Annotated in this window: 49 protein-coding genes, 1 tRNA gene and 1 riboswitch (1 of these 51 cut by a window edge); of the genes, 22 read left to right on the forward strand and 28 right to left on the reverse strand. The window is 71.3% G+C overall.

Features of this window, described 5'->3' with window-relative positions:
* Positions 1-35: 35 nt before the first annotated feature.
* On the reverse strand, positions 36-1055 hold the full coding sequence (locus tag ACFQUZ_RS25605) for a GNAT family N-acetyltransferase (RefSeq protein ID WP_377446554.1): 1020 nt from the start codon (positions 1053-1055) through the stop codon (positions 36-38).
* Between the two features lie 329 nt (positions 1056-1384).
* Complete coding sequence (thrC, locus tag ACFQUZ_RS25610; protein ID WP_377446556.1) at positions 1385-2689, reverse strand: threonine synthase; 1305 nt, start codon at positions 2687-2689, stop codon at positions 1385-1387.
* Between the two features lie 10 nt (positions 2690-2699).
* Positions 2700-2830, reverse strand: a riboswitch (SAM riboswitch).
* Positions 2831-3044: 214 nt separating this feature from the next.
* Here thrC and ACFQUZ_RS25615 point away from each other — a divergent pair.
* On the forward strand, positions 3045-4115 hold the full coding sequence (locus ACFQUZ_RS25615) for a YncE family protein (RefSeq protein ID WP_377446557.1): 1071 nt from the start codon (positions 3045-3047) through the stop codon (positions 4113-4115).
* Positions 4116-4299: 184 nt separating this feature from the next.
* Here ACFQUZ_RS25615 and ACFQUZ_RS25620 read toward each other — a convergent pair whose 3' ends face one another.
* The 3 genes from ACFQUZ_RS25620 to ACFQUZ_RS25630 all read right to left on the reverse strand — a co-directional run bounded on the left by ACFQUZ_RS25620 (position 4300) and on the right by ACFQUZ_RS25630 (position 9766).
* Complete coding sequence (locus ACFQUZ_RS25620) at positions 4300-5622, reverse strand: MFS transporter (protein WP_377446558.1); 1323 nt, start codon at positions 5620-5622, stop codon at positions 4300-4302.
* Positions 5623-5816: 194 nt separating this feature from the next.
* Complete coding sequence (locus ACFQUZ_RS25625; protein WP_377446559.1) at positions 5817-6719, reverse strand: ABC transporter permease; 903 nt, start codon at positions 6717-6719, stop codon at positions 5817-5819.
* The gene (locus ACFQUZ_RS25630) at positions 6719-9766 is read right to left on the reverse strand and encodes an alpha/beta fold hydrolase (RefSeq protein ID WP_377446560.1); all 3048 of its coding nucleotides are present in this window, start codon (positions 9764-9766) and stop codon (positions 6719-6721) included. Before ACFQUZ_RS25630 ends, ACFQUZ_RS25625 begins: the two co-directional genes overlap by 1 nt.
* Before the next feature lie 385 nt (positions 9767-10151).
* On the opposite strand from ACFQUZ_RS25630, the gene ACFQUZ_RS25635 reads away from it, so the two are divergent.
* The 7 genes from ACFQUZ_RS25635 to ACFQUZ_RS25665 all read left to right on the forward strand — a co-directional run bounded on the left by ACFQUZ_RS25635 (position 10152) and on the right by ACFQUZ_RS25665 (position 18998).
* A complete protein-coding gene (locus ACFQUZ_RS25635; RefSeq protein WP_377446561.1) occupies positions 10152-11453 on the forward strand; it encodes a hypothetical protein in 1302 nt (433 codons plus the stop codon).
* The gene (locus tag ACFQUZ_RS25640; RefSeq protein WP_377446563.1) at positions 11443-14370 is read left to right on the forward strand and encodes a nitrate- and nitrite sensing domain-containing protein; all 2928 of its coding nucleotides are present in this window, start codon (positions 11443-11445) and stop codon (positions 14368-14370) included. The genes ACFQUZ_RS25635 and ACFQUZ_RS25640 overlap by 11 nt, the downstream gene beginning before the upstream one ends.
* Complete coding sequence (locus tag ACFQUZ_RS25645; protein ID WP_377446564.1) at positions 14367-14840, forward strand: roadblock/LC7 domain-containing protein; 474 nt, start codon at positions 14367-14369, stop codon at positions 14838-14840. The genes ACFQUZ_RS25640 and ACFQUZ_RS25645 overlap by 4 nt, the downstream gene beginning before the upstream one ends.
* A complete protein-coding gene (locus tag ACFQUZ_RS25650; RefSeq protein WP_377446565.1) occupies positions 14837-15307 on the forward strand; it encodes a DUF742 domain-containing protein in 471 nt (156 codons plus the stop codon). Before ACFQUZ_RS25645 ends, ACFQUZ_RS25650 begins: the two co-directional genes overlap by 4 nt.
* Positions 15285-15917 carry an ATP/GTP-binding protein gene (locus ACFQUZ_RS25655; RefSeq protein ID WP_377446567.1) on the forward strand — a complete coding sequence of 211 codons (633 nt, stop codon included), beginning with the start codon at positions 15285-15287 and terminating at the stop codon, positions 15915-15917. The genes ACFQUZ_RS25650 and ACFQUZ_RS25655 overlap by 23 nt, the downstream gene beginning before the upstream one ends.
* Before the next feature lie 139 nt (positions 15918-16056).
* On the forward strand, positions 16057-16590 hold the full coding sequence (locus tag ACFQUZ_RS25660) for a hypothetical protein (RefSeq protein WP_377446568.1): 534 nt from the start codon (positions 16057-16059) through the stop codon (positions 16588-16590).
* An 89-nt stretch (positions 16591-16679) separates the two neighbouring features.
* Positions 16680-18998 carry an AAA family ATPase gene (locus tag ACFQUZ_RS25665; protein ID WP_377446570.1) on the forward strand — a complete coding sequence of 773 codons (2319 nt, stop codon included), beginning with the start codon at positions 16680-16682 and terminating at the stop codon, positions 18996-18998.
* A gap of 145 nt (positions 18999-19143) precedes the next feature.
* Here the strand turns inward: ACFQUZ_RS25665 and ACFQUZ_RS25670 are convergent, their stop codons facing one another.
* Positions 19144-19635: a GNAT family N-acetyltransferase gene (locus tag ACFQUZ_RS25670; protein WP_377446572.1), complete on the reverse strand. Its 492-nt coding sequence runs from the start codon at positions 19633-19635 to the stop codon at positions 19144-19146.
* A gap of 11 nt (positions 19636-19646) precedes the next feature.
* On the reverse strand, positions 19647-20906 hold the full coding sequence (gene ligD, locus ACFQUZ_RS25675; protein ID WP_377446573.1) for a non-homologous end-joining DNA ligase: 1260 nt from the start codon (positions 20904-20906) through the stop codon (positions 19647-19649).
* A 132-nt stretch (positions 20907-21038) separates the two neighbouring features.
* On the opposite strand from ligD, the gene ACFQUZ_RS25680 reads away from it, so the two are divergent.
* Positions 21039-21251: a hypothetical protein gene (locus tag ACFQUZ_RS25680; protein ID WP_377446574.1), complete on the forward strand. Its 213-nt coding sequence runs from the start codon at positions 21039-21041 to the stop codon at positions 21249-21251.
* A gap of 97 nt (positions 21252-21348) precedes the next feature.
* Here ACFQUZ_RS25680 and ACFQUZ_RS25685 read toward each other — a convergent pair whose 3' ends face one another.
* The 3 genes from ACFQUZ_RS25685 to ACFQUZ_RS25695 all read right to left on the reverse strand — a co-directional run bounded on the left by ACFQUZ_RS25685 (position 21349) and on the right by ACFQUZ_RS25695 (position 24057).
* The gene (locus tag ACFQUZ_RS25685; protein WP_377446576.1) at positions 21349-21903 is read right to left on the reverse strand and encodes a DUF3263 domain-containing protein; all 555 of its coding nucleotides are present in this window, start codon (positions 21901-21903) and stop codon (positions 21349-21351) included.
* Between the two features lie 127 nt (positions 21904-22030).
* Entirely contained in the window at positions 22031-23044 is a 1014-nt protein-coding gene (locus ACFQUZ_RS25690) for an ABC transporter permease subunit (protein ID WP_377446577.1), read from the reverse strand.
* A complete protein-coding gene (locus tag ACFQUZ_RS25695; RefSeq protein WP_377446579.1) occupies positions 23041-24057 on the reverse strand; it encodes an ABC transporter ATP-binding protein in 1017 nt (338 codons plus the stop codon). The genes ACFQUZ_RS25690 and ACFQUZ_RS25695 overlap by 4 nt, the downstream gene beginning before the upstream one ends.
* A 91-nt stretch (positions 24058-24148) precedes the next feature.
* On the opposite strand from ACFQUZ_RS25695, the gene ACFQUZ_RS25700 reads away from it, so the two are divergent.
* The gene (locus ACFQUZ_RS25700) at positions 24149-25072 is read left to right on the forward strand and encodes an ornithine cyclodeaminase family protein (protein ID WP_377446580.1); all 924 of its coding nucleotides are present in this window, start codon (positions 24149-24151) and stop codon (positions 25070-25072) included.
* Between the two features lie 53 nt (positions 25073-25125).
* Here the strand turns inward: ACFQUZ_RS25700 and ACFQUZ_RS25705 are convergent, their stop codons facing one another.
* Entirely contained in the window at positions 25126-25911 is a 786-nt protein-coding gene (locus tag ACFQUZ_RS25705) for a DeoR/GlpR family DNA-binding transcription regulator (protein ID WP_377446581.1), read from the reverse strand.
* A gap of 178 nt (positions 25912-26089) precedes the next feature.
* Here ACFQUZ_RS25705 and ACFQUZ_RS25710 point away from each other — a divergent pair, with 178 nt between their 5' ends.
* Genes ACFQUZ_RS25710 through nagA form a run of 3 tightly spaced genes read left to right on the forward strand, consistent with a single transcriptional unit; the run spans position 26090 to position 29135 of the window.
* Positions 26090-27019, forward strand: a complete 930-nt coding sequence (locus ACFQUZ_RS25710; RefSeq protein ID WP_377446582.1) for an SIS domain-containing protein — start codon at positions 26090-26092, stop codon at positions 27017-27019.
* Entirely contained in the window at positions 27016-28008 is a 993-nt protein-coding gene (locus ACFQUZ_RS25715; protein WP_377446583.1) for an ROK family protein, read from the forward strand. Before ACFQUZ_RS25710 ends, ACFQUZ_RS25715 begins: the two co-directional genes overlap by 4 nt.
* Entirely contained in the window at positions 28008-29135 is a 1128-nt protein-coding gene (nagA, locus tag ACFQUZ_RS25720; RefSeq protein WP_377446584.1) for an N-acetylglucosamine-6-phosphate deacetylase, read from the forward strand. Before ACFQUZ_RS25715 ends, nagA begins: the two co-directional genes overlap by 1 nt.
* Before the next feature lie 101 nt (positions 29136-29236).
* Here the strand turns inward: nagA and ACFQUZ_RS25725 are convergent, their stop codons facing one another.
* The 4 genes from ACFQUZ_RS25725 to ACFQUZ_RS25740 form a co-directional block, all read right to left on the reverse strand.
* Entirely contained in the window at positions 29237-32746 is a 3510-nt protein-coding gene (locus tag ACFQUZ_RS25725) for a S8 family serine peptidase (protein WP_377446585.1), read from the reverse strand.
* Positions 32746-34032 carry a hypothetical protein gene (locus ACFQUZ_RS25730; RefSeq protein ID WP_377446586.1) on the reverse strand — a complete coding sequence of 429 codons (1287 nt, stop codon included), beginning with the start codon at positions 34030-34032 and terminating at the stop codon, positions 32746-32748. The genes ACFQUZ_RS25725 and ACFQUZ_RS25730 overlap by 1 nt, the downstream gene beginning before the upstream one ends.
* Positions 34025-34573 carry a SigE family RNA polymerase sigma factor gene (locus ACFQUZ_RS25735; protein WP_377446587.1) on the reverse strand — a complete coding sequence of 183 codons (549 nt, stop codon included), beginning with the start codon at positions 34571-34573 and terminating at the stop codon, positions 34025-34027. The genes ACFQUZ_RS25730 and ACFQUZ_RS25735 overlap by 8 nt, the downstream gene beginning before the upstream one ends.
* 99 nt (positions 34574-34672) lie before the next feature.
* Positions 34673-35476: a phosphatase PAP2 family protein gene (locus ACFQUZ_RS25740; RefSeq protein WP_377446588.1), complete on the reverse strand. Its 804-nt coding sequence runs from the start codon at positions 35474-35476 to the stop codon at positions 34673-34675.
* A 168-nt stretch (positions 35477-35644) separates the two neighbouring features.
* On the opposite strand from ACFQUZ_RS25740, the gene ACFQUZ_RS25745 reads away from it, so the two are divergent.
* Entirely contained in the window at positions 35645-36853 is a 1209-nt protein-coding gene (locus ACFQUZ_RS25745) for a DUF4032 domain-containing protein (protein ID WP_377446590.1), read from the forward strand.
* Positions 36854-36914: 61 nt separating this feature from the next.
* On the opposite strand, the gene ACFQUZ_RS25750 is transcribed toward ACFQUZ_RS25745, so the two are convergent.
* Positions 36915-38693: an NAD-binding protein gene (locus ACFQUZ_RS25750; RefSeq protein WP_377446592.1), complete on the reverse strand. Its 1779-nt coding sequence runs from the start codon at positions 38691-38693 to the stop codon at positions 36915-36917.
* Positions 38694-38788: 95 nt separating this feature from the next.
* Here ACFQUZ_RS25750 and ACFQUZ_RS25755 point away from each other — a divergent pair, with 95 nt between their 5' ends.
* Both ACFQUZ_RS25755 and ACFQUZ_RS25760 read left to right on the forward strand, forming a co-directional pair.
* Positions 38789-39325 (forward strand): MSMEG_6728 family protein, encoded by a 537-nt coding sequence (locus ACFQUZ_RS25755; protein ID WP_377446593.1) that lies wholly within the window; start codon positions 38789-38791, stop codon positions 39323-39325.
* The gene (locus ACFQUZ_RS25760; protein ID WP_377446595.1) at positions 39318-40877 is read left to right on the forward strand and encodes an FAD-dependent oxidoreductase; all 1560 of its coding nucleotides are present in this window, start codon (positions 39318-39320) and stop codon (positions 40875-40877) included. The genes ACFQUZ_RS25755 and ACFQUZ_RS25760 overlap by 8 nt, the downstream gene beginning before the upstream one ends.
* 49 nt (positions 40878-40926) lie before the next feature.
* Here ACFQUZ_RS25760 and ACFQUZ_RS25765 read toward each other — a convergent pair whose 3' ends face one another.
* Positions 40927-41163, reverse strand: coding sequence for a hypothetical protein (locus ACFQUZ_RS25765; protein WP_377446597.1), 237 nt, complete (start codon positions 41161-41163; stop codon positions 40927-40929).
* Between the two features lie 235 nt (positions 41164-41398).
* Here ACFQUZ_RS25765 and ACFQUZ_RS25770 point away from each other — a divergent pair, with 235 nt between their 5' ends.
* Complete coding sequence (locus ACFQUZ_RS25770; protein WP_377446599.1) at positions 41399-41986, forward strand: hypothetical protein; 588 nt, start codon at positions 41399-41401, stop codon at positions 41984-41986.
* A 115-nt stretch (positions 41987-42101) separates the two neighbouring features.
* Positions 42102-43211 carry a glycerophosphodiester phosphodiesterase family protein gene (locus ACFQUZ_RS25775; protein WP_377446600.1) on the forward strand — a complete coding sequence of 370 codons (1110 nt, stop codon included), beginning with the start codon at positions 42102-42104 and terminating at the stop codon, positions 43209-43211.
* Here ACFQUZ_RS25775 and ACFQUZ_RS25780 read toward each other — a convergent pair.
* The 3 genes from ACFQUZ_RS25780 to ACFQUZ_RS25790 all read right to left on the reverse strand — a co-directional run bounded on the left by ACFQUZ_RS25780 (position 43162) and on the right by ACFQUZ_RS25790 (position 46129).
* Positions 43162-44565, reverse strand: a complete 1404-nt coding sequence (locus tag ACFQUZ_RS25780) for a hypothetical protein (protein ID WP_377446602.1) — start codon at positions 44563-44565, stop codon at positions 43162-43164. The two genes, ACFQUZ_RS25775 and ACFQUZ_RS25780, sit on opposite strands and share 50 nt — an antisense overlap.
* 167 nt (positions 44566-44732) lie before the next feature.
* Positions 44733-45581 carry a hypothetical protein gene (locus ACFQUZ_RS25785; RefSeq protein ID WP_377446604.1) on the reverse strand — a complete coding sequence of 283 codons (849 nt, stop codon included), beginning with the start codon at positions 45579-45581 and terminating at the stop codon, positions 44733-44735.
* Entirely contained in the window at positions 45578-46129 is a 552-nt protein-coding gene (locus tag ACFQUZ_RS25790) for a SigE family RNA polymerase sigma factor (RefSeq protein WP_377446606.1), read from the reverse strand. Before ACFQUZ_RS25790 ends, ACFQUZ_RS25785 begins: the two co-directional genes overlap by 4 nt.
* 291 nt (positions 46130-46420) lie before the next feature.
* On the opposite strand from ACFQUZ_RS25790, the gene ACFQUZ_RS25795 reads away from it, so the two are divergent.
* Positions 46421-46927 (forward strand): hypothetical protein, encoded by a 507-nt coding sequence (locus tag ACFQUZ_RS25795; RefSeq protein WP_377446607.1) that lies wholly within the window; start codon positions 46421-46423, stop codon positions 46925-46927.
* A gap of 61 nt (positions 46928-46988) precedes the next feature.
* Positions 46989-47516, forward strand: a complete 528-nt coding sequence (locus ACFQUZ_RS25800; RefSeq protein WP_377446609.1) for a GNAT family N-acetyltransferase — start codon at positions 46989-46991, stop codon at positions 47514-47516.
* Positions 47517-47579: 63 nt separating this feature from the next.
* Here ACFQUZ_RS25800 and ACFQUZ_RS25805 read toward each other — a convergent pair whose 3' ends face one another.
* The 3 genes from ACFQUZ_RS25805 to ACFQUZ_RS25815 form a co-directional block, all read right to left on the reverse strand.
* A complete protein-coding gene (locus ACFQUZ_RS25805; RefSeq protein WP_377446611.1) occupies positions 47580-48476 on the reverse strand; it encodes an NAD(P)-dependent oxidoreductase in 897 nt (298 codons plus the stop codon).
* A gap of 90 nt (positions 48477-48566) precedes the next feature.
* Entirely contained in the window at positions 48567-49484 is a 918-nt protein-coding gene (locus tag ACFQUZ_RS25810; protein ID WP_377446613.1) for an NAD(P)-dependent oxidoreductase, read from the reverse strand.
* A 194-nt stretch (positions 49485-49678) separates the two neighbouring features.
* A tRNA-Thr gene (locus ACFQUZ_RS25815) sits at positions 49679-49755 on the reverse strand.
* Positions 49756-50127: 372 nt separating this feature from the next.
* Here ACFQUZ_RS25815 and ACFQUZ_RS25820 point away from each other — a divergent pair.
* Complete coding sequence (locus ACFQUZ_RS25820) at positions 50128-51219, forward strand: ABC transporter ATP-binding protein (RefSeq protein ID WP_377446614.1); 1092 nt, start codon at positions 50128-50130, stop codon at positions 51217-51219.
* A 62-nt stretch (positions 51220-51281) separates the two neighbouring features.
* On the opposite strand, the gene ACFQUZ_RS25825 is transcribed toward ACFQUZ_RS25820, so the two are convergent.
* The 4 genes from ACFQUZ_RS25825 to cysS form a co-directional block, all read right to left on the reverse strand.
* Entirely contained in the window at positions 51282-51638 is a 357-nt protein-coding gene (locus ACFQUZ_RS25825) for a hypothetical protein (RefSeq protein ID WP_377446616.1), read from the reverse strand.
* Between the two features lie 435 nt (positions 51639-52073).
* Entirely contained in the window at positions 52074-53126 is a 1053-nt protein-coding gene (locus ACFQUZ_RS25830; protein WP_377446618.1) for a hypothetical protein, read from the reverse strand.
* Between the two features lie 235 nt (positions 53127-53361).
* Positions 53362-54477 (reverse strand): 23S rRNA (guanosine(2251)-2'-O)-methyltransferase RlmB, encoded by a 1116-nt coding sequence (gene rlmB, locus ACFQUZ_RS25835; protein ID WP_377446620.1) that lies wholly within the window; start codon positions 54475-54477, stop codon positions 53362-53364.
* Positions 54477-55892 carry a cysteine--tRNA ligase gene (gene cysS / locus ACFQUZ_RS25840; protein WP_377446622.1) on the reverse strand — a complete coding sequence of 472 codons (1416 nt, stop codon included), beginning with the start codon at positions 55890-55892 and terminating at the stop codon, positions 54477-54479. Before cysS ends, rlmB begins: the two co-directional genes overlap by 1 nt.
* A gap of 94 nt (positions 55893-55986) precedes the next feature.
* Between cysS and ACFQUZ_RS25845 the strand changes: the two genes are divergently transcribed.
* Positions 55987-56646 carry an IclR family transcriptional regulator gene (locus tag ACFQUZ_RS25845; protein ID WP_377446623.1) on the forward strand — a complete coding sequence of 220 codons (660 nt, stop codon included), beginning with the start codon at positions 55987-55989 and terminating at the stop codon, positions 56644-56646.
* Between the two features lie 27 nt (positions 56647-56673).
* On the opposite strand, the gene ACFQUZ_RS25850 is transcribed toward ACFQUZ_RS25845, so the two are convergent.
* On the reverse strand, positions 56674-57169 hold the 3' end of the coding sequence (locus ACFQUZ_RS25850) for a class II fumarate hydratase (RefSeq protein ID WP_377446625.1). Its footprint extends 905 nt past the window's final position; 496 of the gene's 1401 nt are visible here — the last part of the coding sequence; its start codon lies beyond the right edge, outside the window; its stop codon occupies positions 56674-56676.

A 57169-nucleotide genomic window follows, 5' to 3' on the forward strand; every position in this document is an offset into this window, starting at 1 on the left:
GGGTGGGTGGGGGTTGGGGTGGGGGGGTGGGGTGGCTACAGGGTGAGTTGCCAGTTGAGCCAGGAGTCCACCGGGCGGAAGCCGACCGCTTCGTTGATCGCGATCATGTGCCCGTTGTCGGCCGCGTTCCAGGTGTCGATCGCCCGCAGTTCGGGCTCGCACGCCAGGGCGTTCCGAAGGTTCTCGATCTTGAGGATCAGGCCGAGCCGGTGCCCGCGGTGTTCCGGGTCGACGAGCGTGGTCTGCTGGAACGCGTGCCACCGGGCGTCGTCCTGCAGGTGCAGCATCGTCCAGCCGACGATCCGGCCGGTGGCGTCGTGGCGTACACCCGCTTGAGCGAGTCGTCGGCGCCGGCGCCGGCACTGGATCTCGGTCTGCCGGATCCGCTCGGCGTCGACGTTCTCCGGCTCCCATTCGAGAGCACCCAAGGGGGCGTCGGCCAACAGCCGGCTCTCCAGGTACGCCACATCGGCGAGATACTCGTCCGGCGTGGGATCCTGCCACCGCAGCAGCGAGTAGCCGGCGGCGTGCCGGTACGCCTCGATGAGGCTCCGGTCCAGCACGGCCTGGTCGACGGTGGGCACCTCCAGCCGGCGGCGCACCTCGGCCAGCGCCGACACGGCGCCGGACCCGGACGCGAAGTGCTGGCCGGCGGCGTCGCGGAAGGCGCCGCCCGGCAGTGCCACCACGGTCATCCCGGTGATCCGCTTACGACCCAGGCCGTTGACGACCCGGCGAGCGTGGTCGAGGAGCGCCCGGCCCACTCCCCGACGCCGATGCTCCGGATGCGTGTAAAGCTCGACGGCGGCATTGTCCACGTTGTCCAGTTCCGGAAGTTGTACCTCGAGGTATCCGGAGGCCACACCCCCGAGCCGGGCGACAAACCGGAGGATTCGATACCCCGGCGCCGGATTCCGGAGGGCGGCGGCGTAGGTCTGCCGGGTCAGCGGCGGGAAGTCGGGCGTCTCGGCGCGGATGCCGGCGGCGAAAACCTGGTATGCCTGCTCGACGGTTGCCTCGTCAGGCGGGTCGAGGGCAACGATGTCGATGCTCATACCTTGACGGTGAACGACGCGAGCTGGTGGCGCGAGCGAATTTCGCCGCCCCCCCGGCCACCCGCGAAAGTGTTTTGGTCGGGAGGGACGCACCCACAACGCCTCCGGCGTCGGATCGTAGAGCTTGGAAAGTCTCCGGCGGTGCGCCCTCCCGCACGGAGCATCTTGCGCGTCGCAATTCGCGCCGTCAAGTCCCCGGTGGGGGTTTTCTCTCTACGCAGGGCAAAATCCCAGCTACTGAGCGAAGTCGCAACTTCCACCGAACGGCTCGACCGGGCCGCCGACAAGGCTTCATTCGTCGGCGGTCGGCCGATATCCGCGAGCCGGCGTCAGCCGAGCAACCCGACCTCCCGCAGGGCCCGCAGCGATGGGCGCACCTGGTGCGTCGGGCCCACCTCGGTGGCCACCGCGTCGAGGGTCTTCAGCCCTTCGCCGGTGTTGTAGACGACGGTTTCCCGGGCCGGGTCCAGTCGGCCGGACTCGACGAGCTTGCGCAGCACCGCGACGGTGACACCACCGGCCGTCTCGGCGAACACGCCGGTGGTCCGGGCGAGCAGCCGGATGCCGGCCCGGATCTCGTCGTCGGTGGCCTCGTCCATCCAGCCTCCGGTACGCCGTACCGCCTCCAGGGCGTACTGCCCGGCGGCCGGGTCGCCGATGTTCAGCGACTTGGCGATACCGGTGGGCCGGACTGGCGCGATCACGTCGGTGCCAGCGCGCAGCGCGGTGACGATCGGGTTGCACCCGGCGGACTGGGCCCCGAAGACCGTCCAGCCACCCGCCGGGGCCTCGACAAGACCGATCTCCACCAGCTCGGCGAACGCCTTGTCAATCTTGGTGAGCAGCTCACCGCTGGCCATCGGGATGACCACCTGCTCGGGAATGCGCCAGCCGAGTTGCTCGGCCACCTCGTACCCGAGGGTCTTCGAGCCCTCGGCGTAGTAGGGCCGGACATTGACGTTGACGAACGCGGTGTCGGCGAACTCGTCGGTCTCCACCAGTTCGCTGCAGAGCCGGTTCACGTCGTCGTACGAGCCCTCGATGGCCACCAACTCGCCCCCGTACACGGCGGTGGTCACCACCTTGCCGCGCTCCAGATCTGCGGGGATGAAGACGATCGACGGCACCCCGGCCCGGGCCGCGTGCGCGGCCACCGAGTTGGCCAGGTTGCCGGTGGATGCGCAGGCGAAGCGGGCGAAGCCGAGCCCGTGCGCGGCGGTCAGCGCCACCGACACCACCCGGTCCTTGAAGGAGTGGGTGGGGTTGGCGCTGTCGTCCTTGATCCACAGCGGTGCCGCGATACCCAACTCGGCGGCGAGCGCCGCTGCCGGCACCAACGGCGTCAGCCCCGGGTTCACGGTGATCCGGGTGGCCGGGTCCTGGCCAGCCGGGAGCAGAGCGGCGTACCGCCAGAGGTTGTCCGGCCCGCGCTCGATGTCGGCGCGGGTCACCCGGGCCAGCGCGGCCTGGTCGTATCCGACCTCCAGCGGGCCGAAACACTCGTAACAGGCGTGCTGTGCGGCGAGCGGATACTCGGTGCCACAGCCGCGACAGACAAGCGCGCGAGCCGGACTGGGCGCGGCCGGGCCGGATTCGGTGACGGGCTGAGTGGTGGATTCGACGATCGATGTCATGTCGCGGGTCCTCTCATCTTTCCCCGCATCGCACCCTGCGACGGGGACGGAATTGGCACCTGCCTGTGTGGTCGTCGTCGAGCACGAAGGTGGTTGCCGGGGCGTCATCGGGCCGTATCCCTCAGCCCCTCTGGATGAGGTATGAAGTTGTCCCGTCAGCCTAACGCGCGTTCCGGACGCCGGCCCGCCGCCGTCCCATCCACTGGACGAACCGGCTCTCGGGCCGCAATTGCTCTGCGATGTAACGAACATGCCCGGATGAGCGCTTGATCCGGTGGCGCGACGATCTTGTCGCCCGCCCGGAGCGCCCCAGCCGGCCTCCGGGTCACGGGGACGACCGAAGGGAGACCGCGACGTGCGGTTTCGCATAGTGACCGGCTCAGTACTGGCATCGATGATCACGATGGCGGGGACGCTCGCCGTGGCGGTCCCCGCCTCGGCTGCGGGGATCACCGGGGACACCGCTACCCCGCTCCCGCTGTCCACGTACGCCGACATGCAGGTGAACGAGGCGCGCAAGGAGGTGTACCTCGCCGGCGGTGACCGAATCGTCGTGGCCGACCAGAACGGCACCGTCCTGCGGACCATCGACGGACAGACCCGCGTGTCGGGGCTCGCCCTCAGCGCGGACGGCACCCGCCTGTACGCCGCGCTAAACGGCGCGAATGCCGTCGCCGTCCACGACCTCAAGAAGCGGCGGGAAGTCAAGCGGTACGACACCGGCGCCGCCTGCCCGGGCGACGTGGCGCTTGCCGTCGGCAAGCTCTGGTTCAGCGCTGGCTGCTCGCAGAACTTCGGCGGCAGCGTCAACGCACTGGACCTGGCCACTGGAGCGATCACCACTCACGACACGTGGCTGCCAACCGTCCAGGGCGTTCCGCTGCTCGCGGTCTCCGAGCGGGACGGCTGGGGTACCCGGCTCATCGTCGCGGCCCGCGACCTCAGCATGACCGAACTGAAGACGTACGACATCACCAGCGGCGCACCCGATCCGATCTGCTGGGGGCCGGGGCCCTGTGCCATCGACGTGCCGAGCATCGTGCAGGACCTGGCTGTCACCGCGGACGGTGCGGACCTGGTGACCGCTGAAGGCGCGCAGTACCACACCCTCAGGTCGGTGGTCGGCCTGTCGACCATGCGCACCTACCCGAGCGGCGCTTACCCCACCGCCGTAGGCATCGCCAGCGCCGGCCAGCTCGCGCTCGGCTCGGGCAACCCCAGTGCCGACGGCACCGACCTGTTCGGTTACGAAGTGACCGCTGACCAGCCGAACTGGACCTACGATTTCGGAGTACGGGAGACGGCCACCAACGACCTCGCGCCGCGCGGCCTGGCCTGGGGCGCCGCTGACACGCGGCTGTACGCGGTCGTGACTCACCAGGACGGCACGTCGCCGGTGCTGCGCACCCTCGTCCCCACGTCGTGAGGACGCGCAACAAACCGGCAATCTGAGGCGGCTCGGCCGGGTGTCCGCGCACCCGGCCGAGCCTGCGCTTGCGGCGCCCGTTCCGTACAGCCGATCTCGGTGGCGCGACGGCGTGCCGACCGCTCGCCGGTGGTGTTGCCGTTCAACTCGCTTCACCTGCTGGGGTCCGGCCGTTCGGTCGGGGTCATCGGGGGACGCATGTCGTCGTCCTGGAGCGGCCGAAGCTCGACGAGAGGGACAGGACGGCCAGGATGACGCCGGTCAGCGCGGCGGCGGCGAGGAACGCCGCGCGGGTCGAGCCCGCCGCCGCAACCGGCCCGAGCAGCAGCGGGGACACGAACTGACCGGCGAAGATGGCGCTGGCCAGCAACGCGGTGGCCTGGCCCCGCCGGTCGACCGGCGAATGATCGGCGACCAGCACGGTCAACGCCGGTACGGCCAGGCCCATACCGATGCCGAAGACGGCCGACGCCGCCAGCATCAGTGCGGTGGCGCCGGTCAGGCCGAGGACGGTCAGGGCCACCAACCAGGTGGCGAACGCGACCACCAGCAGATGGCGCTGCCCCCACCGGCCGCGTATCCGCGCGTAGCCCAACCCGACAAGCGTCATCACCAGCGACTGGACGCCGGCGAAGATCGCCACGACCGTCGTGTCGGTGACGCCCACCTCGGCCAACCGCAGCGGCAGGAACACCAGCACCGCGTACAACAGCAGGGTGCAGGTGGCCTGGAGGCCGTAGATCCCGACGAGCGCCGGGCGGTCGCGGAGCAGCGCGACCATCGACCCCGGGCGCCCGGCGCCGCCGGGCGGGCCCGGCCGGTGGTCCGGCAGCGCGCGGAGGGTGAGCAGACCGAGTGGTACGCCGATCAGGTACGCGGCGAACGGCGCGTGCCAGGAGAGCGTGCCGAGCAGCCCGCCGGCCAGTGGGAACAGCACACCGCCGATGCTGATGGCGGCGGACCGCCAGCCCATCGCCCGGTCCCGTGCCGCGCCCTCGTACAGGTTGAGCAGCCCGAGCGTGGTTCCGGCGAAGACCACCGCGGCGCCGACGCCGAACAACAGCCGGGTCGCGATCAACGCCGGGTACGAGTCGGTGACGAGTCCCGCGCCGCCGGCCAGGCCGTACAGGATCAGACCGGCGGCCAGCGGTACGCGGACACCCCAACGGTCGATCGCCCGGCCGACAAGCGGTCCGGCGACGGCCAGCGACAACCCGTGGGCGGTGAGGATGAGCCCGGCAGCGGCGCCGCCGAGCCGCAACTCGGTCCGGAACAGCTCGACCACCGGCGCCAGCACCGCGCCGGCCAGTACGGTCAACGTGGAGCCGGCCAACAGGATGATCAGCGCCGCTCGCCGTCGCGTCGGTGGGGCCGCGACGGCGGTGGTCCCGACCGGCGCCTGACTCCCGCCGCCCGGCGGGGCCGCGGCGGCAGTTCCGATCGGTGCACCTCGTCGGTGACCGGCGCGGCTCGACTCCGGCATGTCACGCCCCCGTGCCTGTGTCATGCGGCAAGCCTCAAACCTGCACCGCGGTTGAGGTCAAGTCGCCGTTGGCCGACCCGATATGCGGCGGTGGCGTGGATCTTGGACAAGTTCCGTCCAGATACGACGGAAACTGTCCAAGATTGGCGATCGCAACGACAACCCCGCCGCGAGCGGCACCGCCGGCGCGGCAGCGACCCAGGAAGCGCGGCGCCGTGTCAGCTCGTGACGTCCTTGCGGGTGAAGCGCCAGTAGGCGAGCGACCAGAACAGCGTCGCGTACGCCACCGCCGAGATACACCCGCGCACCACGTCGTCGGTCTGCATCGGCGTGGAGAGCAGCCCCAGCCACGCCCGGCTGTAGTGGGTCGGCAGGAAGTCGCGGATCACACCCAACGCCGTGATCTGGTCGAGGATGCTGGACAGGATCCACAGCAGCACCGCCCCGCCGACCGCGCCGAGCGCCGCGTCGGTGCTGACCGAGAGCAGGAACGCCAGCCCGGCCACCACCAGCAGCACCACCGACAGGTAACCGAGGATGGCGAGCAGCCGCAGCATCCCTTCACCGGCCGGGATCTGCGCGGCGACGGTGCTGCGCAACGGCTCCCAGCCGTACCGCAGGGTGCCGGCGAGCAGCGCGGTCCCGGTGAGCAGCAACAGCGCCAGCAACGAATACGCGAGCGCAACCACCAGTTTCACGGTGAGCAGCCGGGCCCGGGGCACCGGCACGGCCAGCAGGTAGCGCAGGCTTCCCCAGCTCGCCTCGCTGGCCACCGTGTCACCGCAGAACAGCGCCACCACGACCACGATCAGGAAGGTCGACGACACCAGCAGGCAGAACAGCGCGAAGTTCAACCCGCCCGAGGTGGCCAGGTCGAGCAGGCTGCCGAACTCGCCGCCACCGTTGTCGTCGTCGCCGCCCGACTCGAACTGGAACGCGGCCAGCACGATCAGCGGCAGCAGCACCATGAAACCCAGCGCCAGCTGGGTGCGTCGACGGGCGGCCTGCCGCCGTACCTCCGCCATGATCGGCAGGGTGGCGCGCGGCCGGTAGCCGGCGGCGGCGCCCGCGGGCCCGACCGGCGCCGCGTCCCCGACAGCGCCTTCCGTGGTACGCGACATCAGCGGTCCCCGCTTCCCCGAGAGTTCTCCCCGACCAGCGCGAGGAACGCGTCCTCCAGGCGGCGCCTCGGCACCACCCGGTCCACGCCAACCCCGGCACGGACCAGTTCGGCCACCACCTCGCTGCGGGCCGTGCCGTTGGTGTCCACCACAAGCGTGCCGTTGCTGTCCGGCAGCACCCGTACCCCGCCCATCCGGTCGAGCACCTCGCGGGCCGCCTCCGGGTCGGAGACGTCGAACTGGGTGCTCGGCGACTCCCCGACGATCTCCTCGACCGGCCCGGCCGCGACGATCTCGCCCTTGTTCACCACGACGGCGTGGGTGCAGGTCTGCTCCACCTCGGCCAGCAGGTGACTCGACACCAGCACAGCGCGACCGTCGGTGGCGTAGCGCTGGAGCACCCGGCGCATCTCGGCGATCTGCGGCGGGTCGAGCCCGTCCGTCGGTTCGTCGAGCACCAGCAGTTCCGGCAGCCCGAGCATGGCCTGCGCGATGGCCAGCCGTTGCTTCATGCCGTGGCTGTACGTCTTGACCTTGCGGTGGATCGACGATCCCAACCCCGCGATCTCCAGCGCCGCGTCGAAGTGCGCGTCCGCCGCCGGCCGTCCGGTGGCCCGCCAGTACGCCCGCAGGTTCTCCAGCCCGGACAGGTGCGGCAGGAAACCGGGGCCCTCCACCAGCGCGCCGATCCGGGACAGCACCGGCGAGCCGGGCACCAGCCGGTGCCCGTACACGTAGATCTCGCCCCGGGTCGGCTGGGTCAACCCCATCAGCACCCGCAACGTGGTCGTCTTGCCGGCGCCGTTCGGCCCGAGCAGCCCGACCACCTGGCCGGGATGCACCTCGAAGTCCACCCGGGACACCGCCACGAACCCGTCGGCGTACTCCTTGCGCAGGTCGCGCACCGCCAGCGGAACCTCCGCGTACGCCGGATGCACGGCGCTGCCCCGCCGGCGGCCGCGCAGCCGGGTGACCACGATGACCACGGCGAGCCCGAGGACGATCGTGGCGAGCAGCCCGACCAGGACCCAGCGCCAGGCGGCGGCCGGGGTGGCGATCGGCTCACCGGTCACCGTGGGGAGGGTGACGGCGTTCCCGGCGAGCGCGGCGGTGTAGACCACGGGCTCCGCTGGGGTGGCGTAGCCCTGGTCGGAGGTGGCCACGGTGACCCGCAGCCGGTGACCGGCCTCGAACCGGTGGACGATTGCCGGCAGGGTGACCCGCACCGGCTGGGCGTCGGACAGGTTCGCCGGCAGGCCGGTCAACCGGACCGGGGCGACCAGGCCGGCCGGCAGGGTGGCCGCGCCCTGCTGGTCGACGTCGTACAGCTTGACGAACAGCACCGCCTCGCCGGTGGGTGACGCGGCGCGGATGTCGATGGTGGGCGCGCCGGTCACGTCCATCGACTCCGCCAGCGGCTCGGACTGGAACCGGGCGTGCTGACCCGGCAGGTCGCCGGCCACTCCGCCGAGAATGCTTGACAGTCCGCCAGCGGCACCGGCGAGTCCGCCGGTGAGCGGCAACGAGGAGATCGCCGCCGGGTTGCCGGCCGGCGGGTTGGCGATCCGCTGCGGCGGACCGGTCACGTCGACGGTACGGGTCGCGGTGCCGGCCAGCCCCGGATAGTCGCCGGTCGAGTAGCCGGTGGCCACCAGTCCCCGGTCGAGGGCGTCGAAGCCGGCGATACGGGACCAGGTGAAGCTGTCATTCGGCGCCGGGCCGGTGCCCTCGACGTAGTGGTCGAGCCACTGGGCCGTGAGGTACTGCACCCGGTCCTGGTCGGTCTGCGGACCGGCGCCCCCGTCGTGGCCGCCGGTGAACCACGCCATCCGCACCGGCGTGCCGGTCGCGGCGATGCCGCGCGCGTTGGCGTCCGCCTCGGTGAGCGGGAACAGGGTGTCCGCCTGGCCCTGCACCAGCAGGGTCGGCGCTTTGATCCTGCCAAGGACGCTGTCCGGGCTGGACCGGCGCAGCAACGCCACCGCTTCGGCGCTACCCCGACCGGTGCTGGCTATTTCCAGGTACGCCCGGCAGACGTCCGCGGCGAACCGCCCGCAGGCCGGATCGACCGCCAGCGCGCCAGCGGGCCGGGCGCCCGAGCCCGCGCCGGGGGTCGGGGCGCCCGGACGTGCGTCGCCGGGGGTCGGGGCGCCCGATGGCGGGCTGCCGGCGTTCGGTCCGGCCGTCGCGGCGGGACTCGCGGCGACACCGCCGGGATCGCCAGCGCCGTTGGGGTCACCCGCACCGCCGGGATCGCCAGCGCCGTTGGGGTCACCCGCACCGCCGGGATCGCCAGCGCCGTTGGGGTCACCCGCACCGCCGGGGCCGCCCGGCATGCCGGCACCGCCGGGACCCACCGGCATGCCGGCGCCGCCGAAGAAGATGCCCGCCCAACCCTTCTTGAAGACGCCGTCGGTAACGGGGCGGTCGGTCGACTCGGGCAGGAAGGAACGGGCCAGGTCGTTCCACGTGATCATCGGGACGATCCCGTCGACCCGCTGGTCCTGGCCGGCGAGCAGCAGGGCCAGCGCGCCGCCGTACGAGCCACCCACCACCCCGACCCGGGGATCCCCGGCCGCGTCCTGGCGGATGTCGGGCCGCGCGGCCAGCCAGTCGAGCAGCCGCTGCGCGTCGCGTACCTCGTAATCGGGGCTGTTCAGATGGATCTGTCCGCCGCTGCGTCCGAAGCCGCGCGCGGTCCAGGTGAGCACGGCGTAGCCCCGGTCGGCCAGGTCAGCGGCGTCGTCGCGGACCGAGTCCTTGGTCCCACCGAAGCCGTGCGCGAGCAGCACCGCGGGCGCCGGCCGCTCGGCCGACGCCGCGTCCGGCAGGTAGAACCGGGTGTCCAGGTCGGTCGGCTCGGTCCCGGACGGGCCCGAGCGAACCGTGAGGACGGCGTCGGTGGTGGTGAAGCGTCGGTTCTCCGGTCCGGCGGCCCAGACGAGCCCTCCGGCCAGGACGACCACGACCACACCCGCGACAATGACTCGCCGACGAGTCACCCGGGGGAGGGCACGACGGAACCGCGCCGACAGGGCTGCTGGCATGCGAACACCGTACGGCGCGCAAGCTGAGCATCTGCTGAGATCCACCGTACGGTCGTCCGGTCCGGCCGAACGGCAGACGGATGGGGGCGATCGAGCATCATTGCCGACACGCGGTACGACGACTTCGGATCGCGAGAATTCCGAACTATTCGTCCACACTACTGCAATTCGGGGCCCGGTCATTCACATTTGGTGGCTACAGGTTGAGCTTCCGATGCGTAGCGTCACGACAGCCGTAAGTGACGGAAACCTGACGCTTTCGGCGGATGGTTGCCCGCCCGCATTCAGTTAGGTTTCCGGTCCGGTGCATGGGACTCGGTGAATCCCGGCCCGCGAAGCGGCACATGACCCCCGAACGGCCCGTCCCCGCCCGAGGAGACAACCGATGAACGTTCCCGCGGCCCAGGTCCCCCGACGGCCGTCCCCGCCGAGCCTGCTGCCCATGGTGCTGGCGATCGCCCTACTCATCCCGGTGGCGGTGCTGTTCGCACAGGACTGGTCCAAGCTCGGCGACGATCGCCTCGTCGCCGACCGGGAACGGGACGGCATCGCGTACCTCCGGGTCCTCGGGCCGGTCACCGTCGCGCTCGTGGACGCCCAGGTCGCCGCGGTGAGCGGACAGTCGGCGCCCCGCGAGGCGCTCGACCGGGCGGTGCGCGAGGTCAACGCTGTCGACGCCCAACTCGGTGCCGACCTGCGAACCACCGAGCGCTGGTCGGGCCTGCGGTCGCGCATCGAGACGCTGCCGAGCCGGCCGTCCGGCGGGGCCCCGGAAGCGCTGTCGGCGTTCCAGGAGGCGACCGACCTGCTGCTCGCCCTCTACGGCAAGGTGCAGAGCTCATCGGGACTGGACCGCGACCCGGACACCGACGCGGCCCAGTTGCAGCAGGTCGTCGCGCGGGACCTGCCCACCGCCCTGGTCGGCACCGGGCTGCTGACCAGCATGGCGGTGCTCGCACCGGCCAGGCCGGCCAGCGAGCGGTCGGCCGCCGCCGGTGACCTCGGCACCGCCCAGGTTATGACCTTCGCGGCGGTGCAGGACCTGGTCACCAACATGCAGGAGGCCATCGACAGCTCGCAGAGCACGAACCTCGGCGGCAACGTACTCAGCCGGCTGGACGCGTACCAGCGGGCGCTGGCCTCGCTGAGCGCGGCCGTCACCCCGCCGACCACCGGTGCCCGCGCCACCCAACTTCCCGATGCCTCGGCGGTCGCGAGCGCCCGGGTCGCCGCCCAGGCGGCCGGCGCGGATCTCGCCACCATCATCCTCGCCGAGCTGGACACCCTCGTCGAGGAACGCGCGGACGATCTGGACACCAGCCGCTGGATCGCCATCGGTGCGGTCATCATGGCGATTCTGCTGGTCGCCGCCGCTGTGGTCGGCACGGTCCTGGCGCGGCGCCGGTACCGGCGAGCGGTCGCGATCGAGGCGCGCCGGGTGATCGCCGAGGAGGCCGGGATCGAGCCGCCCGGCGGGGCCGGCGCCCCCGAGCGGGCCGGTGCCGGCCCGAACCGCACCCCGGGCCGGGAGCGATGGCAACTCGCGGCGCTTGCCGGTACGCCGGACCGGGGCGCGCCGTCCACCGAATGGCCGGAGCCGGTGCCGGTGGGACCGAACACGCGGTCGTCCGCCGGCACCGTCCGCGACAACCAGCCCGCGCACTGGGGTCGCAACGATGCTCGGTAGGCTCCGGATCCGCGGCAAGTTAGCCCTGCTCATGGTAATTCCGCTGCTCAGCATGGTCGCGTTGACCGTACCGGTGGTGGTCGACCGGGTTGCCGCCGCCGCTCGCGCGGGCGACATTGCGCAGTCGGTCCGGATCGCCAACCGGGTGGGCACTCTGGTGCAGGATCTCCAGCAGGAGCGGCTGCTCTCGGTCAGCTACCTGCTCGGGGCGGTGGACCGGGGGCAACTCGTGCGGAAGTCGGCAACCGTCGACGATCGGGTGGCCGACGTGCGCGCCCAGTTCGCCGGCGAGCTGTCCACCCGGGTCCAGGCGGCGCTGGACGAGGTCCGGAAGCTCACCGACCTGCGCGTCCAGGTGCTCAACCGGAAGGCCACCCCGGACCAGGTGCTCGCCGCGTTCGGCCCGATCGACATGGCGTTGATCGACTCGCTCCGGTTGCAGTACGACGTGGACACCCGCACCACCGCTGGGCGCCAGGTCCTGGCCCTGGACGCGCTGTTGCGTACCGACGAGGGGGTGAGCACCGCCGCGACCCTGGTACTGCTGCTGCTCGCCACCCGCAGCAGCGAGGTCAGCAACGCCTATATGGGCACGCTGGCCGCCTTGCAGGTCGACAACCAGCGATTCCGCTCGCTGGCCACGCCCGAGCAGTACCAGTTGGCGTTGCTCGAAGAGGCCGCGGTGGCCGCCCGCACCACCCGCGACTTCGTCACGGCTGGCGCGGTCGACCCGCTCAAGGCGCTGGACGGCATCGACCCGGAAAAGTTGTTCGCGTCGGTCGCCTCGATGATCACACTGGGACAGTTCGTGGAGAAGAAGGTGGCCGCCGACGTGATCGCCGAGGTCACCGGCGAGCAGCGCCGGGCGCTGACCGCCGCGTACCTGGTGGGTGGGGCCGCGCTGCTGATCCTGGCCCTGGTCGTGGCGCTGAACGCGCTGGTGGCGCGCGCGGTGGCACGCCCGCTGAGCAGGCTCACCCGCTCCGCCGACCGGGTCGCCCGGCTCGCCGAGGCCGAGCTGACCCGGGTGGCCGACGACGAGTCGGAATCCGTGAACGCCCTCCGGCTGGATCCGGTGGACGTACGCGGCGAGGACGAGGTGGGTGAACTGGCGCGGGCCTTCGACCGGGTGCAGGGCACGGCCACCCGGTTGGTGGAGCGGCAGGTGCTCGGCCGGCGCAACGTGGCGCAGATGTTCGGGCACGTGGGCCGGCGGACGCAGAACCTGGTTGGCCGGCAACTCGCGCTCATCGACCGGCTGGAGCAGCGGGAAACCGATCCCGGCCGGCTCCAGCACCTCTACCGCCTCGACCACGTCACCAGCCGACTCCGTCGCAGCGCGAGCAGCCTGGTCGTCCTCTCCGGGGCGACCGGCGCGGACGAGCACGTGGCACCGACGTCACTGGCCAACGTGGTCCGCCTGGCTCTTGGTGAGATCGAGGACTATCCGCGGGTCGATGTCCGGGTGGTCCCGGACATCATGGTCGCTCCCGGCGTGATCGGTGACCTCGTGCTGGCCCTCGCGGAACTGATGGAGAACGCCACCGCGTTCTCGCCGCCACACACCCGGGTCACCGTGGTCGGCGACCGCGTCGCGGGCGGGGCCCGGCTCACCCTCACCGATCACGGCATCGGCATGACTGAGGAGCGGATCGACGAGGAGAACGCCCGACTGACCCGCCGGGAACGGCTCGACCTGGCACCGACGGAGGTGCTCGGCCTCTTCGTGGTCGGCCGGTTGGCCCGGCGGCACGGATGGCGGGTCGCCCTCTCCCCCACCCCCGGTGGTGGCGTCACCGTGGTGCTGGAACTGGCCGCCCGGTTGCTGGCCAGTGCCCGGCCCGAGCCACCCACCCTCACCTTCGACCGACCCCTGAGCGGCGACCTCGGGGCCATCCGGGCGGCCTCCACCGCCGTACCGCCGGCCGCCTCGATCGAGGCACCGGTCGGTGCCGCGCTGCCGGCTGGGGCCGGCACGGCAGCCGGGGCCACGGCGGCCGCTGGGCCCCCGGCGGGCGATGCCGGCAAGGCCACCGCGGGGGTGGTTACGGCGGGCACGGCCGACGCGGGAGCCGGCACGGCGCCGGGGCGGCAGCCAACCCGCCCGGGCATGGGCGCGGTCACCGACCGCTTCGGGGTCAGCTCCGAACTGCTCGACCGGGCAATCCGCTCGTTGGAGGGCCAACCGTGGAACGCGTTCGCCGCTGTCGCGGCGGACGCCGGCGTGCCGATCGCCGGGGGCAGTCCCGAGCCGGCGACCCACCCCGAGCCGGCTACGGTGCCCGCCGGTGCGGCGGCTACGGTGCCCGCCGGTGCGGCGGCGGGGGCGGCCTCCGCGCGGGGTACGGCCAGCGTGCCAGCCGGCCGGCCGGCGTTGCGCCAGCGGGTGCCGGGCTCCCATCTACCGAACACTGGTGACCGCGCGGGGGCGAGGCCCACCGACGGGCCCCAGAAGCCCGCGCAGACCGGCTCCGCGGATCGCGAGGAAGCGCCCGACCCGATCGCGGCCCGCGCGCTGCTGGAGGAGTTCGAGGCCGGGGTGCGTCGCGCGCAGGAAGTTGTCCGGCGCCAGTCGACCCCGGACGACCCGGCCGCCCCGGGTGCGGGCCTGGCGCCGTCCGAGGCTGGTCCGCAGGCGCCGGACGGCCGGCCCGCCGACCGTGCCGCGGCGCCGGTGAACGGCACCGCCCCGGCCGGTCCCACCCCGGCGAACGGCGCGCCGGGGCGCCTCACCCGGCGGGTGCCCGGCAGCTCGCTCGACACCGACGCGGTGCCACGGGTCGCCCGTACCACCGGTTCGACCCCACCGGCCGACCCGGACGAGGTACGGCACCTGATAAGCCAGTTCGAGGACGGCGTCAGCCGAGCCCTGACCGAGATCAGATCAGCACACGACGAAGAGGGATCACCACGATGACCAGTCCCTTCACTCAGAACCACGTCGACCGTCCGGACCCGTCCGGTTCGGTGGAGCTGAGTCCCGAGGCGCGTACCTTCAACTGGTTACTGGACTCGTTCACGTCCTCGACCGCCGGGGTGCTGGAGGCGATCGCGGTCTCCTCGGACGGCCTCCTCATGGCGATGTCGGCGATCCGGGACCGGTCCAACGCCGAGCGGCTCGCCGCCGTCGTCTCGGGGTTGACCAGCCTTGCCGGCGGCGCCGCCAACTGGTATTCGCTGGGCAACCTGAACAGGGTGGTGGTGGACATGACCGACGGATACCTGTTGGTGAGTTCGATAAGCAGCGGCTCGGTGCTCGGTGTGGTCGCCGATCGGACGGCCAATCTCGGCACGGTCGCGTACGAGATGACGCTGTTCGCCAACCGGGCGGGTGCCGCGCTCACCCCGCGCCTGATCGTCGAGTTGAAGAACTCCGTCCAGTCGTGATCCGACGGGCCGCTGACGACGAGCCGGGCCGGGCGGCGATGCCGCGGGTCCGGCCGTTCATCGCGGCCGGACAGCTGCCCTCGGAGTCACCCGACGACGAGGAACCAGCACCGGCCGACGGACACCCGACCGGTCCACGGCCGTTCGTGCTCACCGCCGGCCGGGTGTCGGGCGAGGATCCCGACATCGGCCTGGAGACCCAGGTGACCGCCCGGGCCGGTGGTGCGGCGGGGCAGACCCTCGCGCTGCTCGCACCCGAGCAGCGGGAGATCGTCCTGCTCTGTCGGGAGCCGTTGTCGGTGGCCGAGATCTCGGCCCAGTTGCGGTTGCACCTGGGTGTCGCCCGGATCCTCGTCGGCGACCTGCGCGCCGCCGGCCACGTCGAGGTGCACACCGACGCCGAAGACCCATCCGCAAATCCGGACCTCATTCTGCGAGTGATCAATGGACTTCGTGGGCTCTCCTGAATGGCGGGTCGCCGACGTGGCGCCCGCGTACCGACCCAGCCACCGCCGCGAGACGGACCCGCCACCGGTGCCCGTCAAGATCCTCATCGCCGGCGGTTTCGGGGTGGGCAAGACCACCACGGTCGGCGCCATCTCGGAGATCGTGCCGCTGACCACCGAGGCGGAGATGACGCAGGCCGGGATCGGTGTGGACGAGCCCGGTGCCGGGACCGGCAAGACGACCACCACGGTGGCGATGGACTTCGGTTGCGTCACGATCGACCACAGCCTGAAGCTCTACCTGTTCGGCACCCCGGGGCAGGCCCGCTTCGGCTTCATGTGGGACGACCTGTCCCGCGGCGCACTCGGCGCGCTGGTCGTGGTGGACAGTTCCCGACTGGACGAGTGCTATCCGGCCGTTGACTACTTCGAACGCGCCGGAGTGCCGTTCGTCGTCGCGGTGAACGCGTTTCACGGACGGCTGGAGCATTCGCTGGAGGAGATCCGCTGGGCGCTCGCCGTCCCGGAGAACGTGCCGATCATCCGGTTCGACGCGCGGGACCGGTTGTCCGTCCGGGATGGCCTGCTGGTGGTGCTGGAACAGGCGCTGGCTCGGGCGATGCCCGGTTGAACCGACCGGACCCGGCGTCGTCGAGGGGGCGACGCCGAGCCGTGCGGGTAAGGGAGACCGACCGTCCGGTCACCGGTCTCTCCACGGCGGGTGTCGCCCGAGCCGTGACCCGGCAGACTTGATGCGGGGAGGGAGGCCGATGCGAGGAGAACTGGACGACGCGTTGGCCCGGATGGCCCGCATGGAACGGCTGCAGCGGCGCCGGGCGGCCGAGGCGCCGGACAACCAGCGCTCCGGCCTCGACGACCTGGTCGAGGCCGTCCGGCGAGTGGTGGCGCAGCATCCCGGGGTACGGGTCACACTGTGGGCCGAGGACGGGGTGCAGGGCGCCGGTGTCCGGGTGGAATGGTCCGGCGGCGAGGTGGTGGTGTCCGCCGACGACCAGCCGTTGCCGATGCCTTCGGCCGGGGCGCCACCCGACCTGCCGCCCGACGCGGCACCCCCCGACCTGCCGTCCCCCGATGCGCCAACGGACCTGCCGTCCGCCGGCACTCCGCCCGGTCAGCCGAACGCCTCCACCACCTACCGGTCGCTGCCGGTGCCCCCGCCCTCCGTCTGGGTGCCGGCACCCGCCTCGGAGCAGGACACCAACGAGTCGGCCGCCCGGTTGGCCGAACTGATCCGGCGCGATCCGGATCTGCTCCGGGCGCCCGACGATCCGCACCAGGTTTAGGGCCTCGGGGACAGGCCGGTGGCAGTCCTGTTCGCCTGACCGGCCGCTACCAGCGCGGGCGGCTCCGCGCCGGCGGATAGTCTCGGCGGGTGGCGGAGCCCGATCTCACCCTCACGGCCAGCCTGCGACCCGCGGCGCTGGACGCCCGGCGCGGCATCGTCCGGTTGCACCCGGAGGTGCTCACCGCCCTCGGGCTGCGTCCCGGCGATCCGGTGACGCTGACCGGCCGACGCCGGACGGCCGGCCTCGCGGCCCGAGCCGAACCGACCGCCAGCCGGGCCCTGCTGTACGCCGACGACCTGATCCTGGGCAACCTCGGTGTCCGCGACGGTGGCCAGGTGACCGTGGCCCCGGCGCCGGTGCGGGCGGCGACCCGGGTCAGCCTCACCGGGCCGGCGGAGACCGTTGCCGCCGTCTCACCGGAGATGCTGCGTCTCGCCCTGCTCGGCAAGGTCGTCACGGTGGCGGACGACGTGTCCCTCCTGCCGCAGGACGTGCTGCCGGACGCGGGCGCCCGAGCGCTTGTCGAGGCCGCCCGGCGACGTCTGGCCAACACCGTCGGGTACGGCTGGACGAGCGCCCTGCTGACGGTGACGGAGGTGGACCCGTCCGACGGCGCCGCCCTGGTCACCATGGATACCGTGGTCGGCTGGCAGGACGGCCAGGTGACGCACGGTTCGACCGGCCTCGTTCCGCGGCCGGCGGCCGGGTCGGCCTCGGCTGGCTTCCCGCCCGGCACGGCCGGGCCAGCGACGGGCACGAGCGGGTCGGCGACGGCGGGCACCCCATCCGCGCCGGGGTCGACCCCGGCAGGCTCGACCCCGTTCGACACCGAGCCGGCTCCCGCCCTGGACGACCTGCCGGGGCTGCGCGCCCAGGCCCACGAGCTGACCGAACTGCTCGACCTCGGGTTCCACCACCGGGAGGTGCTGGGCCGGCTGGGCACCACGGTCTCGCTCGGCGTGCTGCTCACCGGGCCAGCCGGTTCCGGCAAGGGCGCGCTCGTCCGAGCGGTGACAGCGGTGGTGCGGGCGCGCCTCGTGACACTGTGGGCGCCGGAGATCGCCGCCCTGGCCAACGACTCCGCCGCCGGCCGGCTCCGGGAGGCGGTCCGGTCGGTGGTGGACGCGGAAGGGCCGGCGGTGCTGCTGGTGGCCGACGTGGACGCGCTGGCGCCGAGGGACACCGCGGGTCCGGTCGCAACCGTGTTCCGCCAGCTCCTGGCCGAGACGGTCCGCGCCGGGGCGGCGGTGGTCTGCACCACCAGCCGACCCGAGGCGGTTGACCCGGCCCTGCGCGCACCCGACCTGCTCTCCCTGGAAATCGCGGTGCCGTTGCCCGACGCGGCGCTGCGCCGGGAACAGTTGACCGTGCTGACCCGGGAGGTGCCGCTGGCGGACGATGTCCGGCTCGACCAGATCGCCGCCCGTACCCCCGGATTCGTCGCCGCCGACCTGGCCGCGCTGGCTCGCGAGGCCGGGGTCCGCGCGGCGCTTCGACAGAAGTCGGCCGACGCCCCGGTGGTGACCGCGGCCGACTTCGCGGCGGCGCTGGAGGTGGTCCGGCCGACGTCGATGGCCAGTTCCGCCACCCTGGAGCTGGCCGAGGTCACGCTGGACGACGTGGGCGACATGGCCGAGGTCAAGGAGGTGTTGACCGAGTCGGTGCTGTGGCCGCTCACCTATCCCGACACCTTCGCCCGGCTGGGGGTTCAGCCGCCGCGCGGGGTGCTGCTTTACGGACCCCCCGGCTGCGGCAAGACCTACCTGGTGACCGCCCTGGCCGGAACTGGGCGGGCGAACGTGCTGTCGGTGAAGGGCGCCGAGCTGCTGTCCAAGTGGGTCGGGGAGAGCGAGCGGGCGGTCCGCGAACTGTTCCGCCGGGCCCGGGACGCGGCACCCACGCTGGTCTTCCTCGACGAGGTGGACGCGCTCGCCCCGGTACGCGGCCAGGCCACCGACGGCGGCACCACCGACCGGGTGGTCGCCGCTCTGCTCACCGAGTTGGACGGGGTGGAGGCGCTGCGCAACGTGGTCGTGGTGGGCGCCACCAACCGGCCGGATCTGGTGGATCCGGCACTGCTGCGGCCCGGCCGGTTGGAACGGCTGGTGTACGTGCCACCGCCGGACGCCATGGCGCGTACCGAAATCCTGCGGGCCGCCGCGCGTCCAGTGCCGCTGGCCGAGGACGTCGACCTGACGGCGCTCGCCGCGGACCTGGACGGCTTCTCGGCGGCCGACTGCGCGGCGCTGGTCCGCGAGTCGGCGCTGGCGGCCATGCGCGAGTCGCTGGCGGCGTCCACGGTGACCGCTGCCCACGTGGCGACCGCCCGGCGCCGGGTCCGCCCCTCCCTGGACCCGGCCCAGGTGGCCTGGCTGGCCGCGTACGCCGATCAACACCGCCCCTGACCTCCGCCCCCAGCCCCTCTTCCCGGCGATCTTGCGCTTTGGGCTCCCTTTACGAGGCGGTTCACTCCTTTTGTCGGCGCCAAAAGCCCAAGATCGCGAAGGGGCCGCCGCCTGGGCCTGGGAGAACCGGATCGTCGGCTGACGGCTATTCGAGATGCAGTTCCGCGCGTACCGCCGTGCCGTCCTGGCGGAGCACGGCGCCGCACCGACCCAACACGCTCAACGCGGCGCTGTTGTCGGTGGTGGTGTTGGCGACCAGGCATTTCACGCCGGCGCCCGCCGCCTCGTCGAGCAACGCCCGCAGCGCCGCCACGCCCACTCCCTGCCCGCGCGCCGACCGTCCCAACCAGATGCCGGTCTCGGCGGTGTCCGGATTGTCGGTACGGGTCATCCGGATCATGCCGACCACCTGCCCCGCATTCAGAATCGCATACATGATCGTGCGGGTCGGCCCGTCCAGGCCGGCGTAACTGGCTCGGTGGAACTCTCGGAACGCGTCCCGCCGCGCCTGCGACCATCCGGCCGGTGCCTGCACCGGCGGCATCACCTCGTCGGGATCGGCCTCGGCCACGGCCACCGACAGCAACGGTTCCAGGGTCTGTTCGTCAACCGGCGTCAGCCGCACGTCACCCGCCACGGCGGTTGAGTCTACGGTCCGGGTGACCGGCCCGCCCACGGGTCGTAGTCCACCTCCAACGGCTCCTGCTCGGGTCGTTCCGCTACCGGCACGTGCTGGAGATTGATCCGGATCCGGTACCAGAGCGAGCTGCTCCCCCGCATCCCGTCCACAAGCGTGTCGGCCGGCTCGAGGTACGGCGTCACCGCCGGATGCCTGGCCCGCCAGCGGTCCAGCCCGGCGAGCGCCTCCTCCCTGGTCCGGGCCCGGGCGATCTCGATCAACGGCATGGCGGACTGCCGCCGGCCGCCAGGCTGCCGGCCACTCCCCGGCCCGCCGCCAGGCTGCCGGCCACTCGTGCGGGCACCCGGTGGCTTCTCGGCGGGGCCCAACCGGTCAGCCAGGTCGAGCAGCGGCTCCAGGGACCCGGCCTCGTCGTCCATCCCCGCCCACGGGTCGCCCCGTTCGGCGTACCGGTCGGCGACGGTGGTCAGGGTGAACGTTCCGGGGCGGCAGCCCGGCACCTCATCCCAGGTCAGCGGGGTCGAGACCCGGGCGTCGGGGGTGGGCCGGACCGAATACGCCGAGGCGACCGTGCGGTCCTTGGCGTTCTGGTTGAAATCGACGAAGACCCCCTGCCGCTCCTCCTTCCACCAGCGGCTGGTGGCCAGTTCGGGAGCGCGGATCTCCACCTCGCGGGCGACCGTCTCGGCGGCAAGTCGAACTTTCGGGTACGACCAGGACGGCTCGATCCGGGCGTACACGTGGAACCCTCGGGAACCGGACGTCTTGGGCCAGCCAGTCAAGCCGTGGTCGGCGAGCACCTCCCGGACCACGAGGGCGACGTCGAGGATCTGCCGCCACTCGACTCCCGGCACCGGGTCGAGATCGATCCGAAGCTCGTCGGGGCGGTCGAGGTCGGTGGCGCGTACCGGATGGGGATTGAGGTCGACACAGCCCAGGTTGACCACCCAGGCGAGCGCGGCGGCGTCCCGGACGACCACCTCCTCGGCGGACCGGCCCGAGGCGTATTTCAGCTCCGCCACCTCGATCCAGTCGGGCCGCTTGCCGGGCGCCCGTTTCTGGAAGAACGCCTCCTCGGCGATGCCCTTCACGAACCGCTTGAGCACCATGGGGCGACCGCCGACGCCACGCAGAGCGCCGTCGGCCACCGCGAGGTAGTAGTTGACCAGGTCCAGCTTCGAATGCCCACCGGCCGGGAAGATCACCTTCTCCGGGTTGGTGATCGTCACCTGCCGGCCGGCGACCTCCAGGATGTGTGCCGCGGCCACCCGATCACCATAGGCCGCCGATCGCCGTCACGGGCCCCACGTACCGCTGCGAGCTGGCGGAATCGACCCGACGGGCGGCCGGTGGGGCGTAGCGTCGGAACGAGTGGTACCAGCGAGATGGGGGATCGCGGGATGTTGAAGAAAATGCACGACCTCGGCCTACGCGCCGAACACTGCTACATCGCGGGCATGGCCAGCATCGGAATCTCGTTCGTCAGCTGGATGCTCTCCAACCGGTTCGAGCACGCCGGGGTGGACCGGGCCGACCGGTGGGGGATCTTCGTGGGCGAGTGGGCGCCGACCTTCTTCGCCATGGGCAACGGCCTCCGGACGTACGAGAGATAGGGCCGGCCCCCGCACCACCGAGACCGGCGCTCGTCCAGGATGCCGGTAGCGCCCGGTGGCACCAGCGCTCGCCAGCCTGCCTGGTCGCGACTCTCTGTCAGCGGCGCCGGTTACGGGACCGGGTGGAGCGCAACCGACGGAGCCGGCCGATCAGCACCGGCTCGGCCACCAACGCGGCTGGATTGTCCAACAGCGCGTTGAGCAGCTGGTAGTAGCGGGTCGCGGAGAGGTCGAACGTGTCCCGGATCGCCTGCTCCTTGGCGCCCGCGTGCCGCCACCAGCGGCCTTCGAAGTCGAGGATCTGGCGTTCCCGCTCGGTCAGGGTGGGCCCGGCCGGCGGCTCCGTGCCGGCCCCGGGCGTCCCGCCGGCGCCCCCCCTGCCCTCGTCCTCGGTCTCCGCGTCCTCGGTCTCCGCGTCCGTGTCCTCGGTCTCCGCCTTGGGCAGGGCGTCGTCGTTCCACGCCGTGGCTGGACCACCACCCTCACGAGGAGCTGGAACGGCGACCGGCGTACCGGCCTCGGGTCCGGACGGCGGACCCGACCGGCCGCTGGCCGGGGTCTCGGAAGACGATCCGGTCCGGCGACCAGCCGGAACCTCGGCGGACGGTGGGACGGTCCGGCGGCCAGCCGGAGCGTCGGCAGGTGGCGCCATGACACTCCCTGCGTCGGGGGCGGGTCTTCAGGCTAGTCCCGGCGGCCGACACCCTGCTCGCGTGCGCGACAAGGGCCCCTTCCCTGGGCGAAAATGCGAGTGGGAAGGGGCCCGCCCCACCCCCGTCTCAGGTGACGTCGCGGCGGCGCATCGTCCACAGTGCGCCACCCAGCACCAGCACGGTCGCGATGCCGAACAGCACGCCCGACTGCTGCCAGGTGAGCACCAGCTCGGCCGGTCGACATTCGCCGGAGACCGCGAAGTTGCAGGACTCGTAGTTGAAGAGCGTGTACTGCTTGTTGAACCAGGCCAGCGCGTACGAGGAGAGCACATAGCGGTCGCCGAACGGTACCCCGGCGACGGCCATCGCGACCCGAACCCCGATCTCGCTGACCACCCCGACGGCGACGACCACACCCAGCGCCATCGCGGTGTGCCGGCCCAACGACGCGAGCCCGAAGGCGATCGCGGCCACGATCAGCACCATGGCGGCGCCGCGTACGCCGGTGAGGCCGATCGACTTCCACACCCCCGTGGTGAGTTTGCCGGTGATCCCGTCGTACCTGCCGATCAGCCAGAAGGCGACGGTCCACAGCGCACCGAGCAGCACGGTGACGCCGAGCGCGCCGGTCAGCAGCGCCGCCAGCTTGGTGAACAGCACCGAAAGCCGCTTCGGCCGCCACAGCAGCAGGTTCATCATGCCGCCGGAGTTCCACTCGGCACCCACGTACGACGCCCCGACGATGAACGCGATGAGCGCCGTGATGCCGGCGAACACCGAGACGAAGATCCCGAAGTCCTCCCGGAACTCGAACTGGTACGGCAGGAACCACTCGGCCTGGAAGTCCTCCCGGCGCGGGCTGAACTCCTTGCCGCAGTCCGGCGGGAACCGGTTCATGTCCTCCCCGCGCTCCTTGGCCGCCTCGCAGTCCCGGATCGACTGCTCGTGATAGCCGACGGCTTCCCGGTAGTTGGCCTCGGCTCGCACCTCGGCGGCGGCGAGCTGGTCCGGCCCGATCTTCTGGCTGGCCACGCTTATCGACACGACGATGGTGGCCAGGCCGACAAACAGCAGGGCCAGCATCAGTCGGGTGAGCCGGCGCTTGGCGAGCCGGCGCAACTCCGTGCGGTAGAGGCTCACTCGCCCCACCCTCCCTGCGTCGAGGCGGACGTGGCCTGGCCCGGGTCGCCGGGCAGGGCGGACTGGTCGACCTGGCGGTGTTGCCCGGGCACCGGGGCGGTGCCGGTCAGCTCCAGGAACACGCTCTCCAGGTCGGCGGTGACCGGCGCCAGTTCGCTAACGTACAGATCGCGGGCGGCGAGCGCCCGGGTGATCATGGCCGGCTTGTCCATGCCGCGCACCATCAGGTGGTCGGCCGCGACGGTGACCTGCGCACCTGCGCGGGTGAGTTCGTCGGCGGCGGCGGGCAGGTCGGTGACCGCCTCCAGTCGGACGAGGTGACCGCCGCCGGAGTGCTGGGCGAGCACCTCGGCCACCGGCCCGGCGGCGACCCGCCGGCCGAGCGAGATGATGGTGACGGAGTCGCAGATGAGCTGCACCTCGCCGAGGATGTGGCTGGAGAGCACCACGGTCATGCCGGAGGCCGCGAGGTCCCGCATGAGCGAGCGCATCTCCCGGATGCCGCCCGGGTCCAGGCCGTTGGCCGGCTCGTCGAGGATCAGCAGCTTCGGATCCTTGAGCAGGGCGGAGGCGACGGCGAGCCGCTGCTTCATGCCCAGCGAGTAGGTCTTGACCCGGTCCTTGGCCCGCTCCCGGAGCCCGACCAGCTCCAGCACCTCGGTCACCCGGCGCTGCGGCACCTCGCCCGCCCCGGCCAGCAGGGACAGGGTGTCCCGCGCCGAGAAGTGGGGGAAGAACTGCGGACTCTCCACGATGGCGCCCACCTGACCGGCGACCCGCGGCAACGCGGCCGGCACCTGCTCGCCGAGGACCGCCATCCGGCCCCCGTCGGCGGCGATCAGGCCGAGCAGGGTCCGCAGCGTGGTGGTCTTCCCGGAACCGTTCGGCCCGAGGAAGCCGTGCACCTGTCCGGCCTGGACCTCCATGTCGAACCCGTCCAGCGCCCGCCGGACCCCCCGGCGTCTGCTGCGGTACGTCTTCCGCAGCCCTTTTATTTCCAGTACGGCCGTCACTGACGCTCCCGGCTCGGCATTGATACGACGGGAGCGACAATACTCTGTTATCCGCAGTAGCGATGCCCGAACCACCGTTCAGACTGGTCCGGTGACCATTGTCCTCTCCCGCAGCGACATCAGTGCGGCCGTACGACTCGACGCAGCGCTGGATCTACTAGCCGAGGGATTCCGCGCCGCCGACACCGACCCCGCGCCGTTGCGGGCCCGCACCGACCTACCCGGACCAGGCACAGCAACGTGCCTGATGCCTGGCCTACTGGCCGACACGCCGGCATACACAGTCAAGGTCAACGCGAAGTTCCCCGGAGCGTCGCCCGCCCTGCGCGGAGTGGTCTGCCTGCATGATCTAGATACCGGAGAACTACTCGCGTTGCTCGACTCAGCCACCGTCACCGCTTGGCGCACCGGGCTGGCCGCCGCGCTGGCCACCCACACCCTGGCCGCCCCATCAGCAACGACACTGGGCTTCGTTGGTGCTGGCGCGCAAGCACGAACAACGCTGGCCGGGCTGCGTCACCTGCGGCAATGGGACCGGATCGTGGCCAGCGACCTGGATCCCGCCCGCGCCGCCGAGTTGACCGCGCTGGTCGAGCCCGACGCGGCAGCGGTTTCCACCGCCGCTGATGTGATCGTCCTGGCCACCTGGTCCCGCACTCCCCTGCTGGACTCCGCGCAGGTGCGGTCCGGGCAGCACCTGACCTCGCTGGGAGCGGACGAGCCCGGCAAGGCCGAACTGTCACCAGACCTGCTCGCCAGCAGTCGAGTTGTCGTCGACGATGTCGAACTTGCCCTCGCCGGGGGCGCACTTGGTACCGCTGGACTTGACGCGGAGCACTGCCACGGCACCATCGGGCAGGTTCTTCGCGGCGAGCTATCCGCGACCACGCAATCCGACCGGCCCAGCGTGTACACCCCAGTCGGAATGCCATGGCAGGACCTGGCCCTGTCCTGGGCGGTTTACCAACAAGCCCGGAAAGCCGGCACGGGAACCCTAATCGACCTACTCGGATAGATTCGCCTGCCGGAGCACGCGCGGCAACGGCCAGCGGAGCGACAAGTGCCCGTTCATGCGCAGATGACGTGCGTTCCGGCGTCGCGGAACGCCTGGACCGTCCCCGGATCGGCGCCCGAGTCGGTGACCAGGATTTCGATCCGCTCGACCGGACAGATCCGGGCGAACGCGTGGCCACCGAGCTTCGACGAGTCGGCGATGATCACGACCCGCTTCGCCCGGGCCACCATGAGGTTGTTCATGGCTGCCTCACCCTCGTGGTGGGCCGCCGCGCCGAGCTGCGGATCCACCGCGTCTACCCCGAGCAGCGCCACGTCCAGGGTCACCTCGCGCAGCAACGCCCCGCCGAGCGGGCCGACCAGCTCGAACGACTTGGGCCTCACCACACCACCGGCCACCACCACCTTCATCCGGGACCGGACCAGCAGCTCGTTGGCGATGTTCAGCGCGTTGGTGACCACGGTGAGCTGGGCACCCTCGGCACTGGTGTTAAGGTCGGCCCGTACGGCCAGCGCGCGCGCCACCTCGGTGCTCGTGGTGCCGCCGTTGAGGCCGACCACCATGCCCGGCGACACCAGTGCCGCCGCGGCCGCGCCGATGCGCTGCTTCTCGGCCGAGTGTTTGGCGGTCTTGTAGCGCAGCGGCAGGTCGTACGACACGCCGTTGGCCACCGCGCCACCCCGGGTACGCGTGATCATCTGCTGCTGGGCGAGCTGGTCGAAGTCGCGGCGGATGGTGGCCTGGGAGACGCCCAGCCGGGTCGCGGCGTCCTCCACGCTTACCCGGCCGCTGTCGGTGAGCAGTTCGAGCAGGGTGTTCCATCTGGCGTACCGGTCCACCCGACCCTCCCTGCACGTACGGTGATGGATTGCGTGCACGATAGTGCGCGAAACTACGCTACGCAAACGGCTGACCTGCGCGATCGCCCATACTGTTGCCACGCCTGGCCCGCCTCACGCAGAATGATGCACCAAAGGCGATGGAACTGAACCGTTTCGCGCAGCACGAGGAGTGGTCATGGCCTACGTCGAGGCGGAGATCGCCAGCCAGCCGGAATGTTGGCTGCGCACCGGCCGGCTGGCCGACGAGCACGCCGACGCGCTGCCCCGCCCCGGCGAACGGGTCGCGGTGGTGGGCTGTGGCACCTCCTGGTTTGTCGCCATGGCATACGCCGGGCTGCGGGAAGGTGCCGGGCAGGGCGAGACCGACGCCTTCCAGGCATCCGAGTTCCCCACCGGACGCCGGTACGACCGGGTGCTGGCGATCAGTCGTTCCGGCACCACCACCGAGGTCGTCGACCTGCTCACGGCACTGCGCGGGGTGCCCAGCACGGTCCTGGTCGGCGACCCGGCCGCGCCCGCCGTCGAGCTGGCCACGGCCGGCATCCCGCTGCCGTTCGCCGACGAGCGGGCCCTCGTGCAGACGCGGTTCGCCACGACCGCGCTGGCGCTGCTCCGCGCCCACCTCGGCGCGGATCTCCAGAAGCTGGCCGCCGACGCCGAGGTGGCGGTCCGGGCACCGGTGCCAGTGCCACCCACCGGCGTAGAGCAGATCACCTTCCTCGGCCGGGGATGGACCGTCGGACTGGCCCACGAGGCCGCCCTCAAATGCCGGGAGGCCGCCAACTTCTGGACCGAGGCGTACCCGGCGATGGACTACCGGCACGGTCCGATCGCGATCGCCGGCCCGCGCCGGCTCGTCTGGGCGTTCGGGGCCGTACCACCGGGCCTCGCGGACGACGTCGAGGCCACCGGCGCCGTATTCCTGCACAGCCGCACCCACGGCTGCCACACCGTCCTCGGCCGGTGGGCCGCCGGCCGCACCCCGCTCGACCCAATGGCCGACCTGATCCTCGCCCAGCGCTTCGCCATCGCCCTGGCCGCCAGCCGGGGCCTCGACCCGGACGCGCCCCGGCATCTCACCCGCTCCGTCGTCCTGACCGGATGACGGATACCGTCATCGCGCTGGATGTCGGGGGGACCGGCATCAAGGCCGCCATCGTCGGCGTCGACGGCACCGTGCTGTGGGCCGAACGCCACCCCACCGGCGCCGATCGTGGCCCGGCGGCCGTCCGGGACACCATCCGCGCCGTGGCGACCGGGCTCGCCGACCGAGCCCGCGCCGCCGGTTGGCGAACGCTGGCCGCCGGCGTCGTGGTCCCCGGCGTGGTGGACGAGGCCACCGGTGTGGCGCGCTGGTCGGCCAATGTGGGCTTTCGGGACGTACCCCTGCGGCACCTGGTCGCGACGCACCTGGACCTGCCCACGGCGCTCGGGCACGACGTGCGCGCGGGCGGGCTCGCCGAGGCCCGGCTCGGTGCCGGGCGCGGCCACGACCACGTGCTGTTCGTCGCCATCGGCACCGGCATCGCGGCCGCCCACGTCGTCGGTGGCCGGGCCGCCGCCGGCGCGCACGGCGCCGCCGGTGAACTGGGTCACCTCGTGGTACGCCCCGGCGGCCCGCCCTGTGGGTGCGGCGGGCAGGGCTGCCTGGAGGCGGTGGCCTCGGCCGCCGCGGTCGCCCGCCGATACGCGGAAACCCAGCGGGCCGCCGAAGCCCGCGGGGCCACCAGGTCCCGGCAAGCCGCCACGTCCCGGCGGCCCGCAGAGCCGCCGAGCGGCACCCCGAGCACGGCGGCTGACGTCGCCCGCCTCGCCGAGGCGGGTGACCCGGATGCCGCCCGGGTGTGGTCCGATACGGTGGAAGCGCTCGCCGACGGCCTACTAGCCGGGCAGACGCTCTTCGACGTCTCCGTGATCGTCGTCGGCGGCGGGCTGGCCGAGGCCGGCGATCAGCTACTCGGTCCGCTGCGCGGCGCGCTCCACCGGCGGCTCACGTTCCACCGGGAACCCCGACTGGTCGGCGCGACGCTCGGTGACGAGGCCGGCTGCCTCGGCGCCGCCCTGCTCGCCCTCGACAGTTTGGAGAGTTCCTGATGGTGCTGCGGGTCAACGGCCAGGTGGTGACACCGACCGGGGTCATCCAGCAGGGGTGCGTGGAGATCGATGGTGAACGGATCATCGCCGTCGCCGAGTACCCGTCCGTCCGGGACGGGAACTGGATCGTGCCGGGCTTCGTCGACATGCACACGCACGGCGGCGGCGGACACACGTTCACCACCGCCGACCCCGAGTCGGCCCGCCGGGCCGCCGACTTCCACCTCGCCCGCGGCACCACCACCATGCTGGCCAGCCTGGTCAGTTCGCCGATCGAGCTGATCCGGGAGGCGGTCACCGGGTACGCGCCGCTGGTCGCCGAGCGGGTGCTCGCCGGGATCCACCTCGAGGGCCCGTACCTGGCCGCTGCCCGGTGCGGCGCGCAGAATCCGGAGTACCTGCGCGATCCCGCGCCCGAAGAGCTGGCCGAGCTGCTCGACCTGGGCGCTGGCTCGGTCCGGATGGTCACCGTCGCGCCCGAGCGTCCCGGTGCCCTGGAGATGATCAAAATGCTGGTCTCCCGGGGAGTGGTCGCCGCCGTGGGGCACACCGACGCCACGTACCAGGAGACCCGGGCCGCCATCGAGGCCGGCGCGACCGTCGGTACGCACGTCTTCAACGGCATGCGCCCGCCGCACCACCGCGAACCCGGCCCGGCGTTCGCGCTGCTCGCAGCGCCCGACGTGATCTGTGAACTGATCGCCGACGGGGTGCACATGCACGACGGCACGCTGGCCTTCGCCGCCGCCACCACCGGGCCGGACCGGGCCGCGTTGGTCACCGACGCCATGGCTGCCGCAGGCATGCCCGACGGCGCCTACGAGTTGGGCGGGCAAGCCGTCACCGTCGCCGACGGAGTGGCGCGGTTGGCCACGGCCGGCGAGGACGAGGAGTCGGGCGCGATCGCCGGCAGCACGCTCACCATGGACGCCGCGCTGCGGCGTGCCGTCGGCGCCGGAATCGCCATCCCGGACGCCTGCCGGATGGCCTCGGCCACCCCGGCGCGGGCGCTGGGCATCGACGACCAGATCGGCTCCCTGCTTCCTGGCTGGCGGGCCGACCTCGTCGAACTCGACGAGGACCTGCGGGTGGTCCGGGTAATGCGCGCCGGCACCTGGATCGACTGACTCCCCCTGTCTCGCACCCCCCTCGGCGCGACGATCAAGAGGTTTGCGTCAGATCCGGCACGGAATCCGACGCAAACCTCTTGATCAAAAGAGCCCCGAGGCTATCCGGCCCGGTAGGCGTCGATGATGCTCTGCTCGATCCCGCTGCCTCCGTCAGCGGCGGCCTTGACCTTCAGCGAGACGGCCTGCCCCTTCTCCGGCTGGGGCAACTGGGCGGTGAACCGCCCGTCGTCGCCCCGCGTCACCGGCACGGCGGACCAGGTCGCACCGGCGTCGGTGGATGTCCACAGGTTGAACGAGGTGACCCGCTGGGTGGCGACCCCGAGCGCCTGGTGGACCCTGAACGTCGCCGCCCGATCCACCGGACTGGGCTTGTTGTTGAGATCCAACGGCAACTCGTAGTCCACCGACAGCAGCGACAACGGGACGGTCCCGGTGCCGGTCGGACCGGTGGACCGGAACGTCCAGGCGGTGTTCACCTTCGACGAGACCGGCAGCAGCGCGCTGGCGTCCAGATCGTAGGTGAGCCGGTAGTTCGCGGCCTTCTGCGGCACGGTGAAGTCACCGAACGACTCGGCGTGTTCGCCGACGAGGCGGCCGCCCTCATACAACCGGAGCTTCCGCTTGGTGTTCTCGTCCCAGCCGTCCCAGCCACCGCCCACGCAGTCGAACCGCTGATGTTCGTCGGTCAGGTCCACCAGCTCGACGAACATGATGCCCCGGGAACGGTTGGGAGGGACCGGGTTACAGGAGATCGCCGGCGCTGCCGGATCGTCGTACCAGTCCGGGCGCAACGGCTGCCGTACCCATGCCTTCGGCTGGACGCTGCCCGCGGCATACCGGCGCGACGCCTCCGAAACGTCGGAGGGAAACGAGAGTTCGGCGTCGAACAACGTCCTATCCGTCCATTCGTAACCCGGGGTGACGTAGTCGGCCCGGGTTCCCGGCACCTCCGGACTCCGCTGTTCCACCATGTACAACCCCTCGGGGCTGAACCCGTACCGCTGGTGGCCGGTGGTGCTGCCCGCCATGTCGAGCCGGTGAAAACGCTGGTCGATCCGGGCGAGCTTCGCCTGCTCGGCCGAGGTCACCCGGTAGGTCGGATCGGCGGGGATGCTACCGCCGAGCGGGCGGATCAGGTCGTACACCCGGGTGCTCGGATTCGAATCGGTCGCCTGCAGCGAGAACCCGGTATACGCCTGGAAAGTCCCAACGCCCGGCCGGTCGACCGGTTGCACACGGACCCCCGCCGCGGCGGCCGTGGCGCCGTTAGCGCTCACCCCGTCGTACCACTCGACGCCACTGGGCGACGTCTGGAGAAAGGAGACATTGACGTATGCCTGATGCGTGTCGAACCCATCGACGCTGGCGGTCACCGGCTTGCCACCCGCTCCGTCGATCAGCACCGAAGTGTCCGCCGTAACGGTGACATCGGCGTCGCCACCAAGTGTGCCGCGTTGCTCGCCAGCGACCGGGTCGTACTCGCTGACCACCCCCATCACGCTGTATCGACCAGCAGGCACCCGGATGGTCACCGATCCGGCGCCCTCGCCAATCCACGTATTGCGGTAATAGAGAGCTGGGTCGTTCAGATTCACCACCGTGGCGTAGGCGCGAGCGTCGGCGCCAGGTGTCGGGTTCGCCAGACCTGCGGCCGTGATGGTGAGATCAAAGCTGCGCGGCTGGACGTAGAACGGCAGCACCGTCTCAGCCAGCCGACCGCCGCCGGTGGTCTCGGCGACGATCCTCGCCGTGTAGAGGCCGGGACGACCCGCGAACGCGGCTCGCGTCAGATCCAGCACCGCGCTACCGTCCTGGCCGGCCGGGATCGTGACGGTGCCGGTGGACAACCTCGCCGCACCGTCCGGCGCGGTCTTCCCCGCATAGTCCCGCACCGACAGCTTCAGGGTCACCGTCACCGGACCGGAGCCGGCGTTGTGCCATCCCAGGCTGGCCCGGGTGGTGCCCTGCTGCGGATAGGCGAAAGGATCCAGGGTGACCAACCCCTGTGCGCTGGTCACGTCGGTCAGCGGGCGCGCGGCGTTCACCCGGCCGGCCCCGACCCGGTACGCATCGCCCGCGGTGCCTGTCAGTGGGTCGACCCCACCCACCAGGGCGGCCTTGAGCTGCCCGGACGTCCACTGCGGATGACGCTGGGCGAGCAGCGCGGCGGTTCCGGCCACGTGTGGCGTCGCCATCGAGGTGCCCGACGCGGCGGTGTAATGGTCATCGACCGGTCGGCCGATCGAGGTGCCCGCGGCACGAGCAGCCACGATGTCGACCCCTGGTGCCACCAGTTCCGGCTTGGCGGCCCAGGTGTTGGGCTGTGGTCCATGCCGGGAGAAGCCGGCGAGCTTGTCGGACGCGTCGACGGCGCCGACGGTAAGGGCCGACTTCGCCGCCGCCGGTGCGGAGACCGGAAACGGACCGTCGTTGCCCGCAGCCACCACGAACAGCGCGCCGTGCCGCGCCGTCAGCTCGTCCAAGGCGAGAGACACCGGGTCGGTGCCGTCACTGTCAGCAAAAGCGCCGAGGCTCATGTTGACCACGTCGGCTCGCGGGGCTGCCCACTCCATGCCCGCGATGACCTGAGAGTCTGTGCCCTCACCGCGGTCATCCAGCACCTTGCCGACAAGCAGTCGCGCGTCGTACGCGACGCCACGCCGTTCGCCGCCGGCCGCCGCGCCGGTGCCGGCGATGGTGGCGGCCACGTGGGTGCCGTGACCATGTCGGTCACCGGCGTCCCCGCCCTCGGCGGTGAAGTCCGCCCGTTCGGCGACCTTGCCGGCCAGGTCCGGGTGGGTGGCGTCCACGCCGGTGTCCAGCACCGCGACGGTGGTGCCGCGCCCGGTGTAGCCGGCGGTCCAGGCCGCCGGTGCGCCGACCTGGCGCAGGTTGCGGTCCAACTGCCCCTCGGCGGACGCCGGGGACGGCGCACTCCTCGGTACCGCGACGTCCGGTGCCGCCGCAGCGACGCCCGTCGCCCTGACCCGCCCGTCCAGCCAGATCCGGGTACGGTCCCCGGCCGGTTTCGCGGTGCGCTGGCTGGTCGCACGGGCGGAAACGGCCCGCAGGAACTCGGCCCCCTTCGCCTTCGGCTGGCGACCGGCGATCGCGTCGATCACCTTCAACGGGCGCGCCGCGCGCAGGCCGGCAGCCAGCGGATCCGTCGCCGACCGGGCCCCCGATGCGTTCCCGTCGACGCCGGTGACGATCAACGGCAGCGTGTCGGTGCTGGCGTCGTCGTACCCCTGCATGATGAGGCTGGTGACGTCGAACAACGACTCGTCCAGCGTCGAGCCGAGCAGCCCCGCCACCTCGGCGGGGATCACCCGGACATGGCCGTCCGGTCCGCAGGACCGCCGCTGCATCGAGTCCGGTCTGGCCGACTCGACGCTCACCGTCGGGCAGCCGGATCCTCTGCTGTGGACGGTCACCACGTCACCGGTCAGCAACGTGACGGTATAGGTCTTGCCGGCCGGCAGCACCGACGGGCGAGGCCCGCCGGCCGGGCCGGTGTCCGCCCCAGCGTTGGCGGCCACTCCTCCCGCCGCGACCACGAACAGCGCCGCCGCGAGACCCGTCAGGCTGGCACGTATCCCCCGTCCCATCAGCAGCTCCAGATCGCGACACGCTGGTCGGTCGCGGCGGGCAGCGGCTCGCCGAGCACCCGCCGGCCGTCCGCGCTGATCCCGACCGGCATGACCGACTCGGATCCCGCGATCCGGCTCACCGCGCCCTGGTCGGCGACGAGGATCGGCTCCCCCCGGTGCGCGGAGGCCACGGCCAGCCGGCCGGTCCGGCTGACCGCCCCGTTGACTTCGGGTTCCTCCAGCCCTTTCCAGGCGATCGCCTTGCCGGTGGCCAGGTTCCACACGACGGGCAGGGCGGCGCTCCGGCCGGAGGTGGTGCCCTTCGCGCCGGGCGCCGGAACGACCTTCCGCTCGCCCTGGGCGTCGCCCCAGCCCTGCACCCAATCGCCCGCGATCGAGATCGCCTTGCCCCTGGCCAGCTTGCCGGCGGTGGGCAGTTCCGCACCGGTGCCGTCGGGCTTCCACCGGTAGGCGGCCTCCCCGTCTCCGACGCTGCCGACGACGGTCCCGTCGTCACCGATGTCCCCGGCCCAGTAGCCTTTCGTCGCCTCGTCCGGCGCCGGCAACACCCGGGCCGTCGCGTCGCCGGCCGGCCAGACGACAGCCACCCCGTCCCCACCGTCATCGTTGAAGGCGTTACCAACGACGTCCCCCCGATCATTGACCCCGGAAGCATGGGCGGAGGTGTATCCGGCTGGCGTGGCGAGCGGAACCGACCGGCCCTGCCGGTGGGTCCAGGCGAACGAGGTCCTGTCGCGCCGCGTACCGGACCCGACGACGAGTCCGGCGGAGTTCACGTCCGTCGGCTGAGCGGATATCGGCTCGCGGCCGGCGGAATCCGTCACCCTCAGCGCCTGGGGCCTGCCGTCGGCCCACAGGATGGGCCGCGTACCGCCGTCCCCGTGCGCCTGCTGGCCAACAACGTAGCGCAGGGTGGGATCACTCCCGAGGGCCTCGATCTCGCGACTTCCCGCCGGATCCCGCAGCCGATCCACCCGGCAGGAGAGGTTCGCCTGCGGGGCGGTCAACGACACCAGGGCGAAGGTTTCGGCCGTCGGCACGGATCCCGCCGCCCGCTGGCCGGCGACGGGAGAGCCGCCGCCGGGCTGCGCCGCCGGCAACGCGACACCGACCACCGCGAGCGCCGCCGTGGCGGCGAACGCGGCACCGGCCACCGCCCGCCGGCGACGCCGGATGCGTCGTCCCGCGCCGATCGCCGCATCGATGTCGATCCGACCCGCTGGTGCGGTGGTGTTCCTGAACAGCGCCTTGATGTCGGCCGGTCTGCCCTGATCTTCAGGCATGAGAATCTCCCGTCACGTTCACCGATATCCGGTGGCCACTTGCCGACGCCGATACGCCGGCCTTTTCAAGCACCTGACGCAGGGTGGCCAGGCCCCGCGCGGTCTGCGACTTCACATTGCTGGGCGAGCAGCGCATCGCCTTCGCCACGTCCTCGACGGGCAGGTCACACAGGAAACGCATGACCAACATCGCCCGCTGCCCCTTGGGCACCTGTTCGAGTGCCCGCAGGACGACATCCCTGGTCTCGATGTCGACTTCGGGTTTCGCCGCCCGCTCCGGGGGACGCGGCGTCAACCGGACCCGCGACCAGGCGAGCCGGCGCTCGTCGATGAAAGTCCGCACGAGCATGCGGTGCAGGTAGCCGTCCCGGTTCACGGCGACCCGTGCTCTATTCCATTTCAGGTAGAGCTTCGTCAACGTGTTTTGCGAGAGATCGTCGGCCCGCTGCGGGTCGCCGCACAACAGATAGGCGGCCTGCCGCAGCGACGCCATCCGCGCGGAGACGAATTCGACGTACTCCTCTTCGTGGGCCCGATCCACCCAATGCCCCTCCGTCGCCAACCGGCGGTCGATCGGCTGCCGACCGCGTCACCCGTCTGACGGGATCGGCCGGCGGAGAGGACGCATGGCCCGGATGGCTTATTCGGTCCGGCCCTCGCCGAACAGTTCGGGCCGGTCCTCGCGGAACAGCGCGGGGCGGGTCCACTCCCCCAGCCGGCCGGGCAACGGCACGTCGTCCCATGGCACCCGGTGCAGCAGCCGGTCCAGGATCAGGCCCAGCAGCAGGCCGGCCACCGAGTCCGTCAGCCAGTGCCAGCCGAGATAGGTGGTGGTGCCGAAGACGACCGCCGGTGGCAGCACCCGGACCAGGGTCACCAGCCCGTCCGGCAGCGACCGGCCGAGGGTACGCAGCAGCGCCGCCAGCAGCAGCGCGAGCACCCCGTACCAGAGGATGGTGTTTGTGACGTGGCCGGACGGATACGACCGCGCGTAGCTCAGCGGCAGGTCGTGCTGGAAGAGCGGCAACGTCTGCGCCGGCGGCAGGAACGGCTCCCGCACGTCGGCGCTCGGCGCCGGACGGGCGGTGAGGATCTTCAGCGGCGCCACCGTGAGGTAGATCAACGCGGCGGTGAGCAGCACCGGCAGCACCGGGCGGACCGATCGGGTACGCCACGCGACAAGCCCGGCCAACCCCAGCGCGATCAGCAGCAGCGGAGTGCCCTGGCCCAGATAGTTGAGGATCCGGGCGGTCCAGTACGCGGCCGGCGGCCGGTGCGTGTCGGCCCAGTCCGCGACGGCCCGGTCCCACCCGAACAGGTGCCCGTTGGCCAGCGCGACGGTCAGCGCCAGCAGGGCCACGAGCAGCACCGCGTCCGGCCACCAACCGGCCGGGCACACCGACCGGGACCGGAGCTTCTCGCGTACCACCGGGCCGTCGCGCACCCACCCACGCTACCCCGGCTCCCCTCCTGTTGATCAAGAGGTTCGCGTCGCGTCGGCCGCCGATCTTTGACGCAACGCTCTTGATCAACCACAGGGTGGCCGGCGGTGGGTGTGGCGCCGGACACGGTGACGAGCGTCCGTGCGGGGACAGGGGTCATGCTTGGGGACGTGCGGATCACCTCAGCCCTCATCGACCCCGCGCTGCTCGACCTGCCCTGGTCGACGCCGCTGGAGGAGTGGCCCGCCGACCACCTGGTGGCGCTGCCCCAGGGTATCTCCCGGCACATCGTCCGGTTTGTCCGCCTCGGTGACACCGTGTACGCGGTCAAGGAGACCGGCGAACGGGTGGCCGAGCGAGAATACGGCCTGCTGCGCGCGCTGGAACGGATCGACTTCCCGTCCGTAGAGGCGGTGGCGATCGTCGCCGACCGGGAGGACGAGAACGGCGAGCCGCTCGACCCGGTGTTGATCACCCGGCACCTCCAGTTCTCGCTGCCGTACCGGGCGTTGTTCTCGCACACCCTGCGTCCGGATACGATGACCCGGCTGCTCGACGCGCTCGCCGCGCTGCTGGTCCGGATGCACCTGACCGGCTTCTTCTGGGGTGACTGCTCGCTGTCCAACACCCTGTTCCGGCGGGACGCCGGCGCGTTCGCCGCCTACCTGGTCGACGCCGAGACCGGCGCCCTGCACAGCCGGCTCTCCAACGGCCAGCGCGGCGAGGACCTGGAGATCGCCCGGGTCAACATCTTCGGCGAGGCACTCGACCTGCAGGCCGCCGGGCTGCTGCACGAGTCCATCGACCCGGAGGTGGTCTGCGAGGAGGTGGTGCGCCGCTACGAGGGCCTGTGGCACGAGATCACGTACGAGCAGCAGATCGAACGGGACGCCCGGCACGACATCGAGGGCCGCATCCGCCGGCTCAACGACCTCGGCTTCGACGTCGCCGAGGTGGCCATGTCGACAATCGACAACGGGCGGTACCTGGTCCGCCCCAAGGTGGTGGACGCCGGCTACCACACCCGGCGGCTGCTCCGGCTCACCGGCCTGGACGCCGAGGAGAACCAGGCCCGCCGGCTGCTCAACGACCTCGACGCGTACCGCGCGGAGAGCGACCTGGTCGACGAGCAGCAGGCCGCGCACCGCTGGCTCACCGAGGTCTTCGAACCGGTCGTCCGGGCGGTCCCCGCCGCGCTCCGGCGCAAGCTGGAGCCGCAGGAGATCTTCGCGCAGATCATCGAGCACAAGTGGTTGCTCTCCGAGCAGTCCGGCCGGGATGTCGGCATGGGCCCGGCGGTCCACTCGTACCTCAGCGACGTGCTCACCCACAAGCCCGACGAGCAGGCCGTGTTGGGCGCCGCCGCGCCGGTCTCCTGACGGGCCGCGGACGCCACCGCGACACGGACGCCGCCCCGTCGGTTGGGCGCCGCGCGGCCGGTTACGGCGGGTCGCCCGGCCGCGGCGCCACGACGACCGGGCTGGCCTGCTTGAGCAACCAACTCAGCCCGGCCCGACGGGCCACCACGGTCAGCCGATCCCCGGTGGCGAGCCTGGTCCCCGCCGCCGGGGACCAGGCCGCGGTGGTCGCGTCCCGCCGCGTCACCGCGATCACCCGGACTGCCTCGGCCCGACCGGCCTCCCGCACCGGACGACCCACAAGCGCCGAGCCGGCCGCCACCGGGACCTCGGCGATCAGCAGCACGTGCCGCTGCACCGGGATCGTGGCGATCACCGCCCGGTTCAGCAGCGCCGCGGCGAACGCGGGCGCGGCCAGGTAGGACACGCTGCGCGAGACGCCGATGTTGAAACCCTGCTGGATCCGGGCGGCGAAGTCACCGTCGAACAGCCGCAGCACCACCCGTAGATCCTCACGGACCATCCGGCCGTTCAGCGCGGCCTCCAGGTTCGTGACGTCGTCGGTGGAGAGCACCAGCAGGGCGCGGGCGGTGCGGACCGAGGCCAGGTCGAGCGTCTCGGCCAGCGCCCCGTCAGCGGTGAGCAGCGGAATGTCCCGTTGTCGGGCGATCGGCACGCCGCGTGCGTTCGGGTCCTTGTCGATCGCCACGACCTCGATGCCGAGGTCGTGCAACTGGGCCATCACCCGGGTGCCGACGTTGCCGAGCCCGACGACGATCATGTGGCCCTCGCGGTACGGCGGCAGCCGATCGCTGGCCAGGGCGAGCCTGGCGTTCACGATCCCGTCGACCACGGCCGCGGTGAGCAGCGGCACCAGGGCCAGCCCGGCCACGGTCAGCACCACCTGCATGATCTTCGCGAGCAACGGTTGGTTGATCTCCGGATCGGCGCCGCTCAGGGTCATCACCACGGTCATATAGAGGGAGTTGCCAATCCCCAGCTCGTGCCGGGTGGCGGAGAGCACCACGCCCAACACCACCACCACGGCGAGCACCACCAACGTGGCAATGCCGATCTTGCGGGTGGCGAACGAACGGACCGCTCGTCCCACCAGCCGCGCGGGCCGGCGCCGACGCCGGTCCCGGGCGATCCGCCGGGCGGCCACCTCGGTGCCGGCTGGCTGCCCGTTCGCCTCTGCCAACACGAGGTCGGACCCGTCGAGGTCGTCCGGCAGGATCCGCGGCCGGCCGGCGTCACTGGTGTCGGCCAGCCCGCACACCACGTCTTCCGGGCGGACATCGGTGCGCCGGGCCACGTACAACGTCCGGCCCCGGTGCCGGAAGTGGGTGGGTGCCACCTCGCCGAGCGCGGCGGCCACGAAGGCCGGTGCCGCCATGGACGCGTCGGAGAGGACCTCGCTGTCCGGGAGCAGCCGGCGCACCCCCTTCGCCAGGCCGGTGTTGAACATCCGCAGCACCACCCGCAGCCGCGGCTCCACCGCCTGCGCGCAGAGCGCGGCGTGGATGTTGCCGACGTCGTCCTGGTGCAGCAGCGCCAGGCCGGTCGCGCCGGGCAGGCCGGCCTTGCGGAACGCGTACTCGTCCAGCCGGTCGGCCTCGACCAGCTTGATCCCCGGCAGCTTGCGGATCTCCGGCCCGTCCAGCCGGCGGCGTCGCGGCACGATCACCGTCACCCGGGGTCGGGCGGCCGAGAGTTCCGCGCCGAGCAGGGCCTTCACCACGTGGTACGCGAGCGGGTCCTGGCCGCACACAACGTAGTGCGGTCGTCCGTCGCCGACCGGACGCAACAACCGCCGGTTCTCCACGACGCGCCGCGCCCGGTTGCGCCAGGGATCCGCCATCTCCGGATCGTATCCAGTTCGATCATCACCTCGCGCACTGGTGATCATCACGATCGGTCGGGCATGCACCCGCACCGGCCGGGTAGAGCAGATCCGTGCAGACCTTCCTGCCGTACCCGGACTTCGCCCGTACCGCGACCACGCTGGACCCGCGACGGCTCGGCAAGCAGCGGGTGGAGACGATCCAGGTGCTGCGCGGGTTGACCAGGCCGGGTTACGGCTGGCGCAACCATCCGGCGGTGAAGATGTGGGCCGGCTACGAGGAGGCGCTGGTCCGATACGGGTTGGACATCTGCGCGGTGTGGCGGGCCGGCGGGCGGGCGGACACCTGCGCCGCCACGTTGGTCACCGACCTCGCCGCCGGTTGCGGCCCTTCCCTGGTACGCGAGCAGGCCGAACTGGCCGCCGTCGGCGAGCTGCCGCCCTGGCTGGGACGGGACGACCTGCATCTGAGCCACCGGTCGTCGTTGCTGCGCAAGGATCCCGACTTCTACCGGCCGCTCTTCGGCGACATCGCGGACGACCTGGAGTACGTCTGGCCGCCCTCAGACCGCGCGCCGTCCTGCTCCGCCGTGTTAGGAAGGAACGCTTCCGCTCCATCCGGCGACGACAAGGGGCTCTCCCGTGGCTGATATCTCACGACCGCTGGGTCGGCTGCTCGGCGTACGGCGGGAGGTCGCCGAGCCGGGTGACGGCGGTGCCGAGCGGGCCCCCGCCGGGGCCGAGGCGATCGTGGTCGGCGGGGGCATCGCGGGGATGTCGGCGGCCGTCGTGCTCGCCGAACGCGGCGTGCGGGTACGGGTGCTGGAGGCCCGACCCTGGCTCGGTGGGCGGCTGGCGGCGTGGCCGGACCGGCTGGCCGACGGCACCCCACAGGTCGTCGAACACGGTTTCCACGCCTTCTTCCGGCAGTACTACAACTGGCGGTCGATCCTGCGCCGGGTCGACGACGAGCTGGACTTCCTGCGGCCGGTGCCGGGCTATCCGGTGCTGTCCGCGAGCTGGCCGACCGAGGAGTTCGGCCGGCTGCCCGCCGCACCGCCGCTGAATCTGCTCACCCTGGTCGCCCGCAGCCCCAGCCTCCGGCTGCGGGATCTGCGCACGATGGACGGTCAGGCGGCGCTGCCGCTGCTCGCGTACGACCCGGAGCGCACCTTCGCCGAGTGGGACGGCACCACGGCGGCGGCGCTGCTCGACTCGCTCCGGCTGCCGGACCGGGCCAGGGCCATGCTCTTCGAGGTCTTCTCGCACTCGTTCTTCAACCTGGAGGCGGACTACTCCGCCGCCGAGATGGTGGCGAACTTCCATTTCTACCTGCTCGGCAATCCCGAGGGGTTGGCGTTCGACGCGCCGTACCAGGACTACGACACCGCCATCTGGCGACCCCTCGCCGACTATGTCGCGGCACGCGGGACCGAGGTGCTCACCGACCGGCCGGCGCTCGGCGTGGAACGGGATGGAGACAGTTGGCGGGTGCGGACCGCCGACGGTATGCACGCCGCACCACATCTCGTGCTGGCGGTCGACCCGCCGGCGTTGGCCACGCTCGCCGAGGCGTCACCGGACCTCGCCGCGGCCGTCCCGGGCGGCACGACCGGCTCGGTGACCGCCGCCGGTCCGCCGTACGCGGTGGCCCGCTACTGGCTCGGTGGTGACGTGCGCCCGGACCGACCGATATTCAGCGGGGTGTCCCGCCAGTCCACTCTGGACTCGGTGACTCTCTATCACCGGCTGGAACAGGAACCGGGCCGGTGGGCCCGGCGCACCGGCGGCTCGGTCGTGGAGTTGCACGCGTACGCCTGCGAGCCCGGCGTACCGGCCGAGGAGCTGGCGGAACGGATGCGCCGGGAGCTGGCGACGCTGTGGCCGGAGGTGGCCGACCTGCCGGTGGTGGAGCTGCGCGCCCGGGTGGAGGCGCAGGCACCGGCGTTCCGACCGGGTGGCCACGCGACCCGGCCCGGCGTACGGACCGGCGCGGCCGGGGTGTACCTCAGCGGGGACGGCATCCGCACGTCGTTCCCGAGTGCGCTGATGGAACGCTCCGCCGCCACCGGCGTTTTGGCGGCCAACCACATCCTCCGCACGTACGGGGTGCGGACCGAGCCGGTGTGGTCGATCCGCCCTCGCGGCCTACTCGCCGCCAGGGGCCGACCCGCGCCGCTCGGGGGCGTGACCCCCGCCTGATCCTCAGCGTTGGCCAGGGGCCGACCCGCGCCGGCCCCCGCGTGACCCCTCAGCGTTGGCCGGACGCCGCGTAGCTCATCGCGGCGATCAGGAGGAGGATCACCAGGCCGGCCCGGGTGAACGCCCCCCGGCGCAGCGTCCACGCTGTCTTCCGCAGGCCGGCGACGCTCGACTTGGTGACTGTGTAGTCCTTCCAGGCCCGGCGGGCCACGGCCAGCTTCGTGCCGGCGACGAGACCGATGGCGAGACCGAGGACGAGCATGAGGAGGGAGGTAGGTCGATCCACTGACACATCTTCGGGTTACGTTCGCATTGACCGACATCGTCCGTTCGGTGACGTCATGACAATCGATGTGTCACATATCGAACACGGTTACGCATTGCTGACGCCGAAGTAACACTACGTCGCGCCGCGTCAAAAGCTGATCGCACACGGGAAACGCCGTCACTCCCTGGTATGGGCCGAGGGTCAATCCACGGACCGATCCCACGAGACCGGGCACCAACCTACGCTGCCGCTCATGCGGACGATGATCGATATGTTTCGCGGGGCGACGCGCCGTCTGACGTACTGCGCCCTGCTGTTGCCCGTCGCGGTGGCGGCGCTGGCCGTCGTACTGGCGGGCCGGCCGGAGCCGGCCGTACGTTGGTGGCGGAACCTGTCGGTCCGGCTACTCGGCGTCCCGCCGCTGCCGTCCGCCCGCCGGCCGCTCGGCGTCCCGCCGCTGCCGCCCACCCGCCGGCCCGGCTGGTCCCGGACGGCCACGCACACCGCGCTCAGCCTGCTGCTCGGCGCAACGGCGCTGATCCCGGTGGGGCTGGTGCTGCTGTTCGTGTCCCGGGGCGTGCTGTACGGGGTGGTGGATCCCGGGCCATATGACACCGCCTGGGGCGGGCCGAGCCGGGGTGGGGCGTGGCTCGCGCACTTCCTGGTCGGCGTGCCGATCATGGCAGCGGGCCTCGCCTTCGGCGCGCTCGTCGTCGAGGTGCACCGCCGACTCACCGCCGCCCTCACCGGCCGCCCGACCGGCCGCTGGGTTGTCCCGGTGGCGTTGCTGCTCGCGCTGGTCGGGGCCACGTTCGTGGTGGCCTGGACCCGGCAGATCTGACTTCACCCACGGACTTCGAGAAGCGTTCACGACGCCCTCATCCGGTGGCCACGGCGCCGGCCGCGATCGGGCATACCGTCCGGCCTGTCCCAGACGCTATGGAGCGGAGTTGAGCATGTCCCTGCGCCACGTCCTGGCGGGGCTGGCCATCGTGCCGGTACTTGCCGCGTCGATGCTCGCCAGGCCGGCGGTTGCCGCGCCGACGGCCGGCGCGACGGTCTCCGCCGCGCCGCTTGCCATCGGTCCCGGCGTACGACCTCAGAAGACCCATTTCGACCTACAGGCGCACCGCGGCGGCCTCGGCCTGACAACCGAGAGCACGCTGGAGGGGTTCGCCAAGGCGCTGCGCCTCGGTGTCAGCACTTTGGAACTGGACACCCAGGTCACCAAGGACCGGAAGGTGGTGGTCACCCACGATCGGAAGGTCAGCGACCAGAAGTGCCGCGATACCCGCCCGGTCCGGGCCAGTGACCCGATGTACCCGTATGTCGGCAAGTACATCAAGGACCTGACGCTGGCCCAGATCAAGACCATGGACTGCGGCTTCCAGCAGTTGCCGGGACATCCGGAGCAGGAGCGGATCCCGGGTGCCCGCATGATCGAGCTGAAGGACGTGTTCGATCTGGTCAAGCGGTACCGCGCCAAGAAGGTCATGCTCAACATCGAGACCAAGGTGGAGGCCGGCGCACCGGAACAGACCGCGCCGCGCCAGCTCTTCGTCCGCCGCGTCTTCGAGGAGATCCGCGCCTCCGGGCTGGAACGGCAGGTGACCGTCCAGTCGTTCGACTGGGGCGCGCTGCGGGTGATGCACCGGTTCGCCCCGGACCTGCCACTCGTGGCGTTGACCAACTACGACTTCCTCCAGGTAGGCCAGCCCGGCGCGTCACCGTGGCTGGGCGGCATCGACGCCGACGACTTCGGCGGCAACGTCGTCGCCGCGGCGGACAGCCTCCCGGGGGTCACCACGCTGTCGCCGGTCTACGGCTTCCCGCAGAACGGCAAGATCGGTGACCCGGGCTTCCGGTTCTACCCGGACCGCACGATGATCGACTCGGCGCACGCCCGCGGCCTGCGGGTCGTCCCGTGGACCGTCGACGACCCGGCCACCATGGAGGCCCTGATCGACCTGGGCGTCGACGGCATCATCACCAACTACCCGGACCGGGTACGCCAGATCATGGCCGACCGCGGCATGCGGCTGCCGAAGGCGTACGACCCGCGCTGACCCTGGTCGGGACGGCCGCCGGTGACCCGCTCGGGTCGCCGGCGGTCCGTTCGCTGTACGCCTGCGTACCGTCACGCTGGTTGGCGGCCATCGGACCGCTACCGTCGCGCTGGATGCGCCAACCCGCGTCGCGCCGGGCGGCAATGCGTGCGTCCCGCGCCAACCGGGCCACCGCCGGCACGCCGAGCCAACCGAGGACCAGCGCGTGAAGGGCCAGTTGCCCAAGCTGTGTCCCGCTGAGGTCGGGCCGCGCCACGAACGGATACCACAGGGCGCTGAACTCCGGCGTGAACAGGCACAGCGCCTCCAGCCGGTATCCGTCCTGATAACAGATCCCGGGCCACAGTTCCCCGAACGCCATGGCGTCGGCGGCCACCCAGACCGACAGCGTCAGAGTTGCACACGCCGTCGTGGACGAACGCCGACCAGCCGTTGGATCACCGAGTAGGGCGGCGAGCCCGAGGGCGGCCGGAAGGATCGCGATCAGGAAGAACCGGGGCCCCCAGTACATGCCGCCGTACCATGCCCACCACTTCCCGTACACAATGATCAGACCACCGGTGAAAGACACCCACAACAACCACGCGTAGCCGAGATCAATGCCTGGCCCGGCTCGAAACGGAGCGCCGAGTCGCCCACGAACTGGCAGGAACAAGGCGGGGGTGAACCACAGCAGACCCTTACCGAACGAGAACACGATAGCGGCGACGCCGAGCAGCATCGGATAGGAGAAGCCGGCGAGGCCCGAGTAGGGCATGAAGGTTTCGACCCCGTGGTTGTCGGCGTACCCGGTGGCGAACGGGCTGCCTCGCCGTAGCCAGGACTCCCCGACGATGAGCCCCGACGCGGCGAGGACGGATGCCAGCGGAGTCAGTCGACGACGTCGCACGGCTTCGATGCCCGCCACTATCATGAGCGCGAGCAGTGCGGCGGGGGTGTTCGCGACGCCCAGCACGATGGCCGTCCAGGCGACCGGCCGAGCGGCGGGAGGCGCGTCGCGTCGCGCCAGGACGAGCAGCCCGACGCCCACGGTGCTGACGGTGAACATCTCCCCGTAGAAGTCGACCAGATGCGGAGCGGCCATGCCACCCGCGACCAGGAGGAGAAGGAATCGCCGCAGCAGGCCCGGCTCCACGTGGCGGCGCATTGTCAGGTACAGGGCGACAATGGTCAGGCCAAAGAGGATCGAGTTGTAGTAGCCGACCCAACCTTGGGGATCACCTGTCACCCGGCCGACCCACCACAGTGGCGCGGCGAACAGCGGTCCGATCATGGAATAGGCGGTTTCGGGGATGCGATGCTGCCCGAGTAACTCGGTCAGGGCGTGGTAACGGGCCAACCCATCGCCCATCATGCGGTGCTTCTGGGTAGCTAGCAGCGCCGCGAGGGCGAGCAGGATCAGGGCAACATCGACCCATTTGACGAGACGCCTGGTCCGGACGTCGGTGGCCCGGGGCGAACGCCGGCCGACCGCGGGTCGAGTTGTCCCGCAGTGGGCGGAGGGCCTCCGGGTGCCCGACGTCAACACCCCGCCGAGGCCGGAGCGCCGGTCGAACCGGGAGCCTCCTGTGCCGATTGGCCGTCCCGGGGGTTCTGCACCGCCGCTCCAACGAGGAACCCACCGGTGACGGTTGCCAACCGGCGGCCCGCACCGTCGTACGCGGTGAGCGTCAGCCCCCCAGGGCCCTCGGATTCGACCGCTCCGGCGTCGGCGTCAGGTGGCGACGGTGTGGCCGGCCGTCGGACCCAGAAAAGGGTCCAACCGGTGGCCTCGTTCAGGCTGATGGTGGCGTCGGCCGCCCGACCCCCGGAGGCCACCGTGACGGCGCCCGCCCGACCGGCGTACACGCCCACGTCGAGAACGTCCGTCCCCCCCAGCGCGAGTTGGGCGCTGTAGAACCTGAATGTCGGGTCACCACCGCGCTTCCCGGCGATGTCCCCGTTCGGCGCGCGTACCAGGTCGACCGTGTCCCACACTCCGCGGGTGCCGGTGACGCGATCCCGGAACTCGACACCGAAGAGCGGGTTGTCGGGGAATCCGCCCAGGTTCAGCAGCACGTCCCAGCGCGGGGTGTTGTCCGCGGCGTTGAGCACGGCACCCGTCTCGACCGGTGTCCCGAGCGGGGCGACTGCCGGCCCGGTCGGACACGGCACCGCGCCGGCCTCGTACCGGGTTGACGAACCACCGGGAAGGCTGACCATCGGCACCGTCAACGCCCCGACAGCGAGCAGGGCCGACGCCGTCACCAGAGCGGCCCGACGCGTCCGAACCCGCCGCGCCCGGGTGCGGACGAGTTCGGCCGGCAGGTTTACGGAGAGACCGGCGGTCTCCGTCTCAAGCGCGTGACGCAGGTCGTCAACGTTCTTCACGGTGTCTCCTGACGCTGTACGGCGACGGCCGGCGGCTGGCGGTGCCGCCGAACGGGCGATCCCACGAACTCGGGGGAAACTCGGAGCTTGGCCAGGGCCCTGGCGTTCGTGCTCTTCACCGTGCCGACCGAGACGCCGAGTTCGTTCGCCGTGTCCTGTTCGGTGAGGTCGAGGAAGTACCGCAGGACGACGACCGCGCGTTCCCGCCGGGTGAGCCGGAGAAGTGAGCGGGTGACGCTGTCCCGCTGCGCGACGGCGCCGGCGTGGTCGGCAGCGTTCGACAGCTCGGGCACCCGGTCGGTGACGAGTTCCGCACGGCGGCGCAGCCCGCGCCACCAGTCGGTGTGCAGGTTGACAAGCGTGCGGCGGGCGTAGCCGAAGGCGTCCCCGGCCCGTACCCGAGGCCAGGCCAGATAGACCCGGGCCAGCGCTTCGGCCACCAGGTCCTCCGCGCGAGCCAGGTCACCGCCGGTGAGCAGGCAGCCCACCCGGAAGAGCCGATGTGAGCAGCCGCGGACGAACTCGTCAAAGCCTTCAGGCTCGGGCATCAACCAGCCTCTCGCTCCGGTGTCCACGGACGTACGGAATCCCGCGGCCGGAAGGTTGCGCCCCAGTGACGTCTGTCACCTGTCATCGCCAACCACCGGGCCGGGTACGCCAGCTCATTGGCCGACCGCCGCATGCGGCTGCCGAAGGCGTACGGACCGCGCTGACCCGGGCCGGGGCGGCCGCCGGTGATCCAGTCTCACCGGTGGCCGTCCGATGTCCGGGTCTATTCCTTCGCCCGGCGCCGAACCGTCGGGCGGCTAACGTTCCCGCCGTACTCCGAAGGAGTGAGGATGAGCGACGACGTACCGGTGACCGACAAGCGGCATCCGGCCCGGGTGATCGAGGAAATGGTCGAGAACGCCCTGCGGCTCGCGGAAACCTGGCCGGTCTGGGACGGTGAACCGATCCGCCGGGACGACCGGGTCTACACGCCACACAAGGCCATCCGGCGGATCGCCGACCACCTCGTCGACCACCTGGCCGAGTTCGAGGCACGGCTCGCCGGCCGGCCACCACTGCCGGACCACTGGCACGCCTCGGCGATCACCACAGCGGCCGACCTGGCGCCGTTCACCGACGAGGATCTGGCCGAGGCCCGCAGCCGGCTGACCAGGTTGGCGCAGATCTGGTCGGTCCGGCTGTGCGCGGTCGACGACGAACGCCTCGACCGGCCGGAGGGCGAGGCATGGACGCTGCGCCAGGTCGCGTTCCACCTCGGCGGCAGCGTCTATTACGCCGACGCGGTCGGCGACCTGAGCCGGCCGTCCACCGCCATCGGAACGCCGGCTCGGCACTGACCCCGTTCCGTCCGGCAGGACCACCGCCAGCACGGACGGCGGACGTCGCGATAATGGTCAGGTGGACGGCCACACGATCCGGGACCGGGAGCCGGCGGACCTGGACCGCTGTGTCGCGGTCCTCGCCGACGTGCATCGCCTCGACCGCTATCCGCTCAACTGGCCTGCCCACCCGGTCCGCTGGCTGTCCCCGGACAACGCGCTGCATGCCTGGGTGGCCGTGACCGCGGACGATGTCGTGGTCGGTCACGTCGCCGTACACCGTCCCGAACCCCCGACCGGCGCTGCCTCGGTGGCTGCTGCCTCGACACGCGTGGCCGAGGTTGGCCGCCTGTTCGTCGCCCCGACCGCCCGCCGACACAATCTGGCGAGCAGGCTGTTGGGCGAGGCACGCCGATGGGCCACCGAGCGTCACCGCAGCCTCACCCTGGAGATCGTCGATGATCCCCGGTCCGCCGCGGCGATCGCCGTCTATGAGCGGACCGGCTGGCAGCACACCGGGACCACCACCGCCGGCTGGACCAACCCCGAAGGCGGCCCGGTACGGCTGCGCCGCTATGCGTTGGGTCTGTCTCCTGAGTCTCGGTGACGCGAGCGCGGCCTGCCACGGGCCCAGGAGACAGACCCCGTCGCGGCTGCCCGGCACGGTGGGTCAGCGTTGTGCGCGGATCACCTCGTACAGTGCGGTCCAGTTCCTTTTCCCCATACCGGCGGCGATCGCCCGGTCGTAGTGCGACTTGACTGCCTTCGGGAGTTCGGCGTCCACACCGGACGCCTCACTGGTACGCAGGATGTGCTCGGCGGTGGCACCCATCATGAGAGCCGTGCTGAGGTCACCGGGGTGTTCGCCGGCCGCGAGTTCCCGGGCCAGGGACGCTCCGTCACCGACCATCGCCGGGATGTCGGTGAGCGTCTGCAACGCGTCGGGCAGGAAGTCCGCCGGGTCGACACCGGCCGAGGCGACGAGCGCGGTGGCGTGCAGCAGGCTCGACAGGGAGGTCAGGAACACGTCGAGGTGCGCCTGGTAGAACAGTTGCGCCAGGCCATGGTCGTCGCCGAGGTACTTCGGCATCCCGATCACGTTCAGCACCTGCTCGTGCCGGTCGTAAACGTCTCGCGGTCCGCTGTAGTACACGTAGGCGTCCGGGGTTCCGACGACGGGCGCGGGAACCATGACGCCGCCGGTGACGAAGTCCGCCCCGTGCCTGGCGGCCCAGTCGGCGGCGTCGCGGGAAGCTGCGGGCGTGTCCGAACTGAGATTCACAACGGTCCGACCCGCCAGCGCGCCCCCCTGCGCCGCGTCGTCGAGGATCGCGTACATCGCCGGGTAGTCGGTGAGGCTGAGGACGGTCAGCGGGCTCGCGGCGACCGCTTCCGCAGGCGTGCTGGCCAGTTTCGCGCCTGCCGCTACGAGCTCGTCCGCGCGGCCGGGGGTCCGGTTCCAGACGGTGAGCGGATGTCCGGCGCGCAGTAGTGCGGCGGCCATGGCTCGCCCCATGGGGCCGAGCCCGATGATGGTGACCGGCTGAGGAGGATCAGTTCTGTACATGGTGGTTCCTTCGCGATCGGATCGGTCGAGCGGCTGCGCCTGCAGCGGTCGCCCGCCCCGGGGTGGGTGGTCTGTGCCGCTCCTGCGGTGTCAGCGGACTGCGGCCGCTGGCGAACGCAGGCTCTCGTAGATGCGGGCGAACCCGTCCGCGCCGTAGCCCGCGTCGATCTGTCGCCGGATGAGCTGCTGCACCATCGCGACGGCAGACGGGTCGACGCCTTGCGCGACGCTGGCGTCGACGATGTCCCCGAGGTCGGAGAAAACCAGAGTCTGCTGGCCGGGGACGGTGTAGTCGCCACCGTCGATCACTTCGGCGTAGCCGTCGAACGCGGTGGTCATCGCGGTCAGCCAAGGTGCGGAGAGTGCGGCGAACCGGCGCGCCGGGATGCCGGCCGGAGCGACCATCGCCGCGCCGTGCAGGAATCCGGCGAACATGACGTACATGCCGGCGAGCATGGCCAGGTCAACGAGCGAGGCGAGACCGGCGTCCGACCCCTGGAATTCACTCCGGCCCCAGCGGTCCAGCACGTGCCGGTGCCGGTCGAAAGCCTCCTGCGCGCCGCTGTAGAGCACCAGCGAGTCGGGGCCGCCGATCATCTCCGGCACTGCCATGATCCCGCCGTCCACGTAGCGGGCACCTAGCCTCTCTGCCCACCCGGCCAGTTCCCGCGCCTGCGCAGGTGTGGTCGTCGTGACATTGACAATGGTCCGGCCGGCAAGGTCCGCGGCGACCGGGTCGAGGACCTCGTGGATCGACGCGTGGTCGAACAGGCACACCACCACCAGTTCGCCAGCCCGCACCGCCTCGGCCGCCGTGCCGGCCTCGATCGCACCGGCCGCGACGAGGCCGTCGGCGCGGCCCGCGCTTCGATTCCATATGGTGGTCCGGTGCCCGGCCTTGACGACGGCCGCTGCCAGCACGCCGCCCATCGCGCCCAGGCCGAGCACGCTCACGCGCTCAGGGTCCGTTTGCATCTTGCGCTCCTCGCAATTCTTGTCCTGGTTCAATCCTTTCCTTGCTCGGCCCTGCCTGCTAGTACGGACTTCAGAGTGGGGTACTTACCCTCGCGTAAGTACCGGGGAGGCTGGGACTCATGGCAGCGGTCGAGACGGAGCAGGACGGGCTCGTGCAGCGGGAGGCTGCCGACCTGGTCCACGTCGACGCTCAGCGGTGATCCGCTGGCGGCACCCGTTGCGGTGCTTGGAGCCCCCGGCCGGGATCGAACCGGCGACATCTCGCTTACAAGGCGAGTGCTCTGGCCAACTGAGCTACAGGGGCGTTGTTCGTGGTCAGCATAGCTACTGGCCGGTGATTATCCGGGCAGCGAGGGACTCGCGCGACAGGGAAGCGTCGGTTCCCCGACACACCACGTCATGCCACGTAGCGGGCTCGTTCCAGAGCGCATCTGCTCCTGCGGCGATTGATGTCCTGCAGTGCCCGAGTGACCGTTATGTGCCCCAGGGCAAGCACCCCGCGAGATCCTGACCTTGGCACCGAAGAATTTTCCGTTTACGGTGCAGTGACACGGACGACACCCCGACGCTGCCTATCCCCGGCCGCCCGGCGCGCCGGCCGTGGGTCGGACACTCGTCCGGCCGCTCCTTCACTCGGATCGTCCGGCACGTTCCTGCCGGTGAAAGGAAGCCCCCCATGGCCACCGTCTCGTACCAGAAGGCGACCCGGATCTACCCGGGCACCGAACGGCCCGCGGTCGACCACCTCGACCTGGAGATCGGCGACGGCGAGTTCCTCGTCCTGGTCGGCCCCTCCGGCTGCGGAAAGTCCACCAGCCTGCGGATGCTCGCCGGCCTGGAAGACGTCGACGAAGGTTCGATCTACATCGACAGCCGCGACGTCACCCACCTGCCGCCGAAGGCCCGCGACATCGCGATGGTCTTCCAGAACTACGCGCTCTACCCGCACATGACCGTGTACGAGAACATGGCCTTCGCCCTCAAGCTGCGCAAGACGTCGAAGGCGGACATCGACAAGCGGGTCAAGGAGGCTGCGGCGCTGCTCCAGTTGGAGGAGTTCCTCAGCCGCAAGCCGAAGGCGCTCTCCGGTGGCCAGCGTCAGCGGGTGGCCATGGGCCGTGCGATCGTCCGCGAGCCGCAGGTCTTCCTCATGGACGAGCCGTTGTCGAACCTCGACGCCAAGCTCCGGGTGCAAACCCGTACCCAGATCGCCACGTTGCAGGCCAAGCTCGGCATCACCACCGTGTACGTCACCCACGACCAGGTCGAGGCCATGACCATGGGCCACCGGGTCGCGGTCATGCTGGACGGCGTGCTCCAGCAGGTGGACACCCCCCGGACCCTGTACGACAAGCCCGCGAACGTCTTCGTCGCCGGCTTCATCGGCTCGCCGGCCATGAACATCAAGACGGTGTCGTTGAACGAGAACGGTGGCGTGTTCGCCGACATGACCGTTCCACTCACCCGCGAGCAGGTGGCGGCGGCCAAGGCCGAGGGCGGCAGCGACAAGGTGACCGTAGGCTTCCGCCCGGAGGACTGCGACCTTGTCGGCGCCGGTGAGGGTGGCCTGCCGGTCGTCGTGGAACTGGTGGAGGACCTTGGCTCGGACGCCAACGTCTACGGCCATGCCGACATCGCCGGCAGCTCGGAGCGGTTCGTCGTCCGGACCGACCGCCGGACGATGCCCAGCATGGGCGACACCGTGTACGTCCGCCCGCGTACCGACCAGCACCACGCGTTCCACGCGGTGACTGGCGCGCGCATCTGATTCGATCGACCAGAAGGGGCGGCCCGCTGACACGGGCCGCCCCTTCCTCGTGCCGCACCAAGCTATCGGTCGACATGCCCGAGCGAGCTTAGTAAATCCTCCGCCAGAGCGGAGGCGGCGGCAGAGACGACGGCCGGATCGCCGATTCCTTCCTCAGCCCTTCCCGCCATTACTGATCCTGGCGCAACGTGGCTCGCCGCGAAGAGCTCTTTGAGGAACACCAGGGCTTGATTGGTAACAGTTCCCGCCAGTTCGTCATCCAGCAGGGCCACCAAACTGGCCGCGAGCTTAGCTGTCGGCACGGCTACCAGCAGACGGAAGACGTCATGCGCATCCTTATCGACAAGGCGGAGAGGCGTGCCCTGTCGCTCCCCTAGCTTATGTAGCTTGGCGACCAGCAATGCGGCGGGACCAGCCACATTAGCTGTGTATATCCTACTGTCCCCAGGGGCAAGCGTGTGCACCCTGACAGGCGCGTTGTCTACCACTGCGGCTTCCAATCCAACCGCTCTCCTCGCGACGCTCCTAGAGTGCGGCGGAATCTTGGCAGCGCGCCGACCGGAACCGCCAGCAAGCGCTTCCGGAACCATCAAATCGACGGGTATCCCTTTAGGATTCAGCCAGGCACCGGGTTGCTGCGTTCGTACGTCGAGATGGAATCCCGCCGACCGCATGGCCTCCTCTAACAACGGCACCTGCCCAAGGGACCGCGTTCCAATGCAAGATCACAATCCTTGGTCGCTTCCGCCAGCGCAACGGGTGCCGCTCCGGTGTGCATATAGATTGCCTGTGCTCCCACCACGATGACAGCATCGGCATGTTCCTTGAGTGCATCCAGGGCGTCCAGCAGCGCGCTACGCGCGGCTACCAGCAGGTTGCCGTCGCCATGACGACTCATGCCTCTCCATCCAATCAAGGACTTCCTGGCCCTCGGCAGCGCTCCGCCCAGGGCCAGTCAGCAGATCGACAACGGCCTGGCTAGGAGCCACGAATGTCAGGCCGTCGTCCTGCTCCACGCGATCGAACACCACATCGTACTTACCATGAGCTATCAACACATTCGCACCGCTATCGACAGGACGTAGGCTTAGTTTTTCAATTGTCTGACTCACGTCATCGACGTATGCCATCGCCAACCGAACGGGGGCGTAGGGGGCCAGCCGGTGAGCCGCCAGCGAACCTGTCAATGCGTAGCGAAGCCCTTGAGCATCGCGCAGACTTTCCTCTAGCGCAGGCAGACCCCGCGGAATCAAACATCTGGTCACACTGTTGCTGCTCTGGAAGCCGTAGTCTTCACTCCACCGCTCCAGTAAACGACGCCACTCGACCTCAACTACCCGACCGCCCTGTCCACGCCTTAGAAGGGCCTCGCGCTCAAGGAATTCAACAACTCGGTACGTCGCGCCGGTCGAGGCTCCAGACAGGCGTATCAATTCAGGGACCGTCATTGGCTCGACGAAGTCGATCAGGGCACGAACGACACGAGACGCCGGGGGGCCTTGGAGCGTCCCGCGCGGCCTGCCGGGTCCACGCCAAGGGTCCCGATCAGCACCCCTGTCGCGCATATACATTGCTGGCTGCTCAAGCCTCAAGTGCATGTTGCCGGTGGCGTCAACGTAGGACACCCCCCGTTCTTCCAGCCACGAGCGCACGGAAGAGCCGAGGTATCGCGCGGCGAGCAGAGGCATCGGACGGGCGACGCGAGGAAGGCGGTGGGACCGTATCCGGTCAAGTGCGGCGGCAAGGTCGCTCGTGACAAAGGAGCGCTTCGCCTCGATGAGGAAGACCGCAGTGGTTCCGTCAGGAGCGGTCAACTCAGCAACACCGTCGATCCGGCGCTCTGCCTCTTGATCACTGGAAAGGCGGATCGACCAGCCAGGCGGCAGGCGTTCCTGCACGAGCGTCATTGCACGCCGGAGGATGTCGACCTCTCGCTCTGGCGCTTCAGCGGGGGCCGTGCGTGAGGGTTGCACGCTCGCTCCCATCACCTAGTTCTGGTAATTCGCCCGTTCCGCTCGGAACGGAAACAGCCTATATCCAGAATGGTGCTGGGTCGACGATTCCTCTGAACTTGGCACGTCGCTGGGCTGGACGGCCAATCCGGCCGCCCAGAAGGTGGACATACGACTCGTACGGCACTCTCTAGTGGTCCGTGCGGCGCCGGGCGACCTCGGCCAGTGCCACGGCGGCCGCCACGCTGGCGTTGAGCGACTCCACGTCCGACACCATCGGGATGCTGACCTGGAGGTCACACGTCTCGCCGACCAGCCGGGACAGGCCACGACCCTCGGAGCCGACGACCACCACCAGCGGGCCGACGGCGACCTCCAGGTCGTACAGGCTGGTCCCACCGTCGGCATCCAGGCCGACGACCAGGAACCCGGCCTTCTGGCACGCCTTGAGCGACCGGGTCAGGTTCGTCACCTGGCTCACCGGCACCCGCGCCGCGGCGCCAGCGCTGGTCCGCCAGGCGGTCGCGGTGATTCCCGACGCCCGCCGCTCGGGTACCAACACACCGTGTGCACCGAACGCCGCGGCCGACCGGATCACCGCACCCAGGTTGCGCGGATCGGTGACGCCGTCCAGCGCCACCAGCAGCGGCGCGGTCTGCTCCAGCGCCGCCGCCACCAGGTCGTCGAACGGCTCGTACGCGAACGGCGGCACCTGGAGCCCGACGCCCTGGTGCAGCACACCACCGGTCATCCGGTCCAGCTCGGCCCGGCTGATCTCGAGTAGGGCGATCCCCCGGTCGGAGGCGGTCCGCACGATCTCGTTGACCCGGTCGTCGATGTCGATGCCCTGGGCGACGTACAACGCGGTGGCCGGCACCTGGGTGCGCAGCGACTCCAGGACGGGGTTACGGCCGACGATCAGCTCGGGAGCCTCCCGGGCGGGGTTGGACCGGCGACCGGGAGCGACCCGCGGCCCGGACCGGGCCGGCGCTCCGCCGCGACCGGCACGCGCGGGCGGCACGCCGCGACCGCCACCCTTGCCCCAGGTGGTGTCCTTCGTGCCTGGCTTGCCGATTTTGGGGGTGCGGCCCTCCTCGGCCGCCGCACGGCGCTCCTTCTCCTGCTTCCAGGCCGTGCGCTGCGGCAGCTTCTCGGTGCCGGAGTAACCCTTGTGCCACGGCCGCTCGTCCGCGGGCAGGGTGCGCCCCCGGCCGGCGAGGGCGTCCCGGTGCTTACCCCCGGAGCCTTTCGAGGCGCCCCGCTTGGAGGTCACCCGCCGGCTGCGGTTCTGCGAGTTGCCGGGCATCAGTTACCTTCTCCGATCGTCCATCGCGGCCCGTGCGGAGTGTCCTCCACCACGATGCCGGCCTGGTTGAGCTGGTCGCGCACGGCGTCCGCCGCGGCCCAGTCCTTACGCGCGCGAGCCTGCGTCCGTTGTTCGAGGGCCAGCGCCACCAGGGCGTCGGCCACTCCTCGCAGGTCGCTGGCCTGGTCCTCGCCGACCCACACGGGGTCGAGCGGGTCGACGCCGAGGATGCCCAGCATCGCCCGCACGGCGGTGAGCGCCGAACGCAGGGCCGCGTCGTCACCCTCGCCGAGCGCCGTGTTGCCGTCCCGGAGCACGTCGTGCAGCACGGCCAGCGCCGCCGAGGTGTTCAGGTCGTCGTCCATCGCGTCGACGAAGCCCTTGGGCAGGTCGCCGAGGCCCCCGGGGCCGATCCGTTCGGCGGCCCGACGCACGAAGCCCTCGATCCGCCGGTACGCGACGGCCGACTCGCGCAGCGACTCCTCGGTGTAGTCGATCAGGGAGCGGTAGTGCGCCGCGACGATGTAATAGCGGAACTCGACCGGCCGCACCCCCAGCTCAGCCACGTACTCCAGACCGAGCGCGTTCCCCACCGACTTGCCCATCTTGACCCCGGCGAGGCTGAGCAGCCCGTGATGCACCCAGTAGCGGGCGAAGCCGAGCCCGGCCGCCCGCGACTGGGCGATCTCGTTCTCGTGGTGCGGGAAGATCAGGTCCAGCCCGCCACCGTGGATGTCGAACTCGTCACCCAAGTAGCGCCGGCACATCGCCGAGCACTCGATGTGCCAGCCGGGCCGGCCGCGGCCCCACGGCGACGGCCAGTACGCGTCGGCCGGCTCGTCCGGCTTGACGCCCTTCCACAGCGCGAAGTCGCGGGGATCGCGCTTGGCCCGGTCGGGTGCGTCATCCGCCGACTGCATGGCGTCGGGGGACTGCCCGGACAGCGCGCCGTACGCCGGGTCGGAGGCCACGTCGAAGTAGACGTCACCGGAGCCGTCCGCCGCCGGGTAGGCGTGACCGCGGTCGATCAGCTCCCGGATCAGCTCGTGCATCTCCGGGATGTGGCCGGTGGCTCGCGGCTCGTAGGTCGGGGGCAGCACGTTGAGTGCCCGGTAGTCGGCGGCCAGCCGCACCTCGTTCGCGTACGCGATCGCCCAGAACGGCTCCCCCCGCTCGATCGACTTCACCAGGATCTTGTCGTCGATGTCGGTGAGGTTCCGAACGAACCGGACGGCGTAGCCCGACCGCGTCAGCCAGCGGCGCAGCACGTCGTAGTTGACGCCCGAACGCAGGTGGCCGATGTGCGGTGGTCCTTGCAGCGTGAGCCCACACAGGTAGACCCCCACCTTGCCGGCTTCCCGCGGGACGAAGTCCCGCACCGATCTGGTGGCGGTGTCGTACAGACGAAGGCTCACCTTCCCAGGGTAGCCGCCGGCCCGGCCCCGGCATCGACCGGAGCCGTGGCCGCCGGTCCGGTTCCGGTCTCGACCGGAGCCGTACGCTGCGGTGGTGGAGACGACCGACCACCAGGCGCGGCGAACGGGTGAGTCCGCGCAGACGCTGGACCGCGGTCTGCGGCTGCTGCACCTGGTCGCGGACGCGCCCAACGGCCTCACGGTCACCGAGGCGGCGACCCGGCTCGCGGTCGGTCGGGCGGTCGTCTACCGGCTGGTCGGGGCGCTCACCGAATACGGCATGGTGCGCCGGGACACCGGCGGCCGGCTCCGCCTGGGAGCGGGGGTGCTGCACCTGGCCCGGCGGGCGCAGCCGCTGCTCGCCGAGGGTGCGCTGCCGGCGCTGCGCAAGCTGGCCGAGCAGGCCGGGGCGACCGCCCACCTGACCGTCGTCGAGGGCGGGGAGGGGGTGGCCCTCGCCGTCGTCGAGCCGACCTGGACCGCGTTCCATGTGGCGTACCGAACCGGGTCCCGACACCCGCTCGACCGGGGAGCCGCCGGCCAGGCCATCCTCGCCGGCCGGGCGGGTCAGTCGCGGCCGGTCGCCACCAGTGGCGAGTTGCAGCCCGGGGCGTACGGGGTGGCGGCGCCGGTCCTCGGCGTGCCTGGCCTGGAAGCCAGCGTGGGGGTGGTGGCGCTGGCTCCGCTGGACGTCGGGACGGTCGGCGAGCAGGTCCGCACGGCGGCCGAGTCGGTGGCCCGCGCGCTGAGCTGACCGGCGCGAATCAGGTCAGAGGCATCCTCAGGGGTGGGTCATCCGGAGGACGTCCAGGGCCTCGTCCAGTTGCTCCTCGGTGAGCTTGCCGGCCTCGACGTGCCCCCGGGACAGCACCACCTCGCGGATCGACCGTTCCTGGGCCAGCGCCTCCTTCGCTATCGAGGCGGCCTCGTCGTACCCCAGGTGCCGGTTCAGCGGTGTGACGATCGACGGCGAACCCTCCGCGTACGCGAGGCAGACGTCCTCGTTCGCGGCCAGGTCGGCCACGCACCGGTCGGCCAGTAGTCGGCTGACGGCGGACACCAGCCGGATCGATTCCAGCAGGTTGCGGGCCAGCACGGGGAGCATCACGTTCAGTTCGAAGTCGCCCTGCGATCCGGCGAAGCCGACGGCGGAGTCGTTGCCCACCACCTGCGCGCAGACCTGCCGGACCGCCTCGCAGACCACGGGGTTGACCTTGCCGGGCATGATCGACGAGCCGGGCTGGAGGTCGGGGATGCGCAGCTCACGCAAGCCGGCC

It is taken from the genome of Plantactinospora sp. GCM10030261, from assembly GCF_042666615.1.
Taxonomy (GTDB): Bacteria; Actinomycetota; Actinomycetes; order Mycobacteriales; family Micromonosporaceae; genus KBS50.

Coding starts and splice junctions, on each gene's coding strand:
- ACFQUZ_RS25605 (WP_377446554.1), bottom strand. CDS start 1,055: ATGAGCATCGACATCGTTGCCCTCGACCCGCCTGACGAGGCAACCGTC.
- thrC (WP_377446556.1), bottom strand. CDS start 2,689: ATGACATCGATCGTCGAATCCACCACTCAGCCCGTCACCGAATCCGGC.
- ACFQUZ_RS25620 (WP_377446558.1), bottom strand. CDS start 5,622: ATGACACAGGCACGGGGGCGTGACATGCCGGAGTCGAGCCGCGCCGGT.
- ACFQUZ_RS25625 (WP_377446559.1), bottom strand. CDS start 6,719: ATGTCGCGTACCACGGAAGGCGCTGTCGGGGACGCGGCGCCGGTCGGG.
- ACFQUZ_RS25630 (WP_377446560.1), bottom strand. CDS start 9,766: ATGCCAGCAGCCCTGTCGGCGCGGTTCCGTCGTGCCCTCCCCCGGGTG.
- ACFQUZ_RS25635 (WP_377446561.1), top strand. CDS start 10,152: ATGAACGTTCCCGCGGCCCAGGTCCCCCGACGGCCGTCCCCGCCGAGC.
- ACFQUZ_RS25640 (WP_377446563.1), top strand. CDS start 11,443: ATGCTCGGTAGGCTCCGGATCCGCGGCAAGTTAGCCCTGCTCATGGTA.
- ACFQUZ_RS25645 (WP_377446564.1), top strand. CDS start 14,367: ATGACCAGTCCCTTCACTCAGAACCACGTCGACCGTCCGGACCCGTCC.
- ACFQUZ_RS25655 (WP_377446567.1), top strand. CDS start 15,285: ATGGACTTCGTGGGCTCTCCTGAATGGCGGGTCGCCGACGTGGCGCCC.
- ACFQUZ_RS25660 (WP_377446568.1), top strand. CDS start 16,057: ATGCGAGGAGAACTGGACGACGCGTTGGCCCGGATGGCCCGCATGGAA.
- ACFQUZ_RS25680 (WP_377446574.1), top strand. CDS start 21,039: ATGTTGAAGAAAATGCACGACCTCGGCCTACGCGCCGAACACTGCTAC.
- ACFQUZ_RS25685 (WP_377446576.1), bottom strand. CDS start 21,903: ATGGCGCCACCTGCCGACGCTCCGGCTGGCCGCCGGACCGTCCCACCG.
- ACFQUZ_RS25710 (WP_377446582.1), top strand. CDS start 26,090: ATGGCCTACGTCGAGGCGGAGATCGCCAGCCAGCCGGAATGTTGGCTG.
- ACFQUZ_RS25715 (WP_377446583.1), top strand. CDS start 27,016: ATGACGGATACCGTCATCGCGCTGGATGTCGGGGGGACCGGCATCAAG.
- nagA (WP_377446584.1), top strand. CDS start 28,008: ATGGTGCTGCGGGTCAACGGCCAGGTGGTGACACCGACCGGGGTCATC.
- ACFQUZ_RS25725 (WP_377446585.1), bottom strand. CDS start 32,746: ATGGGACGGGGGATACGTGCCAGCCTGACGGGTCTCGCGGCGGCGCTG.
- ACFQUZ_RS25730 (WP_377446586.1), bottom strand. CDS start 34,032: ATGCCTGAAGATCAGGGCAGACCGGCCGACATCAAGGCGCTGTTCAGG.
- ACFQUZ_RS25750 (WP_377446592.1), bottom strand. CDS start 38,693: ATGGCGGATCCCTGGCGCAACCGGGCGCGGCGCGTCGTGGAGAACCGG.
- ACFQUZ_RS25770 (WP_377446599.1), top strand. CDS start 41,399: ATGCGGACGATGATCGATATGTTTCGCGGGGCGACGCGCCGTCTGACG.
- ACFQUZ_RS25775 (WP_377446600.1), top strand. CDS start 42,102: ATGTCCCTGCGCCACGTCCTGGCGGGGCTGGCCATCGTGCCGGTACTT.
- ACFQUZ_RS25780 (WP_377446602.1), bottom strand. CDS start 44,565: ATGATGGGCGATGGGTTGGCCCGTTACCACGCCCTGACCGAGTTACTC.
- ACFQUZ_RS25790 (WP_377446606.1), bottom strand. CDS start 46,129: ATGCCCGAGCCTGAAGGCTTTGACGAGTTCGTCCGCGGCTGCTCACAT.
- ACFQUZ_RS25795 (WP_377446607.1), top strand. CDS start 46,421: ATGAGCGACGACGTACCGGTGACCGACAAGCGGCATCCGGCCCGGGTG.
- ACFQUZ_RS25805 (WP_377446611.1), bottom strand. CDS start 48,476: ATGTACAGAACTGATCCTCCTCAGCCGGTCACCATCATCGGGCTCGGC.
- ACFQUZ_RS25820 (WP_377446614.1), top strand. CDS start 50,128: ATGGCCACCGTCTCGTACCAGAAGGCGACCCGGATCTACCCGGGCACC.
- ACFQUZ_RS25830 (WP_377446618.1), bottom strand. CDS start 53,126: ATGACGCTCGTGCAGGAACGCCTGCCGCCTGGCTGGTCGATCCGCCTT.
- rlmB (WP_377446620.1), bottom strand. CDS start 54,477: ATGCCCGGCAACTCGCAGAACCGCAGCCGGCGGGTGACCTCCAAGCGG.